53 protein-coding genes, 2 tRNA genes and 3 pseudogenes (2 of these 58 only partly in view) are annotated in these 56,344 nt (G+C 55.0%); 13 read left to right on the forward strand and 45 right to left on the reverse strand.

The features are described 5' to 3' along the window. The 5 genes in view from CLOEV_RS08340 to CLOEV_RS08360 are tightly spaced (at most 24 nt apart) and all read left to right on the forward strand, a layout consistent with a single transcriptional unit that may run on beyond the window. Nucleotides 1-71, forward strand: the final stretch of a protein-coding gene (locus tag CLOEV_RS08340) for a branched-chain amino acid ABC transporter permease (RefSeq protein WP_051484989.1). 793 nt of this gene lie to the left of the window's left edge; the window shows 71 of its 864 coding nt (coding positions 794-864); its start codon lies beyond the left edge, outside the window; the stop codon is at nt 69-71. An 11-nt stretch (nt 72-82) separates the two neighbouring features. After that, a complete protein-coding gene (locus CLOEV_RS08345; protein WP_034443137.1) occupies nt 83-985 on the forward strand; it encodes a branched-chain amino acid ABC transporter permease in 903 nt (300 codons plus the stop codon). Continuing rightward, on the forward strand, nt 969-1,754 hold the full coding sequence (locus tag CLOEV_RS08350; RefSeq protein WP_425393603.1) for an ABC transporter ATP-binding protein: 786 nt from the start codon (nt 969-971) through the stop codon (nt 1,752-1,754). Before CLOEV_RS08345 ends, CLOEV_RS08350 begins: the two co-directional genes overlap by 17 nt. Then, nucleotides 1,735-2,439 (forward strand): ABC transporter ATP-binding protein, encoded by a 705-nt coding sequence (locus CLOEV_RS08355; protein WP_034443144.1) that lies wholly within the window; start codon nt 1,735-1,737, stop codon nt 2,437-2,439. Before CLOEV_RS08350 ends, CLOEV_RS08355 begins: the two co-directional genes overlap by 20 nt. A gap of 24 nt (nt 2,440-2,463) precedes the next feature. Further along, nucleotides 2,464-3,621, forward strand: a complete 1,158-nt coding sequence (locus tag CLOEV_RS08360; protein WP_008711938.1) for an ABC transporter substrate-binding protein — start codon at nt 2,464-2,466, stop codon at nt 3,619-3,621. 81 nt (nt 3,622-3,702) lie between these two features. Here the strand turns inward: CLOEV_RS08360 and CLOEV_RS08365 are convergent, their stop codons facing one another. The 23 genes and pseudogenes from CLOEV_RS08365 to CLOEV_RS08475 all read right to left on the reverse strand — a co-directional run bounded on the left by CLOEV_RS08365 (nt 3,703) and on the right by CLOEV_RS08475 (nt 27,541). Further along, entirely contained in the window at nt 3,703-5,010 is a 1,308-nt protein-coding gene (locus tag CLOEV_RS08365; protein WP_008711939.1) for a Na+/H+ antiporter family protein, read from the reverse strand. 339 nt (nt 5,011-5,349) lie between these two features. Further along, nucleotides 5,350-7,245, reverse strand: coding sequence for an ABC transporter ATP-binding protein (locus tag CLOEV_RS08370; RefSeq protein WP_034443147.1), 1,896 nt, complete (start codon nt 7,243-7,245; stop codon nt 5,350-5,352). Then, nucleotides 7,235-8,980 (reverse strand): ABC transporter ATP-binding protein, encoded by a 1,746-nt coding sequence (locus tag CLOEV_RS08375; protein WP_034443152.1) that lies wholly within the window; start codon nt 8,978-8,980, stop codon nt 7,235-7,237. The genes CLOEV_RS08370 and CLOEV_RS08375 overlap by 11 nt, the downstream gene beginning before the upstream one ends. Before the next feature lie 53 nt (nt 8,981-9,033). Then, nucleotides 9,034-9,525 carry a MarR family winged helix-turn-helix transcriptional regulator gene (locus CLOEV_RS08380; protein WP_008711945.1) on the reverse strand — a complete coding sequence of 164 codons (492 nt, stop codon included), beginning with the start codon at nt 9,523-9,525 and terminating at the stop codon, nt 9,034-9,036. 151 nt (nt 9,526-9,676) lie between these two features. Continuing rightward, on the reverse strand, nt 9,677-10,414 hold the full coding sequence (locus CLOEV_RS08385; RefSeq protein ID WP_034443155.1) for a hypothetical protein: 738 nt from the start codon (nt 10,412-10,414) through the stop codon (nt 9,677-9,679). A gap of 26 nt (nt 10,415-10,440) precedes the next feature. Further along, nucleotides 10,441-12,054 (reverse strand): ASKHA domain-containing protein, encoded by a 1,614-nt coding sequence (locus CLOEV_RS08390; protein ID WP_051484990.1) that lies wholly within the window; start codon nt 12,052-12,054, stop codon nt 10,441-10,443. A 129-nt stretch (nt 12,055-12,183) separates the two neighbouring features. Further along, nucleotides 12,184-12,843: a GntR family transcriptional regulator gene (locus CLOEV_RS16025; protein ID WP_051484991.1), complete on the reverse strand. Its 660-nt coding sequence runs from the start codon at nt 12,841-12,843 to the stop codon at nt 12,184-12,186. A gap of 167 nt (nt 12,844-13,010) precedes the next feature. Further along, a complete protein-coding gene (locus CLOEV_RS08400; RefSeq protein WP_034443157.1) occupies nt 13,011-14,189 on the reverse strand; it encodes a pyridoxal phosphate-dependent aminotransferase in 1,179 nt (392 codons plus the stop codon). 96 nt (nt 14,190-14,285) lie between these two features. Then, nucleotides 14,286-15,305, reverse strand: coding sequence for a uroporphyrinogen decarboxylase family protein (locus tag CLOEV_RS08405; protein WP_034443159.1), 1,020 nt, complete (start codon nt 15,303-15,305; stop codon nt 14,286-14,288). A 66-nt stretch (nt 15,306-15,371) separates the two neighbouring features. After that, a complete protein-coding gene (locus CLOEV_RS08410) occupies nt 15,372-16,004 on the reverse strand; it encodes a cobalamin B12-binding domain-containing protein (protein WP_008711959.1) in 633 nt (210 codons plus the stop codon). A gap of 79 nt (nt 16,005-16,083) precedes the next feature. After that, entirely contained in the window at nt 16,084-17,589 is a 1,506-nt protein-coding gene (locus CLOEV_RS08415) for a trimethylamine methyltransferase family protein (protein WP_083829698.1), read from the reverse strand. 34 nt (nt 17,590-17,623) lie between these two features. Beyond that, nucleotides 17,624-18,022, reverse strand: a complete 399-nt coding sequence (locus tag CLOEV_RS08420; protein WP_008711961.1) for a RidA family protein — start codon at nt 18,020-18,022, stop codon at nt 17,624-17,626. A 41-nt stretch (nt 18,023-18,063) separates the two neighbouring features. After that, entirely contained in the window at nt 18,064-18,486 is a 423-nt protein-coding gene (locus CLOEV_RS08425; protein ID WP_008711962.1) for an aconitase X swivel domain-containing protein, read from the reverse strand. A gap of 4 nt (nt 18,487-18,490) precedes the next feature. Further along, nucleotides 18,491-19,798, reverse strand: a pseudogene (locus CLOEV_RS08430) (aconitase X). Nucleotides 19,799-19,989: 191 nt separating this feature from the next. After that, nucleotides 19,990-20,556 (reverse strand): hypothetical protein, encoded by a 567-nt coding sequence (locus CLOEV_RS16030; RefSeq protein ID WP_051484993.1) that lies wholly within the window; start codon nt 20,554-20,556, stop codon nt 19,990-19,992. Nucleotides 20,557-20,574: 18 nt separating this feature from the next. Continuing rightward, nucleotides 20,575-20,817: a hypothetical protein gene (locus CLOEV_RS08445; RefSeq protein WP_008711966.1), complete on the reverse strand. Its 243-nt coding sequence runs from the start codon at nt 20,815-20,817 to the stop codon at nt 20,575-20,577. A 15-nt stretch (nt 20,818-20,832) separates the two neighbouring features. Beyond that, nucleotides 20,833-22,245: a sodium:solute symporter family protein gene (locus CLOEV_RS08450; RefSeq protein ID WP_034443164.1), complete on the reverse strand. Its 1,413-nt coding sequence runs from the start codon at nt 22,243-22,245 to the stop codon at nt 20,833-20,835. A gap of 40 nt (nt 22,246-22,285) precedes the next feature. Next, a pseudogene (locus CLOEV_RS17535) lies at nt 22,286-22,357 on the reverse strand (4Fe-4S binding protein); the annotation flags it as partial. 521 nt (nt 22,358-22,878) lie between these two features. Next, a complete protein-coding gene (locus tag CLOEV_RS08455; protein ID WP_034443165.1) occupies nt 22,879-23,688 on the reverse strand; it encodes a putative hydro-lyase in 810 nt (269 codons plus the stop codon). Beyond that, nucleotides 23,685-24,458: a LamB/YcsF family protein gene (locus tag CLOEV_RS08460; RefSeq protein ID WP_008711972.1), complete on the reverse strand. Its 774-nt coding sequence runs from the start codon at nt 24,456-24,458 to the stop codon at nt 23,685-23,687. The genes CLOEV_RS08455 and CLOEV_RS08460 overlap by 4 nt, the downstream gene beginning before the upstream one ends. A gap of 17 nt (nt 24,459-24,475) precedes the next feature. Continuing rightward, complete coding sequence (locus CLOEV_RS08465; RefSeq protein ID WP_034443168.1) at nt 24,476-25,531, reverse strand: 5-oxoprolinase subunit C family protein; 1,056 nt, start codon at nt 25,529-25,531, stop codon at nt 24,476-24,478. 2 nt (nt 25,532-25,533) lie between these two features. After that, nucleotides 25,534-26,277 carry a 5-oxoprolinase subunit PxpB gene (gene pxpB, locus CLOEV_RS08470; protein ID WP_008711976.1) on the reverse strand — a complete coding sequence of 248 codons (744 nt, stop codon included), beginning with the start codon at nt 26,275-26,277 and terminating at the stop codon, nt 25,534-25,536. Nucleotides 26,278-26,344: 67 nt separating this feature from the next. Next, on the reverse strand, nt 26,345-27,541 hold the full coding sequence (locus CLOEV_RS08475) for an NRAMP family divalent metal transporter (protein ID WP_008711979.1): 1,197 nt from the start codon (nt 27,539-27,541) through the stop codon (nt 26,345-26,347). Between the two features lie 238 nt (nt 27,542-27,779). Here CLOEV_RS08475 and CLOEV_RS08480 point away from each other — a divergent pair, with 238 nt between their 5' ends. Next, the gene (locus tag CLOEV_RS08480) at nt 27,780-28,718 is read left to right on the forward strand and encodes a TolB family protein (protein WP_008711980.1); all 939 of its coding nucleotides are present in this window, start codon (nt 27,780-27,782) and stop codon (nt 28,716-28,718) included. A 31-nt stretch (nt 28,719-28,749) separates the two neighbouring features. Here CLOEV_RS08480 and CLOEV_RS08485 read toward each other — a convergent pair whose 3' ends face one another. From CLOEV_RS08485 to CLOEV_RS08500, 4 genes are read right to left on the reverse strand one after another with little or no spacing between them, the layout of a single operon-like run. Further along, nucleotides 28,750-29,979: an RNA polymerase factor sigma-54 gene (locus tag CLOEV_RS08485; RefSeq protein WP_034443171.1), complete on the reverse strand. Its 1,230-nt coding sequence runs from the start codon at nt 29,977-29,979 to the stop codon at nt 28,750-28,752. Further along, nucleotides 29,972-31,327, reverse strand: a complete 1,356-nt coding sequence (locus CLOEV_RS08490; RefSeq protein WP_034443173.1) for a sigma-54-dependent transcriptional regulator — start codon at nt 31,325-31,327, stop codon at nt 29,972-29,974. Before CLOEV_RS08490 ends, CLOEV_RS08485 begins: the two co-directional genes overlap by 8 nt. Beyond that, nucleotides 31,308-32,636: a sensor histidine kinase gene (locus tag CLOEV_RS08495; protein WP_034443175.1), complete on the reverse strand. Its 1,329-nt coding sequence runs from the start codon at nt 32,634-32,636 to the stop codon at nt 31,308-31,310. Before CLOEV_RS08495 ends, CLOEV_RS08490 begins: the two co-directional genes overlap by 20 nt. Further along, nucleotides 32,621-34,033, reverse strand: a complete 1,413-nt coding sequence (locus CLOEV_RS08500; protein WP_034443177.1) for a sodium:solute symporter family transporter — start codon at nt 34,031-34,033, stop codon at nt 32,621-32,623. The genes CLOEV_RS08495 and CLOEV_RS08500 overlap by 16 nt, the downstream gene beginning before the upstream one ends. Nucleotides 34,034-34,239: 206 nt before the next feature. Here CLOEV_RS08500 and CLOEV_RS08505 point away from each other — a divergent pair, with 206 nt between their 5' ends. Next, nucleotides 34,240-34,428 carry a hypothetical protein gene (locus tag CLOEV_RS08505; RefSeq protein ID WP_008711989.1) on the forward strand — a complete coding sequence of 63 codons (189 nt, stop codon included), beginning with the start codon at nt 34,240-34,242 and terminating at the stop codon, nt 34,426-34,428. Nucleotides 34,429-34,565: 137 nt separating this feature from the next. Here CLOEV_RS08505 and CLOEV_RS08510 read toward each other — a convergent pair whose 3' ends face one another. Both CLOEV_RS08510 and CLOEV_RS08515 read right to left on the reverse strand, forming a co-directional pair. After that, on the reverse strand, nt 34,566-35,918 hold the full coding sequence (locus CLOEV_RS08510; protein ID WP_034443179.1) for a hypothetical protein: 1,353 nt from the start codon (nt 35,916-35,918) through the stop codon (nt 34,566-34,568). A 139-nt stretch (nt 35,919-36,057) separates the two neighbouring features. Next, complete coding sequence (locus CLOEV_RS08515; RefSeq protein WP_008711991.1) at nt 36,058-36,303, reverse strand: glutaredoxin family protein; 246 nt, start codon at nt 36,301-36,303, stop codon at nt 36,058-36,060. Between the two features lie 279 nt (nt 36,304-36,582). On the opposite strand from CLOEV_RS08515, the gene CLOEV_RS08520 reads away from it, so the two are divergent. Both CLOEV_RS08520 and gltA read left to right on the forward strand, forming a co-directional pair. Then, entirely contained in the window at nt 36,583-37,428 is an 846-nt protein-coding gene (locus tag CLOEV_RS08520) for a sulfide/dihydroorotate dehydrogenase-like FAD/NAD-binding protein (RefSeq protein ID WP_034443181.1), read from the forward strand. Further along, complete coding sequence (gene gltA, locus CLOEV_RS08525; protein ID WP_008711995.1) at nt 37,419-38,831, forward strand: NADPH-dependent glutamate synthase; 1,413 nt, start codon at nt 37,419-37,421, stop codon at nt 38,829-38,831. The genes CLOEV_RS08520 and gltA overlap by 10 nt, the downstream gene beginning before the upstream one ends. Before the next feature lie 215 nt (nt 38,832-39,046). Here gltA and CLOEV_RS08530 read toward each other — a convergent pair whose 3' ends face one another. Continuing rightward, entirely contained in the window at nt 39,047-39,910 is an 864-nt protein-coding gene (locus tag CLOEV_RS08530; protein ID WP_008711997.1) for a VIT1/CCC1 transporter family protein, read from the reverse strand. Nucleotides 39,911-40,133: 223 nt separating this feature from the next. Here CLOEV_RS08530 and CLOEV_RS17470 point away from each other — a divergent pair, with 223 nt between their 5' ends. Then, entirely contained in the window at nt 40,134-40,382 is a 249-nt protein-coding gene (locus tag CLOEV_RS17470) for a diguanylate cyclase domain-containing protein (RefSeq protein WP_034443183.1), read from the forward strand. On the opposite strand, the gene CLOEV_RS08540 is transcribed toward CLOEV_RS17470, so the two are convergent. The 3 genes from CLOEV_RS08540 to CLOEV_RS08550 are packed head-to-tail and all read right to left on the reverse strand — an operon-like array spanning nt 40,379 to nt 42,810. Then, nucleotides 40,379-41,296, reverse strand: a complete 918-nt coding sequence (locus tag CLOEV_RS08540; RefSeq protein WP_051484995.1) for an MBL fold metallo-hydrolase — start codon at nt 41,294-41,296, stop codon at nt 40,379-40,381. The genes CLOEV_RS17470 and CLOEV_RS08540 overlap by 4 nt on opposite strands. A 15-nt stretch (nt 41,297-41,311) precedes the next feature. Continuing rightward, nucleotides 41,312-42,058: an ABC transporter ATP-binding protein gene (locus CLOEV_RS08545; protein ID WP_084482267.1), complete on the reverse strand. Its 747-nt coding sequence runs from the start codon at nt 42,056-42,058 to the stop codon at nt 41,312-41,314. Continuing rightward, nucleotides 42,055-42,810, reverse strand: coding sequence for an ABC transporter permease (locus CLOEV_RS08550; protein ID WP_008712004.1), 756 nt, complete (start codon nt 42,808-42,810; stop codon nt 42,055-42,057). Before CLOEV_RS08550 ends, CLOEV_RS08545 begins: the two co-directional genes overlap by 4 nt. A 122-nt stretch (nt 42,811-42,932) precedes the next feature. Between CLOEV_RS08550 and CLOEV_RS08555 the strand changes: the two genes are divergently transcribed. Together CLOEV_RS08555 and CLOEV_RS16820 are read left to right on the forward strand one after the other, a co-directional pair. Further along, nucleotides 42,933-43,484, forward strand: coding sequence for a flavin reductase family protein (locus CLOEV_RS08555; RefSeq protein WP_232196914.1), 552 nt, complete (start codon nt 42,933-42,935; stop codon nt 43,482-43,484). Between the two features lie 13 nt (nt 43,485-43,497). Further along, the gene (locus tag CLOEV_RS16820) at nt 43,498-43,644 is read left to right on the forward strand and encodes a hypothetical protein (RefSeq protein ID WP_008712008.1); all 147 of its coding nucleotides are present in this window, start codon (nt 43,498-43,500) and stop codon (nt 43,642-43,644) included. Between the two features lie 182 nt (nt 43,645-43,826). Here CLOEV_RS16820 and CLOEV_RS08560 read toward each other — a convergent pair whose 3' ends face one another. From CLOEV_RS08560 to ahpC, 4 genes and pseudogenes are all read right to left on the reverse strand, one after another. Next, nucleotides 43,827-45,917 carry a glutamine synthetase III family protein gene (locus tag CLOEV_RS08560; protein ID WP_034443185.1) on the reverse strand — a complete coding sequence of 697 codons (2,091 nt, stop codon included), beginning with the start codon at nt 45,915-45,917 and terminating at the stop codon, nt 43,827-43,829. A 270-nt stretch (nt 45,918-46,187) separates the two neighbouring features. Next, nucleotides 46,188-46,973, reverse strand: a complete 786-nt coding sequence (locus tag CLOEV_RS16035; protein WP_051484996.1) for a type II secretion system protein — start codon at nt 46,971-46,973, stop codon at nt 46,188-46,190. Between the two features lie 183 nt (nt 46,974-47,156). Further along, nucleotides 47,157-48,946 (reverse strand): annotated as a pseudogene (locus CLOEV_RS08570) (IS1634 family transposase). 582 nt (nt 48,947-49,528) lie between these two features. After that, complete coding sequence (gene ahpC / locus CLOEV_RS08575) at nt 49,529-50,092, reverse strand: alkyl hydroperoxide reductase subunit C (RefSeq protein ID WP_034443187.1); 564 nt, start codon at nt 50,090-50,092, stop codon at nt 49,529-49,531. Nucleotides 50,093-50,398: 306 nt separating this feature from the next. Here ahpC and CLOEV_RS08580 point away from each other — a divergent pair, with 306 nt between their 5' ends. Then, nucleotides 50,399-51,322 carry a DMT family transporter gene (locus CLOEV_RS08580; protein WP_218915516.1) on the forward strand — a complete coding sequence of 308 codons (924 nt, stop codon included), beginning with the start codon at nt 50,399-50,401 and terminating at the stop codon, nt 51,320-51,322. 30 nt (nt 51,323-51,352) lie between these two features. Here CLOEV_RS08580 and fucO read toward each other — a convergent pair whose 3' ends face one another. The 8 genes from fucO to CLOEV_RS08615 all read right to left on the reverse strand — a co-directional run. Further along, nucleotides 51,353-52,507 carry a lactaldehyde reductase gene (gene fucO / locus CLOEV_RS08585; protein WP_008712018.1) on the reverse strand — a complete coding sequence of 385 codons (1,155 nt, stop codon included), beginning with the start codon at nt 52,505-52,507 and terminating at the stop codon, nt 51,353-51,355. 49 nt (nt 52,508-52,556) lie between these two features. Next, nucleotides 52,557-52,718 carry a hypothetical protein gene (locus CLOEV_RS16825; RefSeq protein WP_156938389.1) on the reverse strand — a complete coding sequence of 54 codons (162 nt, stop codon included), beginning with the start codon at nt 52,716-52,718 and terminating at the stop codon, nt 52,557-52,559. A gap of 82 nt (nt 52,719-52,800) precedes the next feature. Continuing rightward, entirely contained in the window at nt 52,801-53,220 is a 420-nt protein-coding gene (locus CLOEV_RS08590; RefSeq protein ID WP_034445636.1) for an iron-containing alcohol dehydrogenase, read from the reverse strand. Between the two features lie 231 nt (nt 53,221-53,451). Beyond that, complete coding sequence (locus tag CLOEV_RS08595; protein WP_034443189.1) at nt 53,452-54,120, reverse strand: nucleotidyltransferase domain-containing protein; 669 nt, start codon at nt 54,118-54,120, stop codon at nt 53,452-53,454. Between the two features lie 87 nt (nt 54,121-54,207). Continuing rightward, nucleotides 54,208-54,283, reverse strand: a tRNA-Glu gene (locus CLOEV_RS08600). Nucleotides 54,284-54,290: 7 nt separating this feature from the next. Beyond that, nucleotides 54,291-54,366 (reverse strand) — tRNA-Lys (locus CLOEV_RS08605). 87 nt (nt 54,367-54,453) lie between these two features. Continuing rightward, nucleotides 54,454-55,761 carry an ISNCY family transposase gene (locus CLOEV_RS08610; RefSeq protein WP_008710747.1) on the reverse strand — a complete coding sequence of 436 codons (1,308 nt, stop codon included), beginning with the start codon at nt 55,759-55,761 and terminating at the stop codon, nt 54,454-54,456. Between the two features lie 159 nt (nt 55,762-55,920). Then, on the reverse strand, nt 55,921-56,344 hold the 3' portion of the coding sequence (locus CLOEV_RS08615; protein WP_051484998.1) for a DUF501 domain-containing protein. It continues 209 nt past the right edge of the window; only the last 424 of its 633 coding nucleotides appear in the window; its start codon lies beyond the right edge, outside the window — the gene reads right to left on this strand; its stop codon occupies nt 55,921-55,923.

Below are 56,344 nucleotides of genomic sequence, written 5' to 3' on the forward strand. Positions count from 1 at the left end.
ACGCGCTGGCTTTCATCGCGATGATAATCATCCTCATGTGGAAGCCCACCGGGCTCCTCGGCAAACGGTAAGGGGCCGCGTTATGGAAAGCTACATACTGAACGTGGCAACGCAGATAATAATCCAGGCGATCGCGGCCTACGGGCTTAACGTCATCGTCGGCAACGCGGGACAGATCTCGCTCGGCCATGCCGCCTTCGTCGGCATCGGCGCCTACTCCGCCGCGATGCTGACCACCGCCGCGGGATTCAGCTTCTGGCAGTCGCTGCCGGTCTCGGTGCTCATTGTCGCGGCCGTCGGGCTGCTCTGCGGACTGCCAAGCCTGCGCGTGAAAGAAGACTTCCTCGCTATCACGACGATCGGCATAAACTTTATCGTGGTGGCGATATTTCAGTACACCCCCGCGCTCGGCGGCGCGCTCGGCATCGGCGGCATCCCGCGCGCGAGGTTCTTCGGCACGGCGCTGAAGGCTCCGGGTTATTTCGCGCTCTGCCTTGCTTTTCTTGTGGTCACGATGGCGGCCTGCCGGTTCTTCACCCGGTCGTGGAGCGGACTTTCCTGCTTCGCGGTGCGTGAGGACGAGATGGCGGCCTCCAGCATGGGAGTCTCGCCCGTGCGCGCGAAACTGACGGCCTTCGTCCTCGGCACGGCGCTCGCGGGACTCTCCGGCGTGCTTTACGCGCATTATATGCGTTTCATAAGCGCCGACTCGTTCACCTTTCCCTTCTCCGTCACACTGCTTTCGATCGTCGTCGCCGGCGGCCTCGGCACCTTCTGGGGGCCGTTGGTGGGAGCCGTCATCCTGGGAGTGCTGCCGGAGGTATTCAGACCCCTGGTCAACTATCGAATGTTCCTCTACGCCATGCTTCTCCTGCTGATGATACGATTCATGCCAGGCGGCATCCTCGGCGGTTCAACGGTAATGTCCATAAAGAACCTGACGTCAGGAAAGAAGGGGGCGAAGGGAGGTGCCAAGGTTGAGTGAGATCATCCTCGAGGTAAAAAACCTGTCAATAAACTTCGGCGGCCTGAAAGCGGTGGACAGCGTGAGCTTTGAGATAAAGCGAGGCGAGATACTCGGCCTGCTGGGGCCGAACGGAGCCGGAAAGACCACCTGCTTCAACATGATATCCGGAGTCTATAAACCAACGGATGGAGAGATACTTCTGAACGGCATGAAGACAAACGGACTCCCTCCGTACAGGATGGCGGCGCTCGGCGTCGGCAGGACCTTTCAGGTGGTAAAACCATTCAGCGGGCTGTCGGTTCTGGACAATGTGATCGTCGCCCTCGGAATGATGAAATACGGCAGCTTCCGTCTTTCGTGGAAATTCTGGAACACGGAGGAGAGCCGCCTGCAGGCGACGGACATCCTACGGAGGGTCGGACTGGCTGACAAAGCCCTTATCAAGGCCGCGCTGCTGCCGCTCGGCAATCTGCGCAAGCTGGAGATAGCCAGAGCGCTCGCGCTCGAACCGAAGCTGCTTCTTCTCGACGAATGCTTCTCCGGCCTAAGGCATGAGGAGATAAAGGCCACGGAAGAACTGATAATGGGGATACGTGAGGACGGCGTCTCAGTGCTCTTTATCGAACACAACATGCGCGTGGCGATGGGGCTGTCCGACCGAATAGTGGTGCTCGACCACGGACGCAAACTCGCGGAGGGCCTGCCCGCCGAGATAAGCGCCGATCCGGCCGTAATCGAGGCATATCTTGGAAAGGGGGACTGCGCCGATGCTGCTGAGCGTAAGTGACATGCGCGTCGCCTACGGCGACATCGAGGCGGTGCACGGCATAAGTTTTGAGGTCGCGCAGGGCGAACTTGTTTCGATAATCGGCGCGAACGGCGCGGGCAAAACTACGACGCTGCGCGCGCTGATGGGGCTTCAGCCCCTGCGCGCCGGCAAAATAATCTTTGAGGGCCGGGACATAACAAGCCTGCCGGCGCACAAGAGGTCGGCGATGGGGATAAAGATAGTCCCCGAAAGGGCGCGCTGTTTCCCGCAGCTTTCCGTCTATGAGAATCTCAAAATGGGCGTCTACGGGATGCAGTCGAAGCTTGCGGGAAAACTTGCGATGATCTATGAATTATTTCCCATATTAAAAGAACGAAGCACGCAGCTCGCGAGCACCCTCTCCGGCGGCGAACAGCAGCAGCTCGCGATCGCCCGCGCCCTGGTATCCGAACCTAAGCTGCTCTTTGTGGACGAGGTCTCCATGGGGTTGATGCCGAAGCTGACGGAGCAGGTCTTCAAGGTGCTGCGCTCGCTTAACCGGGACAAAAATATAACGATCCTGCTCGTTGAACAAAACGCCCTCGCCTCCCTGCGCATCTCCGACAGAGGATATGTGCTGGAGACCGGACGTATAAACATATCGGGTTCAAGCGCCGAACTCCTCGCCGACAAGCGGGTGAGAGAGGCGTATTTAGGCGCATAAAATATACCGGAGGTGTTCTGTATCATGAAAAAAAGTTTTAGCGTTTTAATTGCGGCGCTCGCTCTCGCGCTCGTCGTCTTGACCGGCGGCGCGATGGCGGCTGACACGATCAAGATCGGCATGCTCGCCCCTCTCACCGGCTTCGCCGCGGCTGACGGTTTCAGCGTTTACGAGTCCGTAAAGATCGCTGTTGACAAGGTGAACAAAGAGGGCGGATTGCTGGGTAAAAAGGTCGAACTCGTCTGCTACGACGACGCCGCCGACCCGAAACAGTCCGTGCCGCTGGCCAACAAGCTCATCGGCCAGGACGGCGTCGCCGCCTTTGTCGCGGGCTCCTACAGCCTTCCGACAAGAGCGGTCTCCACGATATTCAATGACGAAGAGATACCGCTCGTCTCGGCGTACGCCCTGCACCCTGACATAACAAAGGGCGACTACACCTTCCGCAACGGCTTCCTCGGAACGGTTGAGGGCAAGGGCGCGGCGTACACGGCGGTGAAGCTCCTCAAGGCGAAAAAGATCGCCCTCATCGTCAGCGACAACGACTTTGGCACGACCCTCGCCCAGGGCTTTGACGCGTACCTCGCTAAGCACCCCGAGGCAAAGATCGTCTCTCAGCAGAAGTATCCGATGAGTGAAAAGGATTTCAAACCCTACCTTTCAAAGATGAAGGCGGCCAATCCTGACGTCGTATTCTTCAGCGGCTACTACTTCCAGGTGGGACCGGCGATGAAACAGGCACAGGAGATGGGCATCAAAGTGCAGTTCATCGGAGAAGAGGGCGCCGATTCCCCGAAGACCACCGAGATAGCGGGCAAAGCTTCCGAAGGGCTCATCATCGTGACAAACCTCAACCGCGACGACAAACGCAAAGAGGTGCAGGAATTCCTCGCCACATACCGCAAGCTGCACAAGATAGAACCTGACATGGTCGGAGCGTCGGCCTACGACGCCTTCATGCTGCTAGTGAACGCCATCAAGCAGGCCAAGACCACGGACGGCCCCGCGGTGGCAAAGGCGCTCGCGGCGACGAAAAACTATAACGGCCTCACGGGAGTGATCAGCGGCTTCACGCCCGAGGGCGAAGTCGTCAAACCGGTGCAGATACAGATAGTGAAGGACGGAAAGTTCCGTTACTATGGAGTAGTGACCGATAAAGAGATCATCACGCCAGGCAAATAAGAAACCTCAGTCAAAAAAATTCCCGCGCGGATATTCAGACATCCGTGCGGGAATTTTGTATCCAGCAACAAAATTTGATTCTTAGTAAATGACGAGCGCTCCGATCATCGCGGCAATGAATATCGGGATATTGTAGTGCAGGAAGGTCGGCACACAGGTATCCCAGATATGATTATGCTGGCCGTCGGCGTTCAGTCCCGAGGTAGGGCCTAGCGTCGAATCGGAGGCCGGAGAACCGGCGTCGCCGAGAGCCGCGGCGGCCGCGATCAGGCAGGTGGTGGCGCCGATGGAGAAACCTAGCTGCGCCGCAAGCGGGCAATAGATCGCGGCGATGACGGGGATCGTGCCGAACGAGGTGCCGATGCCCATAGTCACGAGAAGACCGACCGCGAGCATGAGGAAAGCGCCCCAGAAGCGGCTGCCGCCGACAACGCCGACGACGCTTGATACGAGAGTGTCAACGGATTTCGTTTCACGCAGGACATTTCCGTAGCCCGCCGCGATAAGCATGACGAAGGCGATAAGTCCCATTATCTCAAGGCCGCCCATAAAGGTGCTGTCGATATCCTTCCATTCGATAGTGCGCGTAAGTATCATCACGATGATGGCGGCGAGGGCGCCGAGAGGCAAAGAGCCCGTCATGAGCTGCGCGGCAAAGGCCACGATGATGGCGAGGAAGGCAAGAACGTGCGTCCGCGTGAATTTCTCCTCCGGCAGGTCCATATTGGCGCCGATGATCGGCTTGTTCTCATAGATGCGCGGCTTCCGGTAGGAAATGTGGAGCGCGATGAGAAGCCCGGCAATCATACCCGCTCCGATTATCCACGTATAATGGAAGACTCCGGCCTTTGCGATCTCCATTCCGTTGCGTCCCATCTCGCTGGAGACTATTCCGTGGAAGATGAGCCCGAAGCCGACGGGAAGCGCGATGTATGGTGCTTTGAGGCCGAAGGTGAGCGCGCAGGCCGCCGCGCGGCGGTCCATTTTAAGTTCGTTGAAGAGCAGAAGCAGGGGCGGTATGAGGATCGGAATAAACGCGATATGGACGGGAACAAGGTTCTGTGACATACAGGCGATGACCACCAGGATATAGAGAAGAATGTACTTTCTCCCCTTAACGACTTTCGCTATCTTCTTGCAGGCGATCGAGGCGATGCCGGTCTGCCCTATCGCGACAGCGAAGGTCCCGAGCAGAAAATAGGCGAGCGCGGTCTCGGCGTTGCCGCCCATACCGCTGATTAGAGTCCCCATCGTGTCGGAGATATTCATCCCCGCGCTGAGCCCCGCAACCAGCGCCGCGATGAGAAGAGCAAGTACAATGTTGAGGTTCAATAGGCAGAGCGCGATCATCACAATGACAGAAATAACTACTGGGTTCATTAAAATCATCAGGTTTCCTCCTGTTTGTTTGATTTGCATTGATATATATCCTTGCCGGCCTGAATAATATACCTCAATAATTTATATAAGTCTATATTACATTTTACTTTTTATTAAAATACTAATGACCTCATATATACCGTAAATAAAAACTATAATCGCATATATAATTTACTTTCTAACTATAAAATTTTTAAGCTATGTATATATAATTTTTGACACTTTTATTTATAGTAAGTATATTAATATAAGAACGCTTTAATCAAATAAATTGATGTTGCGCCCCATGATAGGCGAGGCATAGGGCAGTCCTCGTGTCATAGCGGTTCGGCGTCAGTACGCAAAGCGTCATTCCAGTTCAAAAGCTCCGGTGTAAAGCCGATAATACTGCCCCTTCTGCGCGAGCAGCTCTTCGTGGCTGCCGCGTTCTATGATCCGTCCATGCTCCAGCACGATGATAACGTCGGCGTTTTTTACCGTGGAGAGCCGGTGCGCGATGACGAAAACGGTCCTCCCCTCCATCAGCGCGTCCATGCCGCGCTGGACGATGGCCTCCGTCCTGGTGTCAATGGAGGAGGTAGCCTCGTCAAGTATCATCACGGGCGGATCGGCGACGGCGGCCCTGGCGATGGAGATCAGCTGACGCTGCCCCTGCGAAAGGTTGGCGCCGTTGCCGAAGAGCGTCGTCCGGTAACCATCAGGCAGACGCGTGATAAAATCGTCCGCGCCGGCCAGCCTGGCCGCGGCGGCGCATTCTCCGTCAGCGGCGTCAAGCCTTCCGTAACGGATGTTGTCCATGACTGTCCCGGTAAAGAGGCTGGTATCCTGCAGAACGACGCCCACCGCGCGCCGAAGGTCGCTTTTTCTGATCCTGCCTATGTCTATTCCGTCGTAACTGATAGTGCCGTCGGCAATATCGTAAAAGCGGTTGAGCAGATTCGTGATGGTGGTTTTACCCGCGCCGGTAGCGCCGACGAAAGCCACCTTCTGCCCCGGTTTCGCGCAGAGCGTGATACCGTGCAGTATCTTTTTTCCCTTTTCATATTCAAAATCCACCTCCGAGAGACGTATGTCGCCGGTCAGCTTGGTATAGGAGGATCTTCCGCCAGCCGCGCCGGGAGATCTCCACGCCCAGACGCCGGTGCGTCCGCCGCATTCCGTGAGCCCGCCGTCTCCCCCTTCGCGGACGTTGACGAGCGTCACGCAGCCGCCGTCCGGCTCCGGGCGTTCATCCATCATCTCAAAGATACGTCTGGCGCCCGCGAGCCCCGCAACGACGGCGTTGATCTGATGCGTTACCTGGTTGATGTTGCCGACGAACTGTTTGGTCATGTTGAGAAAGGGCACTACGATGCTGATGCTCAGGGCCAACCCGGAGAAGCTGACGTTCGGCGCGTTGAAAATGAGCAGGGCGCCTCCGGTCAGTGCGACGGCGACATAGAGGATGTTGCCGATGTTGTTGAGGATCGGGCCAAGAATGTTGGCGTACCTATTGGCGCGTTCCGATTCCGTAAACAGTTCGTCGTTCAGCCTGTCAAAATCGGCTTTGCTTTCTTCCTCGTGGCAGAAGACTTTAACGACCTTCTGCCCGTTCATGATCTCTTCCGTCAGTCCCTCGACCCTGCCAAGAGCGGTCTGCTGCCGGAAGAAGTGCCTCGCGGAACCTCCGCCGACCTTCTTCGTGACGAAGTACATGACCAGCGTTCCCAGCAGCACCACCAGCGTCAGCCACAGGCAGTAGTAGAGCATTATCGCAAGGACCGTCGCGACTGTGACCGAAGAGACGAGCAGCTGCGGGAAGCTCTGAGAGATCATTTGGCGCAGCGTGTCAATATCGTTCGTGTAACGGCTCATGATGTCGCCGTGGTCATTGGCGTCAAAGTATTGGACGGGAAGACTCTGCATGTCGCCAAACATCCTTACGCGCAGCTTTTTCAGCGTCCCCTGTGTCATGACGGCCATCATCCGGCTGAATGTGAAGGAGGCGGCCAGAGAGATTGCATAGAGCACTATAAGAACGGCGACGATCCTAAGTATCCCTGCTCCGGCGGCGTTCCAGTCCCCGCTTTCCCAGCTTCCCTCCACGATGGCGATAGCTTTCTGCATAAAGACGGCGGGCAGGGCGCCCACCGCCGCGCTGGCCGCGATGCAGACTGCCGCGGCCGGCAGCATGAGCGGATAGAAATCCCGCATCGTTTTCAGCAGGCGCGCGGCGGTCCGCCAGTTAACGCCGTTATTCTTCATCCGTATCACCGGCCCTGTTCTGAAAATTATAGATGTCGCGATAGATATCATTCTCCGCCAGGAGCTCGGCATGAGTCCCCGCGGCACTGATGGAACCGCGGTCCATGACGATGATCCTGTCGGCATCCTGCACGGAAGTGATGCGCTGCGCGATGATGATCTTCGTCGTTTCCGGCATATACTCCCGCAATGCCTTCCTGATCGCCGCGTCGGTCCTGGTATCGACGGCGCTGGTGGAATCGTCAAGTATCAGTATTTTGGGCTTTTTCAGCAGCGCCCTCGCGATGCACAGGCGCTGTTTTTGCCCGCCGGAAACGTTGGTCCCGCCCTGTTCGATATGCGTGTCGTAACCGCGCGGCAGCCGCGCGATAAATTCGTCCGCGCAGGCCATCCGGCAGGCGGCCTTTATTTCCTCGTCGGTCGCTTCCTTGCCTCCCCAGAGCAGGTTTTCTTTGACGGTACCGGAGAAAAGAACATTCTTCTGCAGCACGACCGCAACCTGATTACGCAGCGTTTCAAGATCGTAGCTCCTTACGTCCGCTCCGCCGACCTTTACGACGCCCTCAGTAGCGTCGTAAAGCCGCGGGATCAGCTGGATCAGCGTAGATTTGGAGGAACCGGTGCCGCCGATGATGCCGACTGTCTCCCCCGAACCGATCCGCAGGTCAATATTTGAAAGGGCCATGCGCTTCGCTTCAGAAGAATATTTAAAGCTGACTCCTTCGAAAGAGACCGATCCGTCGGCCACGCCGTACAAAGGGGCTTTCGGATTTTCAAGCGAGCTTTTTTCCGTGAGGACCTCCACGATGCGTTTTCCCGACTCGTCCGCCATGACGATCATCACAAAAACCATAGATAACATCATCAGGCTATTCAGCATCATAAAGCTATAGGTAAGCAGCGCGGAAAACTGCCCAACATCAAGCCCGGCCGCACGGGTGACGATGATCGTACGCGAACCGAACAGAAGGACGAATATCATGACGGCGTACATGCAGAACTGCATCAGCGGACCGTTCAGCGCCAGGATCAGTTCCGCCTTCGTGAAATCGCGGCAGACATCCTCTGCCGCCGCGGTAAATTTTTCGAGTTCGTACTCCTCCCTTACGAATGATTTTACGACGCGGATGCCTTTCACATTCTCCTGGATCGAACTGTTCAGCTTGTCATATTTTTTAAAGACCTTTTTGAAGAGCGGCATTGTTTTGCGGATGACAAGCACCAGTCCAAAGGCAAGAAGGGGAACGGCAAAAAGGAATATCCACGCCATTCGCCCGCCCATCACGAAGGCCATCACAAAGGCGAATATGAGCATCAGCGGCGAACGGATGGCCATGCGGATGAGCATCATGTAGGCATTCTGCACATTGGTGACATCCGTGGTCATGCGCGTGACCAGTGAAGAGGCCATAAATTTATCGATGTTTTCAAATGAGTATCTCTGAATGCTGTAAAACATATCCTTGCGGAGGTTGCGGGCAAGGCCGCAGGAGGCAGTGGCGCAGGCGGCTCCGGCTGCGGCGCCGAAAAACAGCGACAATACGGAGCAGGCGCCCAAGGCGGCGCCGCAAAGGATGACCTCACCGATATCGCAGCCATTCTTGATCTTATTGATCAATATCGCGATGACAAATGGAATGATACATTCCATCGCAACCTCCAGGGAGACGAGGATAGGCGTGACGATCGATAACCTCTTGTACTCCCTGATACTTTTGGCAAGTTCCCTGATCATAAATACTGATGTTCCTTTCAAGGGCGGCGTTTCCGGCGGGAGTTGCGCGGCCCCTATTTCCTAATTTGCATACCGCGCGATCCGTGTGGGCCGTCAAAGCCGGACGGGGCAACCAGTTCGGCGTCATTTTCAACGCCCTCCCAATGCACGAGCATCCTGCCCAGCAGCTCGTGCAGGATGCCAAGTTCTTCTTCGGAAAAACACGACATCATGCGCTCCGCCTGCCTGCCGTATCTCATTCGCAGATATTTTCCCCGCTCTATCCCTTCCGCCGTCAGCTTCAATACGATATGCCTCCCGTCACGGCTGCTCCTTACCCTCTCGAGCAGCCCGCCGGCCTCCATCTTGATGATGATCTCACTGAGCGACCCCGACTGTATCCCCAGCTGGTCCTGAAGTTCACGCTGGAGCATTTCCGGCTGTTCCAGAAGGGCCGTAAGCACGCGCATCTGCCCGCCCTTGCTGTCAAAGCGGTGGTAGAGATAATGGCCGCTCATACACAACTGAGCCAGGACCTGATGCGATATAGGCCAATCCAGTTTCATGAGATGACCGCCTCCTTCGTTTTTTGTAATTTTAGCGTTTAAACAAAAATTGTCAAGGTACCTTGATATTTTTGGTATTGTCGTTTCCTACGACATCGCCGCGTTCAGGAAAGGCGGCGGACGGTATCTAACATACGAAGCGCCGGGCGATTTATATCATATTCTGCATGTGGCAGCCGCCGAGCTGGTAGTACAGACACTTTCTGCCGCTGCAGGGCGTGCAGGCACGGGCGGTCGTCGTTGTCTCGTTATCCGCCGACCCAAGCGCTATAAGAGAGCACTGCGTCTTCCCAGGCCGAAAGAACGCGCCGCCGGGCACGCTCACGCCGATAAGTTTTTCCGTATCGCCCGTCTTTGATATATTTTCTAAAAGATCTTTCGACAGACTTCCCATCCCGGGGTAGAATTCACCGTTGATATATAGATTATCACGGTGCGCGCATTCGTCTTTTAGCCAACGGATAAGCTGATCGTGCATCGCATGGAGCGCGATGGAACCTGCGATGTCCAACAGAAAGCCCGTTATTGTATTTTCTTTATCCGACGACAGCAGGCCCGCCTCTTTCTCAAGACCGGGGCCGATCGTCCATACCATCATTGCGGCCTTTGCAACAGAATCGTTCGTTTTCACGATGCCTGCGCCGAACTTTTCCTCGGCGTCCGCCGCCGGCATGAAGACGACGCGGGCCGCCGGGCGCAGAAGCTTTTCAGCGGCTTCATTCTCCCAGTAGTTTAAGAACTCGTCCAGCCCGATTTTTTCTTTGAGCCCTCTCCGCGTGTAAAATTTTTCAAGCGCGGAAAGGTCCGCTTTTAACGGAGGCCCTTCGGCGTTTAGTATTTTTTCAGGCGTTTCGTCCGCCGACGAATATAAGATGTTTATTCTTTTCATTGCCCGGCGCGCCTCCCGTTCGCAAATCAAAAGCCCATTGCGGCGACAAACCGCTCCTGAAAATCCGCCAGCGCAGAAAGTTCCACGTACTGCATCTTTTTAGCCGCCTCAAGCGTCCTTGCGTAAAAATCCGCGGACGCCAGCGCCATGCTTGCGCCCAGGCCGGACGTATTTTTCACGCTTCGTATCTTGTTTCTGTCAACGTTGGGCAAGAGCCCCACGGCGACGGCGCTTTCAATGTTTATGTTGTTTCCAAAAGCGCCTGCCAGGCAAACTTCCTCAAGCCGGGAGCTTGTGATCCCTTCCCGTTCAAGCATCGCCCCGATGCCGACTTTTATCGCCCCTACCGCAAGCTGCACCTCGCGAATATCCTTTTGCGTCAAATAAACGGGGTTCCGGCCGTCTGTCAGCAGCAGCTGCGCCATCCCGCCCTCCGCGCGGCACATCCTCTTTCCGATCAGCGGAGCCGCCGCCTTATCCGGAGAGTTGAACCTCCCGCCGCGGCCAATAACGCCCTCGCGGAGCGCCAACGCCACCGCGTCGATGAGCCCCGAGCCGCACAGCCCTTTAGGGGCTGCGCCGCCGATGGTCCGGCAAATGATATCGCCGTCAAGGACACGGACAGACTCGACAGCGCCGCCGCATGCGCGCATGCCGTATTTGATCCTGGCTCCTTCGAGCGCCGGTCCGGCCGCCGCGGCGCAGCAGTACATCCCTTTTGAATTTCCGATAACGATCTCATTGTTTGTGCCGATATCAACGAGGAGGCGCATCGTATCTTCCGTATCCATATTTAACGCGGCCGCGCCCGCGACTATATCCGCGCCGACATACCCCGCGACATTCGGCAACATCTTTATCATGCCAGCTTTGTTTATTTTTATGCCGACGTCCGAGGCGGGAAAGGGCGGACGGACGAGGAACTCCGGCCTGTACGGGCTGTGCCCGATGCTTTTTGGCGAGACTCCGCAGAACAGATGTTCCATCACCGTATTGCCCGCTATCGTAATTTCCGTTATATCATCTATTTGAATGCCGCTTCGGCGGGCCAAAAGCCCGATATTCCCGTTCATTTCTTTAACGAGCGTTTGCTGCGCGGCGCAAAGGCGCTCTTTCGATTCAGAGGAGAATGCGATCCTTGAAATGACGTCGTCACCGAAACGCACCTGCGGGTTGACGAAGGCGATCTTATTCATTTCTATGTGAGATTCGAGGTCGAAAAGATATAAAACGACCGTAGTTGTGCCGATGTCGACGGAGACGCCGCAGCCATGGGAGCCGGGACGCCAGTCTTCTATCGGGCGGGAAAAACCGTCGAGTATTTTATTGCCCTCGCTCCCCGCCCTGTCTATGACGAACACAGTACCGTCCGCAGCGATCTGCGCGCAGCACGCAAGACGAACGCCGTTTTTCAGCCCGTCTTCACCGAGGACGTCCTTTTCTCTCTGCGTCGGCGGCGACAGCGGGTCGAGCCCGCGCACCGTCTTCACTCTGCACTTTCCGCAGATCCCGGCGCCTCCGCAGTGCCGGCCGATCTCCGCGCCAGCCTCAGCCGCAGCGTCGGCAAGCGACTCCCCCGCCTTTACGTACGCGGTGATATTATCCGGCTGAAAGACTATTCTGTATTTTCTGTCGGGCATTGAAGTCCGTACCTCCGAACGTTGAACTATCGGCAAATACTTTATTTTACATTTTCTGCGGCATGGTTTCTCGCGATGCGTAACAATGCCGGGAGCCCGGCTGTTTTCAAAACAGGCGAATAACTATGGCTAAAAAACCTTCTTAAGCGTTTTGCTGACGGCTATTTCGAAAACCTGATTGATGTGCTTACGCATCAAATCCTGGGCTTCCAAAACTTGTTTGCTCCGTATCAGCTTTACGATCTCACGGTGCTCGTTTACCGAAGCGGGCGTGAATTTGTGCGGCGTGCCCATCCATGAGAGGCGCTGCAGTTTTTCTATGGTGTTCACGAGCTGTTCGAGCAATATTGGGTTTCCCGTGATCTGTGCGAGATACAGATGAAACTCTTCGTTTGATTCGGTTTGTTTTGAATGCTTCGCGGCTTCCGGAGACGTCTCCTGCCCTTCCGCCAAAAACTCAAGATGATCAAGCTGTTCTTTTTCGGCATATTGGGCGGCATAATAGATATTGGCGTTTTCCAGCACCGATCGAAACTGGAAAAGGTTGCGCATATCTTCCAGCGTGATTTCGCTTACCATATATCCTTTGTGCGGGAACACCTTAACGAGCCCGTCATGTTTAAGCAGAGAGAGCGCTCCCCTTACGCTTGTCGGGCTTGCGTCGTAGATTTCCGAAATCTGACGTTCCGTAAGGAATTCTCCCGGTTTCATGCGAAGCCCAATGATATCCTGCCTCAACGATTCATATATTTGCGTTACAAGGTCGCTCTTCTTCGTTCTGCCGCCCATGCTTTTCCACCTCAGTAAGTATTCAGAGAGTATCCGGATTTATATTCTCACAAGAGGCGGGCAGGTGTCAAGCCGCCGTTCCTTCAACCTTGCCGCACTCCGCCCGCTAATCCGCCCGGACGCCGGCCGTATGAATACTCCGCCGCCTCGTTCTATTTGCGCCCGCACTAACGCAGGCCGTCGACGGCCTCTTTTATCCTGCGCATACCTTCTTCGATATAATCATATTCCCGGCAGTAAGCGATGCGGATGTGCCCCGCGGCTCCAAACACCTCTCCCGGAACGACGGAGACGCCGGCGTTTTCCAAAAGCCACGAGCAGAACTTGAATCCGTCCATATTAAGCGAAGATATCCTGGGGAACGCATAGAATGCTCCGGCCGGCTTGATCGCCTCAAACCCCTCTATTCGCCCGATCCATTGCGCGACCATATCGCGGCGCCGCCCGTATTCGGCGATCATCTTTTTTACGTCGCCGTCGGCATGCGCGAATGCGGCCGCGACTCCGGCCTGTGCAAAAGAATTGGCGCAGGTCGTAAGGTTCTGATGACATTTATTGAGGTATGGCGTCATTTCTTCCGGCGACACGGCCCAACCTATGCGCCATCCCGTCATCGACCATGTTTTTGAGGCGGCCGAGACCGTAACTGTACGTTCTTCCATTCCTTTAAAGCTGCCGATGCTGACATGCTCGCCCTCATAAAGGAACTTTTCGTAACATTCGTCGGAGATAACAAGGAGGTCTTTGGAGATTGCTAACGCCGCTATTTCTTCAAGGTTGCCGCGCGTCAGCACCGCTCCGCTTGGATTATTCGGGGTGTTGATCAATATGGCTTTTGTCCTGGGCGTTATCGCCTCTGCGATATCGTCCACGCTCAGCGCAAAACCTCTTTCCATTGAGGTCGGGACATTGACCATGACGGCTCCGGTCAAGGCGATCTCGTCGGCGTATGCGGAAAAATACGGGGACGGCACGATTATTTCGTCGCCCGGGTCAAGGATCGTCAGCAGCGAGGCGGTGATCGCCTCCATCGCGCCGTTGGTGATCACGACGCCGCGCTGCGCGTTGGCCTGCATGTTGTTTTCTCTGCGGTATTTTTCCGCCACGGCCTCGCGCAGCTCTTCGGTTCCCTGCATATTTGTGTAGTGGACGTCTCCGGAGTCAAGCGCGGATTTTACCGCCTCTTTTGCGCACGCCGGTGAATCGAAATCCGGCCTGCCTATTTCCATATGAATTATGCTTCTGCCCTCTTTTTCAAGCTCATTCGCGCGGGAGAGTATTTCGCGGATCCCGCCGCTCATCTTTATCGAAGACATCCGTTTGTTCGGGAACTTAACGCTTGTCATCTCATATCTCCTTCTAACTTCGCATAAACTATCGCGTTTTGCGAAGCGAAAAAAGCTCTGCGCCAGGCGCGTCGGAAGCTCGGCGGCGCGCCTGTGCTACATGTTCTTGTTTGTATAAAATTCGTCTACAGCGTTAAAGAACGCGTCGATGTTGTCCCAGCTGCTCTGCGCCGGGATGTCGCATCCGGACGATATGACGAAGTTCGGGAACTGCCAGCACTCGTCGAGCACGCGCAGAGTGTCCTCGCGGATCGATTCCGGCGTGCCGTTGCGGAACTGCGAGGCGGGGTCTATGTTGCCCATCGCGATCACGTCGGGCGGAAGTAGCTCCATCATTTTTTTCATTGAGATGGAATTTCCGAAATGGTACGCGGAAGCGTTCAGCCGAAGCAGCGAATCCGTCATTTTCACCACGGAAGCCCCGCAGTTATGATAAATAACGGCAAAATCGTCGTCCTTGACGGCGTCTATGATCTCTTTGACATACGGCTCCGAGAATTTTTTTGCAAGGCCGGGAGAGAGTAGCCCCGTCAGCGGCTCCGCCATAACGATCCCGTTTGCGCCGGCGTCTTTGTATGCCTGTGAATACTTTATAAGGAACTGTACGGTTTTTTTCAGCACCGTGTGCATAATTTCAGGGTTCTCGATGCACATCATCATGGCCGTCGTCACGTCCACAAGGCGCCCCGCAAGCGAGAAGGGGCCGATAATGCCGGCAAAGACGGGGCGGTCGGTTATCAGGCCGCATGCTTTGGAGATGCCGTCTATATAGCACCCCGTGCGGAACGCGCCCACTTCGGGCACTTTTAAAGCGTCCGCGTCCTCCTGTGATTTTACCAACGCGCCGATAACGGTAGGGACTTCGTCGTCAAAAAAGCGCACGGTCGATCCAAACGCCTCCGCCTCGACGGAAAGATCCATCATGCTGACCGACGCGGAGGTGTCGAGCCTGTCCGCGATCATCTTCATGCCCTTTGCCTGCAGTTCGCTCCTGCCGATGAGTTCCGTCACGCTTATGCCCATCAACGACGTTGAGGGGAACGACAGCACCGGCATCGACTTTTTTCTCTTGACTCCTATTTGATCGTTTAACCATTCCTGTATAAGTTTCGACATTTTAGACATCCTCCCTGCATATATGATATAAAAATTTATCGTCGCGGCGCGGCCGCGCTTAATATTTTATTTTACGCCGAGCAGTTCTTTCGCGACGGAAACCGCGGAGGTCGCGTCGGAAGAATAATGCGCGCCTATCCTGGCGGCGAACGCCGGAGAGATCGGAGCGCCGCCGACCATTACCTGCACTTTGCCGTCAAGCCCCTCGCCTTTGATATCCTCTATGACCTCTCTCATTTTATCCATCGTCGTCGTCAGCATGGCCGACATGGCGAGTATGTCGGGATTTTCCTCTTTTATCCTGGCGATGATTTCCTTTGAGCTCTTGTCGACGCCCATGTTCACCACCTGGAACCCTGCGCCCTCAAGCATCATCTGCACCAGTTTCAACCCTATATCGTGCAGGTCGCCTTCGACGGTCACGGCAAGTACCTTTCCACAGGAAACGATGCCGGCATCCTTAAGATATGGAAAAAGGTATTCGACGCCCGCCTGAAGAGTCTTAGCCGACATCAACACTTCGGGAACGAACATTTCTCCGTCCTTGAAGAGCACGCCGACTTCCGTCATTCCGGCGATCAGGCCCTGCTTTAAAATTTCCCCGGCCTGAATATTTTCATCGATTGCCTGCCTGCACAGCTCTTTCACTTCACCTGGCTCTCCGTCCATAACGGCGCCGGATATTTCTTCTAAAATCATATTTTCTATCTCCTTTCACATATATTTTTCGCGGCGGCGGAAACAACAGGTATCCAAGGCCAAAATAATTTTACAGGCATTATCTTTCGCTCCAGATTTTTCCGGCGTCAGGCGGCATGTCCGGGAATTCCTTCCTTATTGCCTCCTCGATGTCGGGGTCGATCGGGAGCGGTTTATGGTTTGCCAGGATATCCCTAGCTATTTCGTTCGCTTTTTTGAGATACGAGGGAGACCCTGCCTCCTGCCACGTCGAAAAAGTTTTTCTGTCCGAAAGTTTGGGATAAAAGAATTCGGAGCGCATATACTGCATGGTTATCGGATCTTCAAGGAAGACACCGCCATGTCCCTGTTTTTTTATGGATTCAAAGCCCAGGGTCTCCTCGTTGACCTCGATCCCGCGAAGTACTCGTTTGGCCATTGCAGTATATTCATTGGCCATCACGTAAGCTTCATAGGAGAGATTTAAGCCGCTTTCTATCAGCCCGAACGTGCCATGCGCAAAATTGGCTCCCGACATGGACTGAAACATATCCCCCACGGCGATTTCCATTCCGCACTGCGCGTCGACGACCTTTGCATCGCTGTGCCCGCAGGTCGTATAGCTGGGGATATTATGCCAGTGCGCTATCTGGTTCGCCGCACAGTTCTGTATCCATCCTTCGACGGAGGCAAATGTGAACTCCCCCGTCCTGTGGTCCATGCTGACGGGAACGGCCGAATAAAAACACGGATGGCCGGCCTTCGCGAGCTGCACCGTTATGATTGTCATCAAAGCTTCAACATTGCAGAGAACAAGCTGAGAAGCCAGCGTGCCTGGACAGGTCGTGCCAAGCGTCGGGGCGGACGGCGAGGCGACGGGGAAGCCGTATTTTACGGATTCAAGCAATGTCTCGGTCCATTTCCCATCCATGATCAGAGGGCTGATGACGCCGCATACAAGCGTAAAGAACGGCCTTTCACGGCTTGCGCCTTCCTGCCCCAATATCATGTTGCAGAGCTTATATAATTTGGAAACGCTGGACGGCCTATAGATGCCCACAGACAGATGCTTTGACGAATTCTTCGCCATCGTGAAGGCCCTGACGATATCGGAATCTTCCCTCTTGACGTCGATTTCATGGGGATAACAGCAAACCTGGACGATGTCGGCATTCTCAAGGGCGTCGCAAAGGCGGGTGCCCGCCGCCAGATCATACAGCGTCGACTCGCGCCTCTCGCCCGTTTCAAGATCGGTGACGGTGACCGCCTCGCCGGCCGTGGCATTATAGACACGTGAACCTCCCTGAAGAATATTGTGCCTTGGGTCTCTGCCGTATTGAGTGAATTCCTTTGGGGCCGCGGCGATGCAATAATCTACGATCTCCTTGCCTATCTTGCATATTCCGGTATTCTCGTCTACTACCGCCCCGGCCTTGCGCCACAGCTCTCTTGCCGGCGCGGATTTTATACAGACGCCCACTTCCTCAAATATTTTCAGGGACGTGTTATGTATTTCCTCAATTTGCCCCTCTGTGAGAGGACGGTAAATATTTCCCTCATAGACAATTTTCTCGGCGCTTGCCCGCATTTTTGACCTTCGCATCATATATTGTCCTTTCTAAAGACAACTCGGCAAAATACTAAACGTTTTTGTCTTCGTTTGATCGATCCAGCGCGACCACGGCACAAAGTTCAAGTCTCAGGCCGAGATATATTTCCTTCGCAATAGTGGCGACCCTCGCCGGATAGCCGTTTGGAAAATACTTGGCATACGTGCTGCTGAAACCGGGAAAATCGTCGTTTGACAAAAGAATGACCTGAGTAAAGAGTACATCGTCAAGACCAGCGCCCAGCTTTTCTACAACTTTCTTAAGGTTGTCAAGCGCCCTGGCGGTTTCTTCTTCTATTGTTCCCCGCACCGGCTGATTATTTTCGTCAAGACTCATCTGCCCTGAAATAAAGGCAACCCCATTGGCATACGCGACGTCAGAATAGGTCTTCCCAGACCAGTCGGAAAGATTCAATACTTTTTTCATCATTAGAGATATACCTCCATTGTATTATTTGTAAATACCTTCATCTAATTTTTTCTCCATACTTCGACAGTTCCCTTTTCACCGTCGATTACAAGCCGGTCGCCGTCATGTATGACGGAAAAAGGATCCGGCTGCTTGACACAGACCGCGGGCGTATTGGTAGTTACAAGCGCCACTCCTACCCTTGTGTCAACGTTTTTAAGCACCCACCCTTTGGGCGAATGACCGTTGGCCTTCAATGCGGTGAAATGGCAAGACCATCCGACTGAGCCTTTCCCTCCCGGCACCACAAGGATCATGCCCGCCACGGATTCGCCCCTGTGTATGTTGTCTTTTTCGATAATGAGCCCTTCGCTTGTAATGCCGGACCATCCGGCGATACTGTCCGGCAGGACCATTGCGCGGCCTTCGACCTTGCCGTCAATCAGAGCTCTTCCCGTAAGAGAAGCTATCAGTTTTTCGTCCATGATCTTACCTCCAAAAACCGTCCAGCGCCGCCGCAAGGCACTTCATCGGCTCGCCGAAGTATGTGTTGATCGATTTGTCGTAACAGGGCGGCATACAATATGAAAGTTTGATCGAATCAAAGACCACGCCCAATCGCTCTCCGATAAGTTTCTCCTTTGTCTCCGGATACTCAAACACATAGCAGGGACACGAACCGGCAAGCAGATTTCCGCCCGCCGCCTCTATAAGTTTGGTAAATCCGCACCTGTCGGCCTGCGCTTTGACGCTGTAGGTCGTCCATATATGAAGATGCACCCACGGCGCGACTTTCTTTCCCTTAAGCGCCATGGCGGCGTCTTTTATCTCGTAGATAGAATAATGCGGGCAGCCCAAATTGACAGAACCTACTTTGCCGCTCGCCGGCGAACAGAATTTTGCACGGGCTTCGTCAATATCACGCTGAACGATATGGAAAGACGGCGACGCGTCGGCGGCGGCCATACTGCCGAAAGCGGCCTCGAGAGTGGGGGCTTCCGGCGTGATCCCGAGGACGTGGCACATGTCTATATCGCTGACCACCGCCAGAGGGGCGGAAAAATGTTTGAATTTATCAAGATCCAGATCATCAAAAGAACCGATCAGCACAGGGACGGACGACTTGGGCGCGATGCTGCCGACCACATAGCCGAGCAGTTCCCATTCAGTATGTGTATTGATAGGACAATCAACATAGACGCGGCAGGTGCCGATGCGATTTTCAGCGACATGCCTGCCGTATTTCGGCGTCCGCCCGCAAATCGCCGCCCAGAAACTGGCCTCGATCCCCTCGGGATTGCCGCAGGCGCCAAACAGGGAATTGCATAATAAAACGTTTGACGATTCCGTCGTTATAAAGTGCTGCCCCTTAAGAGGTATCCAGCCTGTCAAATACGGAGCGCAGGTCGACGTCCTCACGGCGCCGGCATCCGCGAGGTAACCGACATAATCTTCGTTCATTTTATAATCTTTTTCGTTGATCCAAAGCTGCCGATAACTATCGGCATCCAACGGTTCCACTCAGGTCTGCGTCATACATTCGGGAGAGAAAGAATCGAGTGGGATAGTTTCTTTACACGCCATATTCATCGCGCAGAAGTTGTCCTTCACGTCATCGTTGCCGGCCGCTTTTAAATATTCATGCGCGCCTCCGAATATAGTAGCCATAGAGACTTTGCACAGTTCCTCCACTCCAAGAACTTTCGCGTAGCGGCAAATATTTTCTATCGCTTTTTGCTTCATTGGGCCATATTTGCCAATCAACATATCGTTTTCATAATCGCTTAATTTAAGCATCGGATCATCACCCCATCTTGTCGGTCAGCACCATGCGGAAGGCATACCGCGAACTGCTTGTGCTGTAATTCACATTAAAATTGTCGCATTTAAACTTGCCCCGTGTAAACATTCACTAAGTATTTACTGATTATTCTACGCATATCGGCTATTTTGTCAATAGTGAAAATCTTAATATGCCTCGTGCTGCGTTAAAACGTTCTCTTTACGGTGCAGCCGTCCGCTGGCAACGGAACGTAGTAGATTTTTTTGCCCTCTTCCGGCTCTCCGAAGAAGGCCACGTGATAGGGGCGGTAGACGCTCTTTATCTCCGCGGGCTCAAGTGAAAAATTCCCTCCCACGCGCCGGCGCAGTATCCTGCGCGCGAGCGCGTTGCCGCGCGTTACAAGTTCCGCGTCCGAAAAATCAGAGCGCTGCAAAGATTCTTCCGCTATCTCCGTTTCCGCGGTCTCGACGCCTCTGCCGTCGTAATATGAAACGCCGCATGTCGAACCGTTCGCGATCATCATTATTTTGCTCTTACGCGGCTTCGCCTCTTTCTTGAACAGCTTTCCGAGAAGCGGCGGCTTTGCCGTTATTTCAAAGGTGATGAGCCTGTTTTCTATGTAGATCGTCTTCATAACGATTTCCTGATCTTCGCGTTGTCCGCCGCTTGTCAGGCGCGTTATGAAGCGCGCGATGAGGCCGTTTCTTTTGCGCGCCTCGCGCTTCGCCTCTTCCATGCTCAGCTTTATAGGAAAAGAGGTAATGACCGCCATCGTTCCGCCCTTTCTGCCCTACTTGCGCGTGCCGCGCGAGAACGAGATCACCTGGAATATGTACTTCAGGAATACCCACGTGGTGACGAGCATCGCGCTGTACGGCAGCAACCTGCCCAGCACGATATCGACGTCGTGGATCATGCTCCATCCGATGAGTACCGCCTCCACAATGTACGCGAGGCAGAACATCCCGTCCATACCGAACCATGATATTCTAAGGTCGTCGTTTATTTCGTTTTTCATTTCGTTATTTGCCATAATATGTGCCTCCCGTCAGCATCTGATAGCTTTTTTATCGATTTCGGTATCTTCGCCGAACCTGCTGCCTATCGCCCAGAAGAGGAACGAGAGCGGCAATGATACGAGTATCGGCTCAAGCACGCCGAAGCTTTCCGATATCGTTACCGGCCAGAGCGAGAGCGCCGCGAAGGAAAGGCATCCCGCCGCCATCGAAAGCAGCCCCGCCGCCTTGGTCTTTTTCCCGCCGTACATCAGCGCCATCAGCACGGGGACGAAACCGGTGGACATCCATAGACTGATGAGGAAGACAAAGGCGTCGTACACGAGCGTAAAACGGAAGGCGAGCGCGAGGCCGATAACTCCAAGGATGCCGGCGCCGGCGCGGCTCAGGTTCACAAGTTTTTTATCGCTGAGTTCCTCTTTCGCAAAAATTCTGGCATAGATATCCTTCGCGAGAGTCGTTCCTCCGATGAGGTAGTAGCTGTCGAGTGTGGAAATTATCGCCCCGAAGAGCCCGATGACGAAGAAGGCGCGTATCCCTACGGGAAGTTCAGAGAGCACCATCTGGACGTAGGCAAGTTCCGGCTGTACTCCGGGGTATTTGACGTGCACCGCCATTCCCGCCATACTCGTCACTGCGTCGAATACGAGCCAGAGACAGAAGCAGGTGAGCATCGCGCGGCGGCCGGTCTTCGCCGAGTTGCTCGCCGAAAAACGCTGATAGAAACATGGGTCGGCGTATACGTTGATGCAGAGCAGCACGAGCATCAACGCCTTTGAGAAAGTCATTCCAGCGACCGGGTGCGTAAAGGATGGGGCCGTCGCCGCGCGTATGCCTGCCATGCCGCCGACGCTGTCGTAAATCTGCGGGAATACCATACAGACGCTCATCAGCATGAAGAAAAAGAAGATCATATCGGTGACGGCGACGCCCATCAGGCCGCCGAGGCAGGTCAGCGCGATCGTCAGAACGACGACAATGATGCCGAGGAGGACCTTATTGACGCCCCAGGCCGCCTCGCCGATGAAGCCAGTCGCCGTTATCTCGCCCAGCTGCGAGCAGTACATAAAGAGGAATATAGAGGCGACGATCGCGGCCGTCTTGCCGTAGGCGTGGGCGATGACGTCGGGGATCGTCACGTCGGAACGCACGTGGATGCGCGGCCCGACCCACAGAGCGAGAGGAAAGCGGACCGCGTGCGCGCCGATCGACCAGATGAACCATGTCGCCATGCCAAAGACAGAGGCGTAGCCGATGGTGCCCACAACGCCGACGCCGCCGTACCAGGAAGCGACGAGCGTGCCGACCACAAGCGACCAGGGAAGGCTTCTGTTCGCGAGATAATAGCTCTCCATGTCCGTGATCGACTTTGAGAAATAGTAGCCTATCCAAAGAACGGCGATCACGGTAAATACGATAACGATGTTGTCGATGCCGGTTAACATGAATCCAACACTCCTTTTTGAGCGCCCTAGAGGCGCTCCTTTAGATTTTTTCTATCGAAATGGCGCCGACGGGGCAGTTGCTGCCGCAGATGGTGCAGCCCCAGCAGTCCTTTTCTTCTTAAAAATAAAATCGACAGAGCAGTAACAAATTCTTAATAATTACACGGTCAGGCTGCCAGCGACATAAATTACATTAAAGTTGTCAAAACTATGCCGTACCATAATTTGCGTATCCATTGAAACTATGTTTCTGTAATGACCGTTATATAGAGTTATTGAATCCATAATTTTAAATAAGCTGATGGACCGACCTCTAGCTCCCATTTAAGCCCCGACCTCTCATTTTTATTTAAGCCGGCCAATAAATATGCAGTAAGTATTTACTGATTATTTTACACGTAATTGCCGCCTTGTCAATAGCGGCGATCTTATTCTTGCGCAGAGGCTGACAGCATGGGATCGTTGACGGGGAGCGACGGCAATATGAAGCTAAAAAATGAGCGGCCCCCGCTTCTGCCGGATGCCGCTCATTGAGTCTATAGGACGGTAAAAGCGCCGCGGGCGCTCTTACCGGAAAATCGTTTTTGGGGTGTGGGCCGCAAATCGCGTTTTTTGACGGCGGCCTCTCGCGGCTTAAAACACCGCGTAGTCTACGTCCTTCGGGTCTCCGATGAACATGTAGCCGGGAGCGTGGGTGATCGCGAAGGGCGGTTTGCTCTTCATGAGCACCGCCTGCGGCGTCACTCCGCAGGCCCAGAAGACGGGCGTTTCGCCCTCGCGGATCTCCACCGCGTCTCCGAAATCAGGCTTGCCCACATCCTTGATGCCGATAGCCGCCGGGTCGCCTATGTGGACGGGCGCGCCGTGGACGGCGGGGAACCTGCCAGTCGAGAGCACGGCCTTCGGCACCTGCGCGTGCTTGACGGGGCGCATGCTGACGACCATCGGGCCGCTGAGCCGTCCGGCGGGCTGGTTCTGGATGTTCGTTATGTACATCGGCACGTTGCAGTTCATATCGATGTGGCGGATGGGGATGCCGGCCTCGAGCAGCGCGCCCTCAAAGCTGAATGAGCAGCCGAGCAGGAAGGCGACGAGGTCCTCTTTCCAGTATTTTTTAACGTCGGCCGGCTCGTCGACAAGCTCGCCATTTTCCCAGACGCGGTACTTCGGGATGTCGGTGCGCACGTCGGAGCCGGGGGCGATGAGCTTCGCCTCCCACTGGCCCGGCTCGGTGATGTCGAGGATCGGGCAGGGCTTCGGATTGCGCTGGGCGAAGACGAGGAAATCATAAGCCCATTCCTTGGGCAGGACGATCATGTTCGCCTGCACGTGGCAGTGGCAGAGTCCCGAAGTCGGATAGACCCATTCCTCTTCGCGGATCAGCCGGCGCATCTCTTTCGGGTGCGTGGAATAAAAGGGCGTTACATCAAATGGCAGCGTCATCCCAGTACGACCTCCTTCAAATTGGTAACTTTAACACCGGCGGCCTCGAGCGCCGCGCGGACGGCTTTCGCCATTTCGACGGCTTCGGGCGTGTCGCCGTGCATACAGATCGACTGCGGGCGGAAGCTGACGACCGTGCCGTCCACCGCTTCGACGGTCCCTTCCGTGACCATGCGCACGACGCGCTTCGCGGCGGCGTCGACGTCATGGATGATCGCGCCCGGCTGCGAGCGCGGCACGAGCGAACCGTCGGGCATGTAGCCGCGGTCTGCGAAGGCCTCCGCCGCGAAGGGCACGCCGAGTTCTTTGGCGGCTTTTTCAAATTCCGAGTTCGCGAGCCCCATGAGGATGATATCTTCGCCGGCGTCTTTGACGGCCTGCGCGATCGCCTTCGCGAGCGCTGGGTCTTTCGCGGCCTGATTGTACATCGCGCCGTGCGGCTTCACATGCTGCAGTTTGAGGCCGTTGGCTTCACAGAAGGCTTTGAGCGCGCCGACCTGATAGAGGCAGTCGGCGTATTCTTCGTCAGGCGTACACTTCATGTTCCGGCGCCCGAAGCCGACGAGGTCGGGATATCCGGGGTGCGCGCCGGCCGCCACTCCCTTTTCGGCGCAGGTCTTGAGCGTCTTTTTCATCACCAGCGGGTCGCCGGCGTGAAAGCCGCAGGCGACGTTCGCCGAGGTCACGGCGCACATTACCGCCGCGTCGTCGCCCATTTTGTAGGCGCCGAAGCTCTCTCCGATATCGCTGTTAAGGTCTACTTTGTACATGGCAGGTCACTCCTTTTCTATATCTCTTCACAGGTTATTTCGTATGTCTTTCCGTTTAGCGTGATCTTGAAGCGCCCAGACATGGACGGCTGCACCGTCTGAGGGCTGCGTGAGACATACGAAAGGCGCAGTTCTCCGGCACGTTTTACGGCGTCGGCGATTTTTTGCTGCTCCGCCACGCCTTCAGCCACCGAGGCCTCGCGGAAGGTTACCTTCATACCCGGCATCTTCTGCACGAGCGCCTCAATCGAAAGCGGCGTGAGGACGCCTATCTTCGTGTAGCCTCCCGTCGTCTGGCGGTCGGCAAGCATGATTATCGGCATTCCGTGGCCTGGTATCTGCACCGCGCCAAGCGGTATGCCGTCGGAGACTATGTCCGCGCCCTTTTCAGTGTGTTCGATCTTGGGTCCCTCAAGGCGGCAGCCCATTCTGTCGGATTCAGCCGTGATCAGGTATTCCGATTCAAAAAGCAGCTTCCGGCCCTCTTCCGTAAAAGCGTCCCGCTGCAATCCCGTGATCACCGCCAGCGGCGCCTCGGCCGCGGCGGCGGGGGTCAATCCGGCGGACAGACGGAAGCCGCCGAGCCGCTTCCAGAGCGGCGCGGGCTCCCCCGTCTTTATGACGTCGCCGCTTTTAAGGGCGCGCCCCTCCACCCCGCCGATCTTCGCACGCATGTAGGTGGTGCGGCTGTTCATAACTACCGGGACATCCACGCCGCCCGCAAAGCATAGATTGCCGCGGCAGCCGGCGCCCTTCGGCCCGGTAAACGAAACGACGTCGCCGTCGTTAAGCACGACGGCCTGCCACGATCCCACCGCCCTGCCGTTGACCGAGAAGCCGAGGTCGGCTCCGGCAAAGACCGCCGCGCCGCCGCCGCTTACCTCGATCTCCGGGCCGAGCAGCGTCACTTCGAGCGCCGCCGCTCCCTCGGGGTTACCCAGCATCGCGTTGCCGATCCGGAGCGCTGGAAGGTCCATCGCCCCCGCGACGGGGACGCCGCTGGACTGATATCCCCAGCGTCCGAGGTCCTGCACGGAGGTCAGCATCCCGGCCTTTTTTATTGTCAGTTCCATAGTCATTTCGCCTCCGTTATCACGGGCTTGTAGGTACCCGCGGCCACTTCGGCCTCGATTTTTTTGTATTCCTCTTCCGTGACGGGAACGAAGCGCACCTCATAGCCGGCTTCGATGAGCGTCGGGCGCGAGGCCTCCGGCGTGAAGAGGCGCAGCGGCGTGCGTCCGATGAGCTGCCAGCCGCCCGGGCTGTCTATCGGATAGATGCCCGTCTGTTTTCCCGCGATGCCGACGCTGCCGCCTTTGATGACGGTGCGCGGATTGGTGAGCCGCGGCGTCGCGATCGTTTCATCCATGCCTCCGAGGTAGGCGAAACCGGGCATGAATCCGATCATATAGCAGTGACACGGCTTTGCGCTGTGCCGTTTGATCACTTCTTCCTCTGTGATCCCCGCATTTTCGGCCACGTTCGCGATATCCGGGCCGTATTCGCCGCCGTAGCACACGGGTATGGATATCTCGGTATGAACCGCCCCCGCCTCTTCCCCGCCGTATACTGGCGCGGCCTTCGCCTCGTTTATAACCTCTTCCGCGCTTACCGCCACGGGATCAAAATAGACTGCCAGCGACCGGTAGGTCGGAAGGCACTCAACGATAGGGATATTTTTCTGATTCAGAAGATGTTTCTTTAGATTCATGACTGCGTCATTCGCGCCGCGGTCTATCTCGTCCGCGAACTCGATAACGACGCACGATTCGCCCGCATTGAGATATTTTGGTTCGTCCACATATATTGCCACCGACATCACCCCTTTACGTAAAAGAGGAGCGCTATGGCTCCTCTTTAATTTTACATCCTAACCCGGCTTTCAGCTATGAGAAGAGCTTCAGTATTCCGGTGAAGGACTTCGCGCCCATCCAAGCCGTAAAGGCGACCATGATCCAGCCGAGGACCGTAAGCACCATCGGGTGGCGGTAGCCTTCGCCGATGATCTTTTTGTTATAGGCGGCAAGCAGCACCACGCCAAGCGACACCGGAAGTATCAACCCATTGACGGAGCCGGCAAAGATAAGCAGTTTGACGGGGTTTCCCATCGTGGCGAATATCGCCGTCGACACGCAGATGAAGCCCATTATCCAGTAACGGTTGTAAGCTTCGACCTGCTTGAAAAGAGTGCGCAGGAAAGATATCGAGGTGTACGACGCGCCGACCACCGACGTTACCGCCGCGCACCAGAGGATGACGCCGAATATACGGTATCCAAGCTGCCCCGCGCCGATGAGGAATGCTGACGCGGGCGGGTTTTTGGGGTCCAGCGCCACGCCGGTAGCGACCACGCCCAGGATGGCGAGGAAGAGCAGGTAGCGCATAATGCCCGTGATCCCGATCGCGGTGACGGAACCGTGCGTGATCTTATCGATGTTGCTCACGCCCGTTATGTTCGCGTCGATGATGCGGTGCGCGCCGGCGAAGGTGATGTAGCCGCCGACCGTGCCGCCGACCAGCGTGAGGATCGTCAGCCAGTCTATCGTTGAGGGAAGGACCGTCTCTTTAAGCGCCAGGCCGACGGGCGGGGCCGTCTTGACGACCATGAAGGCGACCATCGCCAGCATGATTATGCCGAGCACCTTCGTAAACATGTCCATCGCCTTGCCAGCCTCTTTGTTGACAAAAAGACCGATCGCCACGAGCGCGCTGACGATCGCGCCGGGCACGAAAGGTACGCCGCAGATCACGTTGAGTCCCATCGCCGCGCCGCCGACGTTGCCGATGTTAAATACAAGTCCGCCGATGGCTACCAATATGGCGAGAAAGTAGCCAAGTCCCGGGAAGACTTCGTTCGCCACGTCCTGAGCGCGTTTTCCCGATACGCCGAGGATGCGCCAGATGTTCATCTGCACGACTACGTCGATGAGAATAGATACGACGATCGCGAAAGCGAAAGCCGCCTTCAATTTGTCAGTGAAAACGGCCGTCTGTGTCAAGAACCCCGGTCCGATAGCCGAAGTCGCCATCAAAAATGCCGCGCCGATAAGTACGCTTGCTACAGATTCCTTTTTTTCCGCCATTTTTGTTACCTCCTGTGAGATTTTGATAAAACCCTTCATTAATATACACGCAAAAAAGTTGCTATAAATATTTGGACTAATGAAAAAATTAACGAGGCCATTCAACCGCTTTTTTCGCCGCCATCCGCTTTGTTTTATGCGCGGTGTGCGGATTCCGCACTATGTAATATGCGCACACCGTTGGAATAGTGCTAAAATCGCACTCTAGGATTTCAATTATTTTAGAGGGAGTGGAAGCATGAAAAAATTCACGGTATTACTGACAGTATTTTTCTCCCTGCTTGCGGCAGCCGGGCCGTGTGCGGCTGGGAAAATAGCCTTTCTGCGCATGGAGGGCGGCGCTTTTTACATCTGCTGCGCCGACAGCGACGGCAAAAAAGTCACGCGTTTGGCCGAGGGCTATGACCCTGAGATCTCACCGGACGGCGCGACCGTAGCTTACACGCGTTATGATAAAAATGGCGGCAGGTTCATCGCCCTATATGACGTCGCGGCGAAAAAAACACGGACGATCAAAGGGCTGCCCGGCAGCAACAGCTACGGCCCGCGCTGGTCGCGGGACGGCGCGTGTCTGCTTTACAGCCGTTTCGCGGACGGTAAAAGGTGGCTGCCCGAGATATACGACTTGAGTTCAAAGAAATACAAGACGCTGGGGCAAAAGGAGAAAAGGGCGGAATTTTTCGGCCCCTTCTGGCCGGAGGGCAGAGGCTTCGTCTCCGCCTTCGACTTTGAGAACGTCTATAAAATTTCCACGGCGGACGGTACGGTCCGTGAAAAACTGCCGATGAAAAAGCTCCTGCCCTCTGACGACGCCATTATCAGCAGCGCGGTAAGGATGTCGGCGTCGCCTGACGGCGCGATGTGGCTCATTTCGGCCGAAACAGGAGGTGAAAGGTGCGCCTTCTGCACATCGTCCGGAAGCCCGGAGGGAATAAAGGGGGCGCTCTACCTCTATCATCCCGAGACGGGAATAAGCGAGCGCCTCAAAGCAGGCGGCCTCTGCGTGGCGGACGCCGCGTGGCTCAATGCGGAAGAGATCGTCTTTTCCGCGCACTCACCAGAAGAGAAAAGAGCGTCGAAAACAGCCAACCTTTATGACATTTACGCGATGAAGCTCAATGGGGAAAAGCCGCGCAAAATCATCAGCCGCGGCAGCAGTGTCAGCGCTTCGAAATAAAATTTCCCGACCGGCGGCCGGACGGCGCGGATCAGCGCCGGCAGGCCGCCTTTATCTTCGCGCTGTGCCAGGCTACCGTGCGCGTCGGCAGTCCGAGGCGTTCGCCGATCTCGCGGTTTGTCAGCCCGCGCGCGCGCATCGCGGCTATCTCTGTACGCAGTGACGCGATGCTGAAGTTTTTATCCGCCGCGGCGGCCCGTGAGAAGAATACCCTCATCGGATAGCTCGTCCCCCTTATAAGGCAGGCGGTATTCTGCATCGCCCGATAAAGCGTCGAGGTATGCAGCGAGAGCGCCGCGGCGGCATCTCCGTATGTCAGCGGCTTCGGCGGGAGCGAGGGCGTCATGATCTTTTCCCGCTGCACGGAGAGGAGGAAGAGCGCGGCGCGCAGCAGAGTGCGGTAGCGCATGCCCAGCTTTTTGAGCGTCTCTCTCGCTGCGCGCCATTCTCCGCGCAGCCATTTTTCCCTCAACAGTTCGCCGGAAAAGTTCTCGAACTCGTCAAAGCAGTTCTCCACCAGCGGCATATTTTCCACGATGAGCCGCGGCGTTATCTTTTCGCCCGCAATGACAAACTCTATATCGGGGACCGTGAAAGCCGTCTGCGCGAAATTTTTACCGGGAGCGGGGTCGAGGCCGCGCAAAAGCCGCAGCGCCGATTCAATTTGATCTTTGCCGAGCCCGCGAGAGCTGCCCCACTCATCCGCGCGTCCGGAAAGCAAAGCGTCGCTCCCCTCGGAGAGCAGCCTCCAGGCCGGGCTTCCCTCCAGGCCGGCGCGTTTCATCTGTATCAGCAATGACTCTTTAAGGCCGGCGGCGAAGAGGCCGGCCGGCTCCACATAGTCCTGCAAACTCTTTATAAACCGGCGGGCCTCTTCATCGCCGATACCGGCCAGAGCGGCGGCCTCTTCCGGCGTGCTGTTCAAAAAGCCACGCCCGTCAAGCAGGGCGCTCCAAAACGCCGGACTCGCGGCGGCTCCGGTAAACGAGGCAAAGCCGGGGCAGACGCATATCTGCGGGTGCAGGGCGGCGTCTATCGAAGGATTTTCGGCGATATTTTCATAGAAATCCTCGAAATCTTCTATCCTTGAGGAAGAGCCTCGGGGCGGTGAAAACCTGATCAGCGCGTTATCCCCCGCCAGCGTACGGCAAAGCCCGGTGAGCTCGGCGGCCGGCGCGAGCAGCAAATTCCCGCCGAGAAAAGCTTTCGGCGAAAGCTTATGCGCGCCGTGTATTCTATGCAGCAGTTTCAGTTCATTCAAGACCGTGTCTCTGCATCCTCCGTATCAGGGAGAAACGCGAGATGCCAAGGCAGGCGGCTGCCTGCGTGCGGTTGCCGCCGCATTTGGCGAGCGCGGCGGTGATGAGTTCCCTTTCCACTCGGTCAAGCGTTTCGCTCAGCGACACTCCGCCGTCGCCGGCACGAGTCTCCTGAACCATCCCGACAGGGTGGGCGTCAAGCACCTCCATCGGCAGATCCGAAAGGCGCACGAACGAATCCGTCTGGCTGCGCAGGATCAGTATCCGCTCGATCATATTGCGCAGCTCGCGCACATTTCCCGGCCAGGGATAGCTCATAAAGACCTCCTGCACCTCCTCCGTCAGTTCGGGGACCGGTTTGTTCATCCTCTTAGAGCAGTCGCCGAGGAAATAAGAGGCCAGCTCAAGGATGTCCTTTCCGCGCTCGCGCAGAGGGGGCAGCTTTATCGGTATCACCGATATCCTGAAATAGAGGTCCCTGCGAAAGCTCTCTTCTTTGACCTTTTTCTCAAGGTCGAGGCAGGTGGCGCAGATGAGCTTGAGGCTGATCTTCTTCTCCTTCGTGCTTCCAAGCGGCCTTATCGTGCGCTGGTCTATGAAGCGGAAGAGCTTCGTCTGCAAAGAGAGCGGGAGGTCGCCTATCTCGTCGAGAAAAAGCGTGCCCTTGTCGGCGACCTCGATCAGCCCCGGCTTGTTTGAGTCGGCGCCGGTGTAGGCACCCTTCGCGTAACCGAAAAGCTCCGCCTCCAGCAGCGCCTCCGGGATCGCCGAACAGTTGACGGCGACAAATTCCCCCTGGCAGTTGGAAGAGCGGTGGATCATCCTCGCGGCGACCTCCTTTCCGGTGCCGCTTTCGCCTGTGAGAAGCACCGTCACATCCTGATAGGGAGCCAGCTTCAGCAGCGTTTCGCTGACCTTTTCCATCGCCGGAGAAGAGCCGAGCAGCAGGTTCGGCTCGTCGGCCATCATCACTTCGGCCTGATTCTGCAGCTGTATCGACTCAAAGGCGCGCGTCACCATATTCATCGCCGCGTCGAGCGGAAATGGCTTGTCGAGATAATTATAGGCTCCCTGCCGAATCGCTTTGACCACGAGGCTCGAATCGCCGAAAGCAGTCATCATCACCACGCGGCAGCGCGGCGCGACCTTGAGGATCATCGGCAGCATATCGAGGCCGTTCCCGTCGGGAAGGCACTGGTCAAGGAATATCAACGACGGGATCTCGGCGTTGAGCGCCTCCTGCAGCTCGCGTATCGCGAAAATACACTTTGCGCTATAACCCTTTTTCTCAAAGGCTTTTTTCAGGCCGTTGGCAAGATTGACCTCGTCGTCAACTATCCAGATGCTCATAATCTCTTCCTCCGTGCTGTAATTTCAGATAAATTTTAAACGTCGTTCCGTTCGGGGAGCTCTCAAACGAGAGCGCGCCGCCCAGCCCCTCCACTATCCTCTGCACGATACTGAGGCCAAGTCCAGTGCCATCTTTTTTAGTGGTAAAGAAGGGGTCGAATATTCTGTGCTCGATATCAGGAGAGATTCCGGGGCCTGTGTCGGAGACCATTATCATGCCCATCCTTTCCTCCCCGCGCCGCGCCGGCGCATAGCCGATAGTGACGGTCAGCGCCATATCGGTCCCGCCTTTCAGCGGCGACATCGACTGCATCGCGTTAAGGGCAAGGTTCATGACCAACTGGCGCAGCAGTTCGCCGTCCGCCATAACGGTAACGTCCTGCGCGGTGCTGTGCAGCATCAGCCGCACATTATACTTCTGAGCCAGCGAGCCGAGCATCGCCCCGCTCCAGGGGAGAAGGTCGTCCAGCTTCACCGGCGTAATGACGGTCGGGCGCGGACGCACGAACGAAAGAAGCTGCATCACGATATTATTGAGCCTGTCGATCTCGCTGCCGAGGACGGCGATCTGCTCCCTGGCGTCCGCCGCTTCCTCGCCGCCGTCTTCCCCCGCGAGCCTCTCGATCTCGTCGCGCAGCAGATCTGTCTGTATCCGCATACTTGCGAGAGGGTTGCGTATCTCGTGCGCCAGCCCCGATATCATCTCGCCAAGCGCCGCGAGACGGTCCATGCGGCTTACCTGCCGCTGCACCTCGCGCCATCGCTCAAGCTGTGACGACATATTATTGAAGCTGTCGACAAGTTCATGAAACTCATAAGGGGAAAGAGCCGTCTGCGGTATCCTTACGGAGACCCCGCCGGCGACCTCTTTGCACATCCAGGTAAGCCGGCGCAGCGGCCTTGTCAGCACATAAGAGATGAATACGGCAAGCTCCACGGCGATGATGAGCCCAAGCATACCGACAAGTATCAGGTAGCGCTCCTCTTCGACCATGTCGACATAGATAGACTGGAAGTTGGAGACAAAACCATGCTTCGCGCCTCCGCTCCGTATGACGAGCGACGGGACTTCGCCCTCGGCCGCTTTGCGCCAGTATGGACCGAGCTCCTGCGTTATCACCTCGGCGCTGTATCTGAGATCGTAGTCCGTCATCAGCCGGTTCAGCCGCTCGGCGGATTCGGCGGCGGCGGAAAGCTTGTCGCTGTAACTCTGGTGAAGGCGCGCGCCGAGCATCAGCAGCACCATCGACAGCGCAAGCAGCAGGAATATCCATTTCATAAGGGTCTCAAGACTTACTCTGTGAGACATCTTTTTGACCTCATAAACTTCGCGGCCGCAAAAACTAAATATTCTCCGGCAAGCACGATAAGCATCGCGTACTCCGGTTCGATGCGGAAGCCGAAGACCAGCAGGAACTGCATCATGACCGCAACGGTGAGCACGGCGAATAATATCTCCTTAACGATGAGGCGCGGCGTAAAGAGCGGATAAAAATAGGCGATCGCGACGAGCGTCCAGCTTATCGTGCCAAGCCTTATATAACCGGGCAGTCCGGCGTGACTCAGCATCAGCGCGATAGAGGCGATGAGGGTGATCGCGATGCGGTTGATAAAGAGAAAACGTTCCTCCTGAAAGGGCCGCAGCTCGTTTTCGTCCCTCTTCATCGGCACCAGGTCGTAACAAAGCGAACAGGCGGCAAGCAGAAGCTGCGAATTAGCCGTGCTCACCGCCGCCGCGATGACGCAGACGAGCAGCAGCATACCGGCGACGGGCGGAAGAAACTGCGCCAGTTTGGCAAAGGCCATCGTCTCCTCGAAATTGCCGATCAACGGATATTTCAGGCGGCAGACCATAATAAAAAACGTCAGGCAGAGATATATCCAGCCGACCACGTAAGGCGACAGCGCAAGCATACCGTAGGCCTCGCGCCGGCTGCGGCAGGCGATTATCCTTATCATATACTGCGGATTGGTCGCCACGCCCAGCCCCCAGACAAGCATCATCGCGAAAGCGGAAAATATTTCAGAGAGGGAGAAATCATTGAGCGAAAGCGTGGTGCTCTCGGCCCGGAATACCTCGCGGGCCGCGGCGAGGCTGAAGCCCTCGGGCAGGCAAAACCAGGCGGCGACGCTCACCCCTAAGATTATCAGCAGTAAATTCAGCGTGTCGCTGCGAACGACGGAAAAGTAACCGCCAAAGGTCGTGTAAAGCACAAAAAGGTAGATCAACGAGGTCGCCGCGAATCCCTGCGGTATCTCAAGCATATACGAGACGATGACGCCGAAGGCGCGGAACTGGATGACGAGATATACGACATAGAGAAATATCATCGTGAGCGCGACAAGCCTGCGCACGCGGACGTCGCCGTAGCGCTTCTCAAGCCATTCGGGCAGGGAGGCTACGCGCGCCACCCGCAGCCGCCTCACGACAAAAGGAAAAAACAGCAGACCGATCATCCAGCCGTTGACCGAAGCCCAAAAAGCGACATATCCAGAGCGGTAAAACCACATGCCGAAGCCGACAAGCGAGAGCGGGCTCATCCACGTCGCGCAGAAGGTGGCAAGCGTCGGAAAAAGAGCAACCTTCATATCTCCCAGATAAAAGGATTTTTTCGTCTCCTTCCACGCAAAAGACTGCCCTGTCAGCAAAATGATCGACACCGTGTAAGCCCCGAAAGCCACAAGGTAATAGATAAGCGGCGACATCAGCGGGAGCCGCGCCTGAGAAAGTGGACGATCACGCCCGGCGCCACCGTCAATATAATAAAGACTATCCAGATAAAGGTGCTGAGCCTCATCAGTCGCTCCTCCACGGGGCATAAATTAAGCCGTTCGCAAACTAGCCGATGCCCTCGGTATGTAGTAATATAACTATTATAATATCTCTAGTGGAAATTTGGAGGCTTCTCAAAATGGCAAAACAGCAGCCCGAGGGCGTATATCTTTACATAAATGACAGCGGCGAGCGGTTCATCGCCATAATAGACGCCTTTGGCATGGCAAACATGCTTCCCTGGATGCAGCCGGGAGAGACCGACAATATAATCGAAAAAAGCTGGAACCTGACCGGCGACTTCATCAAACTGAGAATATCGGAGTAACGCGGCGCCGCAGTTAAGCCCGAAAAAGTGGTTTAAAAACACACTTTTTCGGACTTAACGGTGACATATCGACAAAAATCCCCCGTTCCGTCATTTCTCTTTCTGGAACGGGGGCGGTATTTTTATCGCGGCTGAAATTAAAGCGCCTCGATCCTCTCCGCGGAAATCTTTTTGAACCATTCGCCGACCTCTTCGGCGTCCTTTTCGTAGCCCTCGCGGCCCATCAGGCCATAGGTGTATTTCTTGCCCTGTTCGACGCCGGGCTGGTCGAAGGGATCGATGCCCATCATGCGGCCCGTGATCGCCGTCAGGTATTCATAGAAGAAGACCAGCGCGCCGAGAGTCTCTTCGTCGAGTTTTTCAAGTTCTATCCAGATCAGCGGATGGCCGGACTTCACGATCGCCGCCGCGGTGCTCTTCGCCTCAAGGTTCAGCATCGCGCCGATGCCCTGCCCGTCAAGATATTTGAGCGGAGCTAAGGCCTCGTGCTCTATCGCCGGCACGACGGCTTCCGGGCCGTGGTCTTTGAGGGCTACCAGCGTGAAGAGTTTGTCGTCGGGACCCTCTGTGTAAAGCTGCACCTGCGAGTGCTGGTCGATCGCGCCGAGCGCGCGCACCGGCGTCGTGCCGAGCCCATTTTTGCCGAGGCTCTCGGCCCACAGCTGCGCGTACCACTCCGCAAAGTAGGCCATTTTGCTTGAATAGGGCATCAGGACGGACATCGGGCGATTCTCCCTCTCATGCAGCAGGTGGATGGCGGCTAACTTGAGGGCGGGGTTATCATCGAAAGAACGTTCCTCCGTGAGGAACTTTTTCATCGCGGCGGCTCCCGCAAGCAGCGCCGGCGCGTCGATGCCGAGAGCGGCGGCGGTGACGAGCCCAGCCGGGCAAAGCACGGAATAACGGCCGCCGACCGAGGCGGGAAGCTCCATCACACGGCACCGCGAGCCGCCCGCGAAGGCGCGGAAGATGCCCCTCTCCGGGTCCGTTATTACAAGGATGTCGGCGTCGCTTTGTCCGTTTTTCAGCAGCCGGTCGCGGTACCAGAGGAACTGCGTCATCGTCTCCGCGGTGGCGCCCGATTTGCTGACGCCGACGAGCGCCGTGCGGCCGCTTTTTACGCGTTCCCAGATCGAAAGAGTTTTGTCTGGATCGGGATTGTCCGCAAGATAGAACTTCGGCTTCCGCGCGCTCTCGTTGTAAAAACCGTCCAGGAGCGCCTGGTTCAGCATCAGGTTCCCCAACGCGGAGCCGCCTATGCCGACCTGTATCACGCTGTCATAACCGGCAAGCCAGCGGGCCGTCGACTCTATATCCTCAACGGGAGAGTCCGGCAGCGTCATCCAGCCATGTCCCGCCGTGCCGGACGGGGTCTCCGCGAGCCAGCGCTGCGCCGCAAGCGCCGCCGCGCCGAAATCATCCTTCAGCTTCGCAAATGTCGTTGTGCTCCTGCCCAATGATGCGCCAAATGAAAATGAAATTTTTTTCATCCAAAAACACCGGCCTTCCGCTTAGATATGAACAAAAAAATAATGACAACAGGGCTTTAGCCTGCTGCCATTATGATATACCAATTCTCTATTTTTTTCACTCGCCGGAGGCTCTCAAAAGTGTAAAGGCAAGCGGTTTTTAGGAGATCAGGTTGTTTTCCTTGAGGACGGCTTCAAGCTCACTTGGATTGTAGCCGACGACGAACTTGTCGCCGACGGTGGTGACGGGAACGCCCATCTGCTTCGTCTTTTTCACAAGCTCCATTGCGGCCGCCCTGTCCGTGGAAACGTTGACCGGCGTATATTTCACGCCGAGCTTATCAAGGTATTCCTTTACTTTTGTGCACCAGGGGCATGTATCTGTCGAATAAACTTTAACTTCCATAAAAGTCACTCCTTAACGTTATTTTAAAATTGTTTCACTTACGCTATTATACCTCATAACTCCATAATATTCCCTCGCATAAAAGGCAGATATTTTTCCGGTAAAAACCGCCTCCGCCGCGTCCGTACCAATCCGTAAAAAATTCTTTTACGGTTGGTTTATCCTTTTATGCTTGGGCACATTGCATTATTTACGAAATTGCGCTAAATTTATACGCAGTTTGCGTAAATCGGGTTATGAAGCATCGATTGCTCTTTACATTCTTAGAGGAGGTACATCATGTTCAAAATCGTATCAAAGCAAAAGCTTGCGCCGAAAGAATTCGACATCTGGGTCGAAGCTCCGCGCATCGCCGACCACGCGAAGGCGGGACAATTCGTCGTACTGCGCGTCAATGACAATGGAGAGAGAATACCGCTCACCATCGCCGATTATGACACCGAAAAGGGGCTTATCCGCCTCATCTTCCAGGTCGTCGGCAAGACGACCGCGGCGATGTCGGGCCTCAATGTCGGCGACTGCATCCAGGACATCTCCGGCCCTCTCGGCTCGCCGAGCGAGATCGAGAACTACGGCACGGTCCTCATGGTCGGAGGCGGCGTAGGCATCGCGGCCCTCTACCCCATCATCAAAGCCCTCAAGCTCGCCGGCAACAAAGTCATCACCATCCTCGGCGGACGCACCTCGGACCTCGTCATCATGAAAGACGAATGCCGTAAGTATTCCGACGAACTCATCATCACCACCGACGACGGCTCCGAAGGCATGAAGGGCGTCGTCACCGAAGCGATGAAGATGGTGGTCGAGCGCGGCGACAAGATCGACCGTTCATGGTGCATCGGCCCCTCGATCATGATGAAATTCGGCACCAAGGCCGCGAAAGAACTCGGCCTGCCGATATGGGTGTCGCTCAACCCCCTGATGGTCGACGGCACAGGCATGTGCGGCTGCTGCCGCGTAACGGTCGACGGCAAAATATTCTTCGCCTGCGTCGACGGTCCTGAATTTGATGGGCACAAGGTCAACTGGGACGAGTTCATGAGCCGCCTCCGTCAGTATAAAGATGAAGAAAAAATCTCAATGGAAAAATATGAAGCAGAAGTAGGTGAACCGACATGGCTGTAACATTCTCAAAGTGGAAGACCCCCATCAAAGAGCAGGACGCCGAAGTACGCAAAGGCAACTTCGGCGAAGTCTGCCTCGGCTACTCCCTCGAAGAGGGACAGATAGAGGCGGGACGCTGCCTGCAGTGCAAGACGAAGCCCTGCGTCGCCGGCTGCCCTGTCAAGATAGACATCCCCGCCTTCATCAAATGCGTCAAAGAGGGCGACATGGCCGGAGCCGCCGAAGTAATGGACAAATACACCAACCTCCCCGCCGTCTGCGGCCGCGTATGCCCGCAGGAGTCACAATGCGAAGGCCTCTGCACAGTCGGCAAAATGAAAGACTTTGAGCCCGTCGCGATCGGCAAACTCGAACGCCTCGTCGCCGACTGGAAATACGCGCAGGAAAACATGCAGAGCAAAGTTTACGAAGGCGAAAAGAAAGGCAAAGTCGCGGTAGTCGGCTCCGGCCCCTCGAGCCTCACAGTCGCGGGCGACCTTGCGAAAATGGGTTACGAAGTGAAGATCTTCGAGGCCCTCCACGCGGCAGGCGGCGTCCTCATCTACGGCATCCCTGAATTCCGACTCCCCAAAAAGATCGTCAAAATGGAGATCGAGGCGATGCAGAAACTCGGCGTAGACATCGAATGCAACGTAGTCGTCGGCAAGACGATCACCATGCAGGAGATCATGGAAGAATACGACGCCTGCTACATAGCGGTCGGCGCGGGAGCCCCGCACTTCCAGGGAGTGCCCGGCACGACGCTCAACGGCGTCTACTCCGCCTCCGAATACCTCACGAGGATCAACCTCATGCACGGTTATGAATTCCCGAAATTCGACACCCCCGCGAAAAAGGCGAAAAAAGTCGTAGTCATCGGCGGCGGCAACGTCGCGATGGACGCCGCGCGTTCCGCGAAACGCTTGGGAGCCGAAGAAGTGACGGTAGCCTACCGCCGTTCGCTCGCCGAACTTCCCGCTCGTATCGAAGAATACCACCACGCCGTTGAAGAAGGCATCATCTTCAACTGGCTGACGAACCCGACCGAATACGTAGACGACGGCAGCGGGCAGCTCAAAGGCGTCAAATGCATCAAAATGGAACTCGGCGAACCCGACGCCTCCGGCAGACGCCGTCCCGTCCCCGTGGAAGGCAGTGAATTCTTCATCGAGGCGGACTGCGCGATCGAAGCCATCGGACAGGGCTCTAACAAAGTGCTGCTCTCCACCTTCCCCGAAATGAAACTCAACAAATGGGGTTACATAGAAGCCGACGAAAAGACCGGAGCGACCTCCGTCCCCGGAGTATTCGCTGGCGGAGACATCGTCACCGGAGCGGCCACCGTCATCCTCGCGATGGGCGCCGGCAAGGACGCCGCCGTCGCCATCGATAAGTACATCACGGAGAAGAAAGCCGCGAAGTAATAAAATCGGCGTTTATAAAAATCGGCGCGAATAAGCACCGTATGCGTCATAAGCCGGCCCCTGAGTGTCCTCGCCGTATGGAGAATACGGCTCCGGTACTCAGAGGCCGGCTTATTTAGCCTACGGCACTTCTTCGCGTCGATTTTTTGTTATTATGCAAAACTGCTATCGTTGATTTCCCTTGGGAGAGGGGAAAGATAAACTGCGATTTACCGTTACATGGAGATCCCCAGCAGCCTCTGCGCCCCCCAGCCGATGAGGAAGGAGAGCCCGGCGACGCCGAAGCTGATGCAGATCATCTCTCTAAAGGCGGGCGTGAAGGGCTCCTTGCGCACCACCGAAACATAGAAGGTGAACAGCATGATGACGATGGCGGCGTTGAGAAGGCATCCGGCGAGCGCGAACAGCGGGGAGCCGATAAAAGCATAGGGCACGAGCAGCATACAGACGGCAAACATGTAGGCGATGCCAGTATAGACGGCGGCCTTCAGCGGATGATGTTCCCCGGGGTCGTTCTTCTTCGCCAGATACTCGGAGGCCGCCATTGAAAGCGTCGCGGCGCTTCCCGTGATAAATCCCGCCATGCAGATGACCGCGGTATTGCCAAGCGCGAAGGTGAAACCGGCAAGCGCTCCCGTCAGTTCGACAAGCGCGTCGTTGATGCCGAGCACCATCGAGCTGATATACTTGAGCCGTTCATCGTCGACCATCGCGATAAGCTCGCGTTCGTGTTCCTCCTCCTCTTTGTATATATCAAGAGCCTCGGGCACATCTTCCGCGATCCGCGCATACTCCACCTGCGCCGCCTCTTCTCCTGCCTCCATTAAGTTGATGACAAAGGTCAGGCCGAAAAGCAGCCCGCAGATACGGTAGAACAATATCTTAAATACGCCGGGCTTCGGCGTGCATCCCGTATAACGGCTCCAGATATCGGCGTGTTTTCCCTCTTCGGCCGATATCTTCGCCAGCACACGAGCGTTGTCTCCCTTGGCGCGGCGCGCCATATGCGCGTAAATGACATGTTCCGTAACTTCGTTGAGCTGCATGGTCCTGATCGCTTCAAGCACATCTTTGTTCATAATAAAGACACCGCCATATCATATTTTTAACAGATCCTTAACTGCGGGCTATTGACCTCATCCGGGATGTCTCCCTATAATGCGGCAGTCACATCTTAAGGAGGATCTCTAGTGGGTAAATATGCCGTTCTTATCTGCGCCCTCTATTATATAGCGGCCTTGCTCCTTTCATCATGTTTCTTTCGGATTTTATCTAAAGGTATGAAGAACTATTGCCTAGCCAATGCGTCCTATCACTGCCTTTATATCGGATATAAGCAAAGCCTCGGGCAAGGCAAAGGCGCTGCTAAAAGCGATATCCAGAGCCGAAGGGGTCACGGCACGTATCGAGATCGCGCTTTACCCAAATGACGGGGGAACCTTTGAAGAGTTGTACGATAACGCCGATGTCGCCATGTACAGGGCAAAGGCTAGAGGTGGGAACTGTTATGAGTTTCATCGCGGAGCAGAAAATTGGTCAGGCTCACATTAGACGCCGGCGCTCCTCTCTCTTTCTATCCAGCCCAGATACCCCTTCGCCGACTGGCCGATGAAGAATTCTTCTCTTTTTCCGGCCATCTCAGGCATTTTTTCTAGTTTTGCCAACATTGGGTCTTGCGCTTTCAGGGCGCTGACCGCCGCTTCCGGAGATGCTTTCTCGGGAAGCGAGGATAGTATCTCAAGCCATAGCGCCATCTGATTTCTCGCCGCCTCGAAGACCGCGCGCGCATCCTTCAGGTATCCGGAGTGAGGGAAGCAGACGAGGTCGATATCTTGCAGGGATAGCAGTTTATTCAGCGAAGCCATGGCGGTGTCGTAAAAGAATTTATGCGGCGTCGCCGGGCGCATAAAGCAGCCGCCGTCATCAAGGCGGAACCAGCAGCCCGCGGCCTCCCCCGCGAAGAGTATCCTGAAGCCGTCAAGCTCGTAGATGTATGAGCTGTGGTGCGGCGCGTGTCCCGGCGTATCGATCACGGAAAGGCCGGCGATGCCGCCTTCGATGAGGTTTTCCGCCGGAAGCGGCAGAGGCGTCCCGTATACGTCGCAGAGGCTGCCAAGGCTCGTCCGGCTGCCAGCTATCAGCTTTGATGGGTCCACAAGGTGCTGACGCCCCTTTTCGGGAGCCAGCACCTTCGTCTCGGGGTGGCAGGCGATAAATTGTCCCGCGCCGCCGGAATGGTCCAAATGTATGTGGGTATATATCAGGAAGTCGATCTTATTTTTCCCATGCGCCTCAAGCTGCCGCAGAAGCTCGGGAACGGCGGAGGCAGGTCCCGTCTCCACAAGGATCGTCTGCCCCCGAACGGCGTCATCGATGAGCCAGCCGTCGAGGAAGGATTCAAAACCTCCGCGCGGTATCGGCAGGTTTATTCTGTAAAAGTTTGGAAATATTTCATTCATCGCCATTTGCGCACACTCCCTTTATTCACCTTCGCCGATGGCCTCCAGCACCTCGTCTATGAGGCTCTGGAAGGCCGGCGAGCTCCTCGGCCGCGGGTACGGCAGGCCGACTGCAAGCTCGCGCTCCACGCCGCCTTCCCTAAGGACGATGACCCGCGTCCCCAGCCGCAGCGCTTCGCCGACGTCATGCGTCACCATTATAAAACTCTTTTTTTCTTCAAGGTAGAGGCGTATCAGTTCGCGCTGCATCAGGCGGCGGGTGAAATAATCCAGCGCCCCCAGCGGCTCGTCGAGCAGTATCAGCGGCGGGTTTTTGATAAGCGCGCGTCCAAGCGCGACACGCTGGGCCATGCCGCCGGACAGCTGGGTTGGGAGCGCGCCCTCGTAACCCTTCAATCCCACCGTCTCGATCATGCGAAGCGCCGCGCGCCGCAGTTCCTCCCCGCGTTCGCGCGGCGGACAGGCAAAGATTATATTGTCAAGCGCCGACAGCCACGGCATGAGCCGCGCCTCCTGAAAGACCATCCCCGCCGGCAGCGGGTTCTCCTCCGAGCATTCTCTGCCGCGAAAGCGCACGACGCCGGCAGTGGGCTGCTCAAGAGAGGCCAGTATGCGCAGCAGGGTGGTCTTGCCCGAACCGCTCCTGCCGACGACGGTGACGAATTCGTTCTCCCCTATCTCCAGGGAGACGCCGCGCAGAGCCTCTATCCGCCGCCCCTCTATGTCGTAGCTTTTTAAGACGCTGTCGACCGTAAGGAAGGACATCATCCCGCACCCTTCAGCGCCCTTGAGAGAAGCACGAAGCCCCAGTCCAGCGCCGCGCCGAGCGCGCCGATCACAAAGATCCCCATCAGCACGACATCGGAGCGCGAGAGCTGTTCGGCGTCAAGTATCATATAGCCGAGCCCGGAAGAGGCGGCTACGAGCTCCGCCGCCACAAGCGAGCGCCAACTGTAGCCCAGTCCGAGCTGCAGCCCCGTGAGGATCGACGGCAGGGCCGCCGGCAGTATCACATGGCGGTAGCGCTCCCAACGGTTGTAGCCGAAGACCCGCGCGACCTCGACGAGCTTCGCGTCGCAGCCCCTGATACCTTGCAGCGCGTTGAGAAAGACGGGAAAGAAGGTGGCGAGGATGATGAGGATTATCTTGGGGCTCTCCCCGATGCCGAACCAGAGGATGAGCATCGGGATCACCGCCATCGGCGGAATATGGCGCAGAAATTCCAGCGTGGGGTCCAGCTGCGCGAGCAGCGGCGGGAAAGAGCTGCATAAGAGCGCGAGCAAAAGTGCAAGAAGGGCGGAGAGGCCGAAACCCACGGCGATGCGGCTGAGGCTGGCCCATGTATTTTCCTGTAGGGTCCCGTCTGCAAGCGACGAGACGAAAGCGCGCCACACCGCTCCGGGCGACGGCAGCAGAAAGGTATTCCACCAGCCCGCCGCGGCCCCGTACCACCAGAAGAAAAGGACGAAGAGGGGGAGCAAAGCTCCGCTTTTCAATATTTTTATCGCAAAGTCTCTCATCTCATATATAAAATCCCATCGACAAATTTCAGCTAGTATTGTACCTCCAAAAGCGCGAAAGACACTATAATATTACCGGGTGAAAAATATTATATGATAAGGAAGTGCATAGATTGAGCAAGGTGACATGGAAAGCGGGGACAATGCTCTATCCACTGCCGCCGGTGATGGTCTCCTGCGGCACGATGGAAAAATCGAATATCATTACGGTGGCCTGGACCGGAACAGTGAATTCCGAGCCGCCGATGACCTACGTCTCCGTGCGCCCGGAACGCTATTCCTACGGCCTGATAAAGGAGACGGGAGAGTTCGTCATCAACCTCACCACCGACCGGCTGGTATGGAACGCCGATTTCTGCGGCGTGAAATCCGGACGCGACGTCGATAAATTCGCTCTGCCCGGCCTTACGGCGATCGCGGCGAGCGAGGTGAGCGCCCCGATGATAGAGGAGAGCCCCGTCAATATCGAATGCCGAGTCGAAAGAAGCATGTTGTTGGGGAGCCACGAAATGTTCCTCGCGAAGATAATCGCCGTCAACGTCAGCGAAAAGCTGCTCGACGCAAAGGGCGTGCTGCACCTCGAAAAAGCGGGGCTGGCGGCGACGGCGCACGGCAAATACTTCACGCTCGGCCGCCAGGTGGGAAGCTTCGGATATTCGGTAAAAAAGAGATAAAGGAGAACCTGCAATGCTTAGATGCGAAATATGCCAGAAACCATTAAAGGAATGCTGCGACCTCTTCCACGAGGCTGAGGACGAGAACGGAAACAGCGTCGTGATCTGCTACGAATGCGCCGAAGAGCATAAGATCCCCTTCGAGGACGACAACAGTTAGTTAAACGGGATTTACGTCAATACGGGAAAGATACGCGAGATGGCGTCCGGCTGCTCGACCGGACGCCATCTCGCTTTCAATAGGGGGAGTTATCTATGTTTGCCGGAAAATCACTGATCGATCAAAATCATAGGAGATCTTTTACCTGGGCTGACAGCGCGGTCCAGCGCATTACGCTTCCCCTAAACGCTGAAAAGCAGCTCTCCGTAGGTCGGATAGGGCCAGTATTTTTCTCCGACGAAACGCTCTATCTCATCGGCCGCCGAACGCAGCTCGCCCATCACGGGCAGGACCTTGTCGCGATAGTAGAAGGCGGACTCCAGTTCGCTTCCGCACTTTTCCGCTCCGGCAAGTATCTCCTCAAGTTTGTTGATATTCACATAAAGCGAATCGGTGAGCGTGCGCAGATACTTAAGCATGTTGATCTCCATCGCGCAGTCCAGCTCCGGGCAGGCACTCTTGACCGCGACCGCCGTCTCGCTGAGGCGCTTGAGGTAGGTGTAGGCGGCGGGGATGATATCCTTCCTCACCATCTCGGCCATCGTCAGGGCTTCTATCCTCAGCACCTTGCAGTAGTTCTCAAGGTGCACCTCGCAGCGTGAACGCATCTCGACTTCGGTGAAGACCTTATGCTTCGAGAAGAGCGCTACGTTCTTTTCGTCAATATAGTGAGGCAGGGCGTCGGGCGTAGTCTTGTAATTTGAAAGCCCGCGGCGGGCCGCCTCTTCAAGCCAGGCATCCTCATATCCGTTGCCGTTGAAGATGATGCGCTTGTGTTCGGAAATCGTCTTGATGATGAGGCCGTTGAGCGCCTCTTTGAAATCCACCGCCCCCTCGAGGACGTCGGCAAACTGTTCAAGTTCGTCGGCGACTATCGTGTTAAGGGCGATGTTCGGCCCCGCGATCGACTGGCTCGAACCGACCATGCGGAATTCAAACTTGTTGCCTGTGAAGGCAAAGGGAGAGGTGCGGTTGCGGTCCGTAGTATCCTTGCGGAAGAGCGGCAGCATATCGACGCCGATCTCCATGTGGCTGGCCACCCTGTCCTTATATACCGTCCCCTTCTCGATGGACTCCAAAATATCCATCAGCTCTTCGCCGATGAACATCGAGATGACCGCCGGAGGCGCCTCGTTCGCGCCGAGCCTGTGGTCGTTGCCCGCCGTCGCGACGGTCGCGCGCAGCATATCCTGATATTCGTCCACGCCTTTGATAACGGCGCAGAGGAAGAGCAGGAACTGCGCGTTCTCCGAGGGGGTCTTGCCGGGATCGAGAAGATTGAGGCCGGTATCCGTCGAGAGCGACCAGTTGACATGCTTGCCGGAGCCGTTGACTTCGGCGAAGGGCTTCTCGTGAAGAAGGCAGACGAGGCCGTGGCGGTCCGCCACCTTCTTCATCAGCTCCATCGTCAGTTGGTTGTGATCGCAGCCGATGTTGGTATTTGTAAAGATCGGCGCCAGCTCATGCTGCGCGGGGGCGACCTCGTTGTGTTCCGTCTTCGCGAAGATGCCGAGCTTCCAGAGCTCTTCGTCAAGATCGGCCATAAACTCCGTCACACGCGGGCGGATCGCGCCGAAATAGTGGTCGTCGAGCTCCTGCCCCTTGGGCGGCTTCGCTCCAAAGAGCGTGCGTCCCGTGAAACGAAGGTCCTTGCGCTTCTTGTAAAGCTCCTTATCGACGAGAAAATACTCCTGCTCCGGTCCCACAGTGGTGGTGACGCGGGTCACGTCGTTATTGCCGAAGAGCCTCAGAATGCGCAGCGCCTGGACGTTCATGACATCCATCGAGCGCAGCAGCGGCGTCTTCTTGTCAAGCACCTCCCCGCCGTACGAGCAGAAGACCGTGGGGATGCAGAGGGTGTTTTCCTTTATAAAGGCGTACGATGTCGGGTCCCACGCAGTGTAGCCTCTCGCCTCAAAGGTGGCGCGCAGTCCTCCCGAGGGGAATGACGAGGCGTCCGGCTCGCCCTTTATAAGCTCCTTGCCGGAAAATTCCATTATCACACGTCCGTTGTCAAGCGGCGAAATGAAGCTGTCGTGCTTCTCCGCCGTGATCCCCGTCATCGGCTGGAACCAGTGTGTGAAATGCGTCGCGCCCTTCTCCACCGCCCAATCCTTCATCGCGTTGGCGACGACGTTCGCGATATCGCGCGCGACCGGCTTGCCCTCGCTGACAGACTTTTTAAGCGCTTTGAAGGTCTCCTTCGGCAGGCGCTGTTTCATCGTAAAATCATTAAAGACCATCGTACCAAATATCTCTTCTACCTTTATCATCACAACCACTCCTTTTCAAAAGGACTTTCTCCTTAACGCGGACATATTATCGCAGCTCGCAATAAATGTCAATATTTAAGCAGGATATTTTGGGATTTTTTATGCTTAATATGAAATACAATGTACAAAATATAGATTATCAATAAAATTAAACAATAAATATATAAACCTAAGCGGATTATATACCCCGGTAAAAAGAAAAATGATGCCCGCCGAAAAGGCGGGCAGTTTACTCCAGACCAAAATATTACAAAAATGGAGTTTTATAGGTTATTTAAAAGAGTTACCATCGATTATTTTATATGTATGCTCATTGTCATCTTTGTCTTTTTCAGTTTCTGTGCCAATGGAGACCGTACCTGTTGCAACGTTACTAAAAGATTTATTTTCATAATTGTAGGTCACTTTATAGGCCGTCACATTTGTTGTTTTTGTAGTTTTCGCAGTCCAATAAATTTCATATGTTTTTTTCTCTTTATTAACATAAATGCGCCATAAATATTGTGACATGTCTATTCCCAACACGGCAGACAAATCTTGTGTTATAGACTGTCCATAATTTACGCCTTCGGAGTTTAGCGCAAACTTAATTTTATCTTTATTCTTTTCGTTGATAAAGTACTCAGCAGTGGCATTAAGTACAAGCTTTTTTGAAAAATCAAATACACTGGCTTCGTTCAAGCCAATATCGTCATGTACCGAACAAGTCATTGTTATCCTGTCATCACTGACAGTAGCAGTATATCTGCCCTTAGCCGGGCATATTCCAGTCACAGTATTATTGTCTTCAACCTTTCCGCGGGTGTTGTCAAAGTTGTTCTTCAGTACATATTCCAACGCTGTCTTAATGTCGGCGGATGTGATAGCGCCATGCTCCGCCCTGTATATGTTCAGCGCGGAACGTATCGACCGCCGGTCGGCGACGCATCTCGTCTCCTCCGCCTTATCCGTCGCGCTGCCGCTGGAGATCATCATCAGACCGGCCAGTATTCCGATCACGATTATCACTATCAACATTTCCACAAGAGTGAAGGCTTTTCTCGCATCCTTGCGCATATTTATCACTCCCCTTTTACAAAAATCACGAACATTATAACCCCTATTCTATAGTGATTATAACACGCCGCGCCCTCATTTACCACACACAGCCCGACTTTTACATCACACCAGAGTCAAAACCATCCGAGCCGTTGCTACAACCGATATTTTTCTCTTATCTGAGCAAAAGGCTCTGTTATGCTATTTTATCCCCTTAAGAAATCTGTTAAAGACTTCCTGCTTTGGATAAGCATCGTAGAAATCAACGCAAAATGCCTTTTGTATCTTGGCATAATCAAGCGCAATCTCGTCTTCGCAGGAAAAAGCAAGTGTGTCGACCTGTTTACCATTGCGCCCTATACGCTTTTTAAACGCCATGCTGCCGCCTACATCCAGAAGATGCACAATGCCTCCGCGCAGGACCTGGCAATTCGCCGCTCCAAGTGCCGCCGCTATTCGTTCGGCGGAGATGGCGTCTTCCCCCATTTTTAGCTGCAGCAGCCTCACTATCAGCAGAGCTGTAAAACAGATAGTGAAATGAGCCAGGATATGCTTCTGCGTGCTTACAAAGACTGGCCTTGCTTCGAGACCTGACTTCATTACCCTAAAAGACTGCTCGATGCGCCAAAGACCGCCGTAGACCTCGCGTATCTTTGAGGCATCATATTCCATCTCGCTTGTGATGATGCAGAAATAACCGTCGAAACGGGAATCTGCCTCGGCCTTTTCTTCGTCCAGTTTGAGTCTCTTTCTGACGTTTTTTACTATATGCCCGTCGTGACCGTCGCGAATCTCTTCTTTTGTATATTCGAGGCATCCGTGCTGAATAGAATAAGCGTTATTTTTTGTTGCGTTCTCAGCACGCAGCAATTTTTCCACACGCTTGCGGCGAGCCATTTCTGCATCTGCCCGACTCCAGTAAATAAGAACCTTGCGGCATCTTTCAACTGAGTGTCCGTCGTTGTCCTTGCCTGTGTACTCCTCTGTAAAGAGTTTGTAACGGTAACTGCCGTCTGCATTCTGTATATATCCGCCGTCATCGAACATCGCTTCATGGTAGCGGCTGCCCTTCTTGCCGCGCAGCACCTGAGACACGACATAACCGTCGCCGTTATTGCAGATCATGTCGATATTCTTTGAAGTGTTCAATCCCTTATCTGCGACAACGACAAGCCTCTTCAGACCATAGTTCCCGCGCACCTCTGCCATCACAGGCTTAAGCGTCATACAGTCGCTCCTATTCCCCGGAAACAAAGACATACATGCAGGCAGACCCTTCTCATCAAGAAATAGCCCCATCTGGATTATAGGATCCACCCTATGTTCCTTAGAAACCCCGCGCCTGCGGTATCCTCCTTCATCGTCAGGGAAATCTATATCGAAAAAGAAATTGGTAACATCATAAAAGGCATAAGACATATCGCGCCCTATGCTGCGCTTCACCTCATTATTCAGCCAAAGTTGGAGATCCTGCGACATATCTCCGAACACGTCGAGAGCTCGGTATGCGTCCTGCAAAGAAAAATCGCATGACAGGCCGTAGAATTCCTCCTTCATCTGACAGCTTCCCCTTTTGGAATCAGGAGCCAAAATGCGAGTCAACACAAAAACTTAAATATCTCAGCCAAAGGAATATTGCCCTTATATCCAGAGTATGCAGCATACCGTTCAATAAAGCCGTCAATCTCAAGACTGTTATATAGTGCCTCGAGGAACCTGCAGCCATAATTCCTTACGCGGTTGGACAGTGAATACATCTTAAGCGTAGAAGGAACCTCAAGCCGTGTCACCGGCTCATTCTTGCAGTTTTCGTCATACTCGCGAACCATAGCCATAAAAGCCACAGGATCCTCCTGATCCTCCAAATAGCCAAAATTCTTTAGAGTACGCTGCTTTGGAGGACATCCTGGCCCAGGTCTGTAGCCCTCGACCACGCGAACCTGAGTTTTGACTGCGCCGCTCTTATATACTCTGCTGTCCTTGCGGATCATGACAAATCGCCTCTTCTCCAGAAAAAGAATGAAGAACAATACAAATATAGTATAGCACAACAATAGCATAACGTAAATAGAATAAAGAAAACCCGAAACAGAATTGTAATTTTCCGCTCCGGGACTGGGTTTATTGATGGGTCGATTTGTGGACTTCTAGATTTTCTGTAAAAGTCGGGTTATAACACGCCGCGCCCTCATTTACCACACACAGGCAAACGCGTCAACAGCAAAATAGGAAATGAATTGCGGTTTTGTGTTATGCTCTTCCGTCGCTCCGGCCTCCGAGCCGGAGTCAAGGGGCGTTGGTTTTGCTTTACAAGCAAACCTGAAGCCGTTGGATACCGGGTCAAGCCCGGCATGACAAGATAAATCACAGTTTATCTTTCTCCTCTCCCAAAGGAAATCAACAATAGCCGTTTTGCATAATAACAAAAAAATCGGCGCGAAGAAGTGCCGTAGGCTAAATAAGCCGGTCTCTGAGTACCGGAGCCGTATTCTCCATACGGCGAGGACACTCAGGGGCCGGCTTATGACGCATACGGTGCTTATTCGCGCCGATTTTTATAAACGCCGATTTACCTAGATCTTTCCTACAAGGTCCAGCCCCGGCTTCAGCGTATCCTTGCCGGGGGTCCACTTCGCGGGGCAGACTCTGTCGCCGTACTTGGCGACAAACTGCAGGGCCTGCACCTTCCGGAAGAGTTCGTCGGCGTTGCGCCCCACGTTGCCCGCGTTGACCTCATAGGCGCAGATCTCGCCCTCGGGGTTTACGATGAAGGTTCCGCGTTCGGCAAGGCCCTTATCTTCGATCATTACGTCAAAATCTCTCGCCAGCGCTCCCGTCGGGTCGGCAAGCATCGGGAATTTTATCGCCTTGATAGTCTCCGAAGCGTCCTGCCAGGCTTTGTGGACAAAGTGGGTGTCGCAGGAGACGGAGTAAACTTCGCAGCCGATCTCTTGAAGTTCGTCATATTTGTCGGCGAGGTCCTTAAGTTCCGTCGGGCAGACAAAGGTAAAATCCGCCGGGTAGAAGAAGAAAACGGACCATTTGCCGAGGATGTCGGCCTTCGATATGGTTTTAAACTCAAAATCATGGTAGGCGTTCACTGTAAAATCACTGACTTTTTTTCCGATAAGAGACATCTTCAGATCCTCCTGATTTTTAATTATGTTAGCTATAGCTAACTGGATTAAATTTATCACCATTGGATGGATTTGTCAATAACTTAAAATGATTATTTTTTATATTTTCAATTGCGCGGCAAACGTATATTCCCTGGACCGTTACAGGTGACGCCGAAGCAGGCACTGCCGCAGACGGGCCATATCTGTCGATGCGTTTGCCCCGCCGTCCTATATTTAGTGTTGTACTTTTGCTCCCGCTTGCGATAAACTGATAATCGTCTTGTTTTTCACATGTACGAACGCTGTATCGACCGGGAGGTGGCGGTGACGCGGAGCGCGGCGCACAACGATCAAGCACTGTCCGTTTCGTTTATATTGCTGCAGAGCGTCATCTATGGCTTCGGCAATCCGCTGACGAAGATCGCCTACGAAAGCATAACGCCGCTGTGGTGCCTTACGCTGCGTTTCTCGCTGGCTTTTGTACTTTTTGCCGTCCTCTTCGGTAAAAACGTCTGCCTGCGGCTGCGCGGCGTAATGGTCATGAGCTATCTTCCCGCCGGGGTCAGCGTCACGCTGGTTTTTATTCTCAATAATATCGCGCTCGGCATGACCAGCGCCACCAACGTAGGTTTCATCATGTCGCTGCCGGTGGTGATCGCGCCGATAATGGCCGTACCGATCTTAAAACGCCGCTATGACATCCGGCATCTGCCGGCGCAGTTGGGATCGCTCGCCGGCATATACCTGCTCTGCTGCGGCGGGAACGGATTTCAGCTCAACACCGGAGATCTGATCGCGCTGCTCTCCACGGTCTGTTGGGCCGCTTCATTGGCATACAGCGAACGCTCTCTCACAAATATCGACGCCGCCTCGATCACGCTGGTACAGATAACGATAACCGCATTGTTGAGCTTCGCGGGGGCCCTTTTATTTGAACGAAATACCTCCCTCGCCATCGTTCAGCCCGCGGCGTGGGCGGTCATTATATATCTGGCGGTCACTTGCAGTTGTCTCGGCTTTATGCTGCAAAACCTCGCGCTGCGCCGCCTATCCGCCGCCGCGGTCGCGCTGCTGCAGGCCACGCAGCCGATTATGACGACCGCCGCCTCGTGGCTGCTGCTCGGCGAAAGGCTCAATTTTTACGGAATGGCCGGCGCCGCCATGATAATTATCTGTATAGCAGCAGAGGCATTTACCGCCAATAAGGCGGCGAAGATACCGGACAGCGGGCCGTCAAAAATTTTCTGACGGCCCGCTGTCGTTATGTTCGGCGATCGCTTAAAACGCCTGTTTGTAGAGGGCGAGTATATCTTCCTTCGTCGCCTTGCGCGGGTTGCCCGGGGTGCAGACGTCGGCAAAGGCCGATTCCGTAAGCGCCTCGAGGTCGGCTTCCTTCACGTTAAGTTCTGATAGCTTCTGCGGGATTTTGACATCCAGCGCGAGCCGGCGGACGGCGTCGACGGCGGCCTTGCGATATTCGGCGGGGCTCATCTTTTCCGCGCCTTCAACACCGAATATTTTCGCGATCTCACGGTATTTCTCTCCGGTATAATCGGCGTTGTATTCCATGACGTAGGGCAGCAGCAGGGCGTTCGCCACTCCGTGAGGCATGTCGTAGAAAGCGCCGAGCGGGTGGGCCATGCCGTGTACGAGTCCGAGTCCGACATTGGAATAGGCCATGCCGGTCACGTACTGGCCGAGCGACATTTTTTCACGCGCCTGCGGGCAGCCGTCGTTGACGGCGGCGCGGAGGTTGTCGGCGATAAGCTGGATCGACTTGAGGCTGAACATGTCCGAAAGCTCCCAGGCGCCAGGGGTGACATATCCCTCTATCGCGTGTGTGAGGGCGTCCATGCCCGTCGCGGCGGCAAGGCCCTTCGGCATCGAGCTCATCATGTCGGAGTCAACGATCGCGATCTGCGGGATGTCGTGCGGGTCTACGCAGACGAATTTGCGCCGCTTCTCTTCGTCGGTGATGACGTAGTTGATAGTCGTCTCGGCGGCGGTGCCAGCCGTCGTCGGCACCGCGAATGTCGGCACCGCTGGATGTTTTGTCGGCGCTACGCCCTCGAGCGAGCGGACGTCGGCGTATTCGGGGTTGTTGATGATGATGCCGGCCCCCTTTGCGGTGTCCATCGAGGAGCCGCCGCCAATGGCGATCATGTAGTCAGCTCCGGCCGCTTTGAAGGCCGCAACGCAGTCCTGCACGTTCTTGATCGTCGGGTTCTGTTTGAGGCTGTCAAATACCTCATAGGCAAGTCCCGCCTCTTCGAGGACGTCAAACACTCTCTTCGCCACGCCGAATTTTATCAGGTCCTTGTCCGTCACGATGAGGGCCTTTTTAAATCCGCGGCGCGCGGCCTCTTCGGGGATGCTTTTGATCGCTCCGGCGCCGAAATACGCCGTTCCGTTCCATACCATGCGGTTTGCCATTTTACATCTCTCCTTTTTTAGTTTTTCATATCTCCGTATTTATTGAAAATTACCGCTCGCGGCCTTTCGGCCTCTTCTTCGCTCTCCCACGGAAGTTCGTCGCCGGGTTCTTTAAGGTAGAAGATATGCCGGTAGCCTCGGCAAATTCATCCTGGATACTTTGAAGGACCTCTATCCTGATGATATTCCTGATGTCTCTTATCCCATCCATTTGGCAGCCTCCCTTAGATGCTAATTCGGGACACCCGGCGCGGTCCCCTGCGCGGCCTCGTCTCAGACGGCCAGCGGGTACCTCATATTTTTTCTCTGTCAGTGATAACCGCATAACGGCTTACCTCGGAACCGGTGCCGCTTGTGGTGGGGATCACAACAAACACAGCCTTATTGTCAATGACGCCGCCGGAAATGTGAGAGATCGACTTCGCGGCGTCTATCGCAGACCCTCCGCCAAAGGCGACGATCGTGTCGGCGTCAAAGGCTGCCAGCCTTTTTATTCCTTCGGCGACAGTATCCACGTCCGGGTCAGGGCTGACGTCGGAAAATATCACATATTCCGCTCCTATTTTATCAAAAAAATCGCTTACATAGGATACTTTACCACTTTCGTGCATAAATTTATCCGTAACGATAAACGCCTTTTTGGTTCCGGAGAGCACCTCTTCCAAAGACGACGCCCCCATATACACCGTTGGTCCCAAACAAAATTTATGCATAACCATTCTCCTTGTACGATGAAAGTTTATAAACCGCAGCGATAATTACGGTTACTTTCACTATAGACAGATCGAAATAATTTTTCTGGTTATTGTCTGTCCAAATTATGGCAAAAAATTACAGTATTATTTTGTTTTGCGGTAAATATTGCGAAAGATGAGCCGTGGCCGGCATCGGTTGGCGAAGCGGTCAGCGAGGATGATTTTACTGGGGGCGGCGCACGCCGCGGATCAGGAGTATTCGGAGATAACTTCCGAGCTCCAGGAGATCAGCCTCTCCGAAGCAGCCCTGAAGTCAACGGCGCCTTGCCCGTCATGGCGCAGGGAGGCCCATAAGTCAAGCACGGCGCGGTCGCCGCCGCAAAGCAAACCGGCTAATTCCGTCATCTTTTTTACATAAAGGCCGCTCTCACAGAAATACTTCGCGCGGAGCACAAAAAAGGCCGATTTGCAGAGAGCTTCGAGGGTATCCTCGCTCTTTTCGTACAGGTAATTATGACAGCAGCCGTGATATATGGAGCAGGCCCCGTCGCGCACCGCTTTGGCCGCCGCTCCCTCGTCGAAGAGCCTGCTGAGAAACCCGAGGGAACCGTACAGCGGCACCGTGTCAAAATAGAGAAGGAACAGTTCAGAGGGGGTCCATGACAACAGTTCCCTTTCGCCTGAGATAAAACCGCAGGCGCGCTCGCCGTACGGCATCTCCGCTATTACCGCGCGGTATCTGTCAAGGCCCGCGACCGTAAGAGCCTTAAGTATCACAACGACGTCGATGTCGCTGCTCTGAGTAGCTTCTTCACGTCCGTAGCTGCCCTGAAGCCCCACGAAGAGAAGCCCCCCTCCGTAGACGCCGAGCAGTTTATCCGTCAGTTCCGCGCTCCAGCGCTTTATATCGATCTGCATACGGCCGTCTCCTCACCCTTGCATTGAATATTCATCAGCTTACAAAAAACGCAGTCGCCTTGAGGCAACTGCGTTATGTTTGAAAAATGGCAGTCCCAAGGGGATTCGAACCCCTGCCGTCGCCGTGAAAGGGCGATGTCCTAGACCTCTAGACGATGGGACCGTCAAAATGGTGAGCCGTCCGGGACTTGAACCCGGGACACCCGGATTAAAAGTCCGGTGCTCTGCCAACTGAGCTAACGGCTCACTCAAGTATCACGAGGAGATATTTTACAGCATTTTAGGATTTTGTCAATATACTTATTTTGACGATGTCAATAGCCAGAGAAAAAGTCACCCCAAATGGTCAAAGAAAATGTCACTATTCCTTTGAATTATGGTATCATCCTTGGTAGTCACATTTGTAGATCTGCCCCGCCAGGGGTGGTCTGAAGCAGGTTTGTGTGGTGACACAACACCTGCTTTTTTCTTTGAATCACTATGGGTCGCTTTTTTCGGCATCTCCACCTGTTTCATCAATATAGCCCTGTCGTTACGCATGATGTATATCTCTCCTTTAACGGTCTGTCTAACTTCAACGGTGCTTCCTGGAGTCATGTATATACTGCCGTCAACCGGAATATATATCCGACTGTTGTAAGATATAGTGTTTCCGCCGCCTATCTTTCTTTCACAGCGCAGAACAAAGACCAGATCCAGATCAATTCTCTTGTCGAATTTGAGATACACAGAGTTTTCTACTTTTGGTTCAACGGAAAATCTGGCGTTGTAATCATCCAGAAAGAGTGGGAGGAAGCTATTAGCCTCTTCAATGTTCCTGATTCCATTGAGCCTGAGTTCCGCCGCAAGCCTGTCCTGAAAAGTATTCCACAGCCGTTCTATACGTCCTTTAGCCTGGGGCGTATTGGCAAATATCTGCTTTATGCCTAAATCATTCAGTGCATGGCCAAAATTCGACAGGTGAATTGATACGCCTTTCAATTCGTCTTCGAGGGTCAGCTCCTTAGGAGACTTGAATATCGTGTGCCTGTCGCTGTAAATATAAAGGGGCAGTCCATAATCCCTTATACCCATCTTTATAGCCTCCGCATATCCGACAAAACATTCACTCTCTATGAAGAATGCACCGGTAACAATACCTGCGGCATCGTCCATAAAAGCATGCAGGGTTGCACTATCTCCATCTTTGCCAAACCACTTATGGCTGCTCGCGTCTGTCTGCCATAACATGCCGGACGATTCCTTCCTTTGCCTCGGACGATGTGCTTTGGGCTTTTTATTTACCGACCTCTTACTCCTTATTCCCTCCAACTTCAGAATACGAGACACCGACGACCGGCTGATACTGATACATTCCCTTTCATTAAGATGTTCGGTAAAATGAGAGATATTAAAGTCATAATACCTTTCCTTAAAAAGACTCACTACCTCCCCTCTGACCTCATCGGTAATCGCATGGACGGGATTCCTACCACGATTACCGTGAACCAACCCTTGTGCTCCTTCCTGTAAAAACTTCTTCTTGATTCTGATAAACTGCCTGACGCAAACACCGAGCAGCTCCGACGCATCTTTGTTAGTCAATCCTCCTGATAATGCGATACTCAACACCTCAACGCGCCTTACTTCCTTCTTCGTCATTGTCACTAGCTCCTGGCTCATAGTGACATTTTCTCAGATCTGTTATGGAGTGACTTTATCTCTGAGCAATAACATATACTTATTTTGACGACCCCGCCGTGAATCATCAGACGGACGCCGCAGCAGAGCGCGGCACTCCGGCTGTGCCGTAAGGCCTGCCTAGGCTTCCCGCCCTGCCTTGAGCAGCGTCAGCGCCTTTGCGCAGCGCCCGGCGGCGCAGTCCTGCGCACCGATCTTTTCCGCAAGCCATTCCCCGGCGGGATGGCCGCCCATGCCAAGCCACGTGGCGGTTTGCAGATGGAGGCACTTTACCGCCCGCGGCGCGTCCCGCCAGTTTATGCCGCCCACGCCGAGTTCGGCAAGCGAACGCCGCATCCCGACGCTCATGCCGGAGAACGCGGGGGCTGCTTCTCCGCCGGCAAGCGACAGGCGCAGCTTCGCGTAATCCAGGTGCATCTTTGCCACCGCCTCAGGCATCGCGCCGAAGAGCTCTTCCAGCTCCGCAATCCGCTGCTCCGACTCAAGTTCACCGCAGCGATGGTCAAGAAACGGGCATGTTAGCCAGAAAACGGTCGGAAATGGC

The organism is Cloacibacillus evryensis DSM 19522 (assembly GCF_000585335.1).
GTDB classification, from domain to species: domain Bacteria; phylum Synergistota; class Synergistia; order Synergistales; family Synergistaceae; genus Cloacibacillus; species Cloacibacillus evryensis.

Bases quoted from the DNA above. Each gene is read 5' to 3' on its own strand.
- CLOEV_RS08345 (WP_034443137.1), top strand. From the start codon at position 83: ATGGAAAGCTACATACTGAACGTGGCAACGCAGATAATAATCCAGGCG.
- CLOEV_RS08355 (WP_034443144.1), top strand. From the start codon at position 1,735: ATGCTGCTGAGCGTAAGTGACATGCGCGTCGCCTACGGCGACATCGAG.
- CLOEV_RS08360 (WP_008711938.1), top strand. From the start codon at position 2,464: ATGAAAAAAAGTTTTAGCGTTTTAATTGCGGCGCTCGCTCTCGCGCTC.
- CLOEV_RS08365 (WP_008711939.1), bottom strand. From the start codon at position 5,010: ATGATTTTAATGAACCCAGTAGTTATTTCTGTCATTGTGATGATCGCG.
- CLOEV_RS08370 (WP_034443147.1), bottom strand. From the start codon at position 7,245: ATGAAGAATAACGGCGTTAACTGGCGGACCGCCGCGCGCCTGCTGAAA.
- CLOEV_RS08375 (WP_034443152.1), bottom strand. From the start codon at position 8,980: ATGATCAGGGAACTTGCCAAAAGTATCAGGGAGTACAAGAGGTTATCG.
- CLOEV_RS08380 (WP_008711945.1), bottom strand. From the start codon at position 9,525: ATGAAACTGGATTGGCCTATATCGCATCAGGTCCTGGCTCAGTTGTGT.
- CLOEV_RS08385 (WP_034443155.1), bottom strand. From the start codon at position 10,414: ATGAAAAGAATAAACATCTTATATTCGTCGGCGGACGAAACGCCTGAA.
- CLOEV_RS08390 (WP_051484990.1), bottom strand. From the start codon at position 12,054: ATGCCCGACAGAAAATACAGAATAGTCTTTCAGCCGGATAATATCACC.
- CLOEV_RS16025 (WP_051484991.1), bottom strand. From the start codon at position 12,843: ATGGGCGGCAGAACGAAGAAGAGCGACCTTGTAACGCAAATATATGAA.
- CLOEV_RS08400 (WP_034443157.1), bottom strand. From the start codon at position 14,189: ATGACAAGCGTTAAGTTCCCGAACAAACGGATGTCTTCGATAAAGATG.
- CLOEV_RS08405 (WP_034443159.1), bottom strand. From the start codon at position 15,305: ATGTCGAAACTTATACAGGAATGGTTAAACGATCAAATAGGAGTCAAG.
- CLOEV_RS08410 (WP_008711959.1), bottom strand. From the start codon at position 16,004: ATGATTTTAGAAGAAATATCCGGCGCCGTTATGGACGGAGAGCCAGGT.
- CLOEV_RS08415 (WP_083829698.1), bottom strand. From the start codon at position 17,589: ATGATGCGAAGGTCAAAAATGCGGGCAAGCGCCGAGAAAATTGTCTAT.
- CLOEV_RS08420 (WP_008711961.1), bottom strand. From the start codon at position 18,022: ATGATGAAAAAAGTATTGAATCTTTCCGACTGGTCTGGGAAGACCTAT.
- CLOEV_RS08425 (WP_008711962.1), bottom strand. From the start codon at position 18,486: ATGGACGAAAAACTGATAGCTTCTCTTACGGGAAGAGCTCTGATTGAC.
- CLOEV_RS16030 (WP_051484993.1), bottom strand. From the start codon at position 20,556: ATGGCGGTCATTACCTCTTTTCCTATAAAGCTGAGCATGGAAGAGGCG.
- CLOEV_RS08445 (WP_008711966.1), bottom strand. From the start codon at position 20,817: ATGGCAAATAACGAAATGAAAAACGAAATAAACGACGACCTTAGAATA.
- CLOEV_RS08450 (WP_034443164.1), bottom strand. From the start codon at position 22,245: ATGTTAACCGGCATCGACAACATCGTTATCGTATTTACCGTGATCGCC.
- CLOEV_RS08455 (WP_034443165.1), bottom strand. From the start codon at position 23,688: ATGACGCTGCCATTTGATGTAACGCCCTTTTATTCCACGCACCCGAAA.
- CLOEV_RS08460 (WP_008711972.1), bottom strand. From the start codon at position 24,458: ATGTACAAAGTAGACCTTAACAGCGATATCGGAGAGAGCTTCGGCGCC.
- CLOEV_RS08465 (WP_034443168.1), bottom strand. From the start codon at position 25,531: ATGGAACTGACAATAAAAAAGGCCGGGATGCTGACCTCCGTGCAGGAC.
- pxpB (WP_008711976.1), bottom strand. From the start codon at position 26,277: ATGTCGGTGGCAATATATGTGGACGAACCAAAATATCTCAATGCGGGC.
- CLOEV_RS08475 (WP_008711979.1), bottom strand. From the start codon at position 27,541: ATGGCGGAAAAAAAGGAATCTGTAGCAAGCGTACTTATCGGCGCGGCA.
- CLOEV_RS08480 (WP_008711980.1), top strand. From the start codon at position 27,780: ATGAAAAAATTCACGGTATTACTGACAGTATTTTTCTCCCTGCTTGCG.
- CLOEV_RS08490 (WP_034443173.1), bottom strand. From the start codon at position 31,327: ATGAGCATCTGGATAGTTGACGACGAGGTCAATCTTGCCAACGGCCTG.
- CLOEV_RS08495 (WP_034443175.1), bottom strand. From the start codon at position 32,636: ATGTCTCACAGAGTAAGTCTTGAGACCCTTATGAAATGGATATTCCTG.
- CLOEV_RS08500 (WP_034443177.1), bottom strand. From the start codon at position 34,033: ATGTCGCCGCTTATCTATTACCTTGTGGCTTTCGGGGCTTACACGGTG.
- CLOEV_RS08505 (WP_008711989.1), top strand. From the start codon at position 34,240: ATGGCAAAACAGCAGCCCGAGGGCGTATATCTTTACATAAATGACAGC.
- CLOEV_RS08510 (WP_034443179.1), bottom strand. From the start codon at position 35,918: ATGAAAAAAATTTCATTTTCATTTGGCGCATCATTGGGCAGGAGCACA.
- CLOEV_RS08515 (WP_008711991.1), bottom strand. From the start codon at position 36,303: ATGGAAGTTAAAGTTTATTCGACAGATACATGCCCCTGGTGCACAAAA.
- CLOEV_RS08520 (WP_034443181.1), top strand. From the start codon at position 36,583: ATGTTCAAAATCGTATCAAAGCAAAAGCTTGCGCCGAAAGAATTCGAC.
- gltA (WP_008711995.1), top strand. From the start codon at position 37,419: ATGGCTGTAACATTCTCAAAGTGGAAGACCCCCATCAAAGAGCAGGAC.
- CLOEV_RS08530 (WP_008711997.1), bottom strand. From the start codon at position 39,910: ATGAACAAAGATGTGCTTGAAGCGATCAGGACCATGCAGCTCAACGAA.
- CLOEV_RS17470 (WP_034443183.1), top strand. From the start codon at position 40,134: ATGCGTCCTATCACTGCCTTTATATCGGATATAAGCAAAGCCTCGGGC.
- CLOEV_RS08540 (WP_051484995.1), bottom strand. From the start codon at position 41,296: ATGGCGATGAATGAAATATTTCCAAACTTTTACAGAATAAACCTGCCG.
- CLOEV_RS08545 (WP_084482267.1), bottom strand. From the start codon at position 42,058: ATGATGTCCTTCCTTACGGTCGACAGCGTCTTAAAAAGCTACGACATA.
- CLOEV_RS08550 (WP_008712004.1), bottom strand. From the start codon at position 42,810: ATGAGAGACTTTGCGATAAAAATATTGAAAAGCGGAGCTTTGCTCCCC.
- CLOEV_RS16820 (WP_008712008.1), top strand. From the start codon at position 43,498: ATGCTTAGATGCGAAATATGCCAGAAACCATTAAAGGAATGCTGCGAC.
- CLOEV_RS08560 (WP_034443185.1), bottom strand. From the start codon at position 45,917: ATGATAAAGGTAGAAGAGATATTTGGTACGATGGTCTTTAATGATTTT.
- CLOEV_RS16035 (WP_051484996.1), bottom strand. From the start codon at position 46,973: ATGCGCAAGGATGCGAGAAAAGCCTTCACTCTTGTGGAAATGTTGATA.
- ahpC (WP_034443187.1), bottom strand. From the start codon at position 50,092: ATGTCTCTTATCGGAAAAAAAGTCAGTGATTTTACAGTGAACGCCTAC.
- fucO (WP_008712018.1), bottom strand. From the start codon at position 52,507: ATGGCAAACCGCATGGTATGGAACGGAACGGCGTATTTCGGCGCCGGA.
- CLOEV_RS16825 (WP_156938389.1), bottom strand. From the start codon at position 52,718: ATGGATGGGATAAGAGACATCAGGAATATCATCAGGATAGAGGTCCTT.
- CLOEV_RS08590 (WP_034445636.1), bottom strand. From the start codon at position 53,220: ATGCATAAATTTTGTTTGGGACCAACGGTGTATATGGGGGCGTCGTCT.
- CLOEV_RS08595 (WP_034443189.1), bottom strand. From the start codon at position 54,120: ATGCAGATCGATATAAAGCGCTGGAGCGCGGAACTGACGGATAAACTG.
- CLOEV_RS08610 (WP_008710747.1), bottom strand. From the start codon at position 55,761: ATGACGAAGAAGGAAGTAAGGCGCGTTGAGGTGTTGAGTATCGCATTA.